The organism is Blastococcus sp. SYSU D01042 (genome assembly GCF_054050515.1).
Window position 1 is genome coordinate 57,385 of the sequence record NZ_JBJGZM010000005.1, and the last position, 54,551, is coordinate 111,935.

Sequence of the window (54,551 nt, forward strand, 5' to 3'; positions counted from 1 at the left end):
GTCCGCGAGCGGCTGATGACCTCGATCGACCGCATCGTCCGCGCCGAGGCCGCGGCGTCGGGCGCCGAGCAGGACCCCGAGGTGAACCTTAAGGAGTCCTTCCCCGTCCTGGTCAACGACCCGGACGCCTGCGCCCGCACCCAGGCCGGCTTCGACCGCGACCTCGGTCCCGGGCTGACCGTCGACCCCGGGCAGGTCACCGGCAGCGAGGACGTCGGGATGCTCGCCACCGCCGCCGGCGTGCCGCTGGTCTACTGGCTGCTCGGCGGCGCGGACCCCGCCGCCTTCGCCGGCGTGACCGACCGCGAGGGCCTGGCGCGGGTGGTCCGCGAGCTGCCCTCCAACCACTCGCCGCAGTTCGCGCCGGTCATCGAGCCGACGCTGAGCACCGGGGTCAAGGCCCTGGTCTCCGCGGCCTGCACCTGGCTGCCGGTCGAGGGGCGCGCGCAGGGCTGACCGCCCCCGGAACGCCCAGGAGGGGTGGAGCCCCGTGGCTCCACCCCTCCTGCGCGTGGTGCGGCGGCCCGGTGGCCGCCGCGTCGGGTGATCAGGCGGTCGGCACCGTGATGGTGGCGACGCCGATCAGGAAGTCACCCGCGAGGGCGTCGGTCATGAACGTGGAGTTCAGCAGCTCGGCGGCCTCGGCGCTGAGCAGCACCTCGGTGCCCTGCAGGACCGCCTCGCCGCCCTCGATGGCCGGCGGGTTCAGGGTGCTGCCGTCCAGGTCGAACAGCGGCGCGCTCGGCGCGGCGAGCTCGCCGTTGACCGAGACGTCACCGAACAGGCGCGAGGGGGTGCCCGGGTCGATGGTGAAGTTGGTCAGCTCGACCGTGGTGCCGCCGGCGGTGAGGCTCAGGCCGCTGCCCTGGTGGAACAGGGTGCCCTGCACGTAGGGCTTGTAGCCGGTCTCCTTGTCGAACACCGTCACGGTGCCGCCGGTGATCGGGAAGGTCACGGAGCCGTCGGCGAGGGTGGCGCCGCCGATGGTCCCGGGGGTCAGGCCGAGGGTGCCCAGGGCGTCGACGAAGCCCTGGTCCAGGGCGACGGCCGTGGTGCCGCCCGCGGGGATGGCGGGCAGGGAGGCGACCGGCTCCGGGCGGGCGAACTGCGCGCTCGAGGACGACGACGAGCTCGACGCGGCCGAGTCGCCGGACGCGGCGTCGTCGTCGCTGCCGCAGGCGCTGAGGCCCAGGGCCGCGGTCATGGCGACGCCGGCGACCAGAAGCTTGGCGGGGCGGCGGGTGGACGAGTTCATGGTGGCTCCTCGGATCGTTCGGTCGGTGTCACGAGGCCTTCGACCGCTCGCCGTCGATCGGATTGCACGCCGTCGAAAATTTCTGCGGGCGTCCCCCGGATGAACCGCCGAGCGCCCCGCGCGCGAACGCACGTCGTGAGCCGATACCGATCCGCCGACGCCGTCCGCCGCCCCTCCCCGGGCACCGGCCGATGAGCCTCGCGCTGGCCGAGCAGCCCGACGCCGACCTGTACGACACCGCGCTGCGGTCGGCCGACGAGCCGGGGGAGCGGTGGCGCTGGTTCGCCCGGTACGAGGGCGGCCGGCGGCACTCGCTGGCCGGGGCGCTCGGCCAGTGGGTCGGCAGCCCCGACGCCGCCGACCGGGCGCTGCTCGCCCGCGCCGAGGGCACCGTCCTCGACGCCGGGTGCGGTCCGGGCCGGCTCGTCGCCGCGCTCGCCGCGCAGGGCCGGGAGGCCCTCGGCGTCGACACCTCACGCGTCGCCGTGGCCCGCACCCGGGCGCTGGGTGCCGCCGCGCTGCGCCGCTCGGTCTTCGCCCCGCTGCCGGCCGAGGGGAGCTGGGACAGCGTCCTGCTCGCCGACGGCAACATCGGCATCGGGGGCGACCCGGAAGCGCTGCTGACCCGCTGCCGGGAGCTGGTCGCGCCGGCCGGGCGCGTGCTGGTCGAGCTCGGCCCGGCCGGCACCGGGCTGCGCGCCGCCCGCGTCCGGCTCGAGTGCGGTACCCGGCGCGGCAGCTGGTTCCCGTGGGCGCACGTCGGTGTGGACGCCGTCGCAGGGCCTGCGGCCGCCGCCGGCCTCGAGGTCGCCGACACCTGGGAGCTCGACGGCCGCTGCTTCGCCCACCTCGCCCCGCGTGCGGGGCGGCCGGTCCGGCTGGGGCTGGCGTCCTGATGCGGGTCCTCGTCACCGGCGGCGCGGGCTTCATCGGCGGGCACGTCGTCGACGCGTTCGTCGCCGACGGGCACGAGGTGCGGGTGCTCGACGCGCTGCTGCCCGCCGTCCACCCGGCCGGGGTCACGCCGGACCTGCCCGCCGCCGTCGAGTTCCTGCACGGCGACGTGCGGGACCCCGCCACGGTGGACCGCGCCCTGACCGGGGTGGATGCGGTCTGCCACCAGGGCGCGATGGTGGGCCTGGGCGTCGACGTGCAGGACATGCCCGAGTACGCCGGCATCAACGGCCTGGGCACCGCGGTGCTGCTGGCCGCCATGGCGCGGGCGGACATCGGCCGGTTGGTGCTGGCCAGCTCGATGGTCGTCTACGGCGAGGGCCGCTACGCGTGCCCGGTCGACGGCGTCGTCCCCGCGGCGGCCCGGCGCCGGGCCGACCTCGACGCCGGCCGGTTCGACCCGCCCTGCCCGCGGTGCGGCCGGCAGCTGGCGTGGGGTCCGGTCACCGAGGACACCCCCACCGACCCGCGCAACACCTACGCCGCCACCAAGCTGCACCAGGAGCACCTGGCCGCCGCGTGGGCGTCCACGACCGGCGGCGGCGCGATCGCCCTGCGCTACCACAACGTCTACGGCCCGCACATGCCGCGCGACACCCCCTACTCCGGCGTCGCGGCGATCTTCCGGAGCGCGCTGGAGGCCGGCCGGGCGCCGCGGGTGTTCGAGGACGGCGGCCAGCAGCGCGATTTCGTGCACGTGACCGACGTCGCTCAGGCCAACCTCCGCGCGCTGACCGCCGCGCCGCCGGAGGCTGCGCTGCGCGCCTACAACGTCGCCTCGGGCACCCCGCACACCGTCGGCGACATGGCCCGCGCGCTGGCCGACGCCTTCGGCGGCCCCGCACCGCAGGTCACCGGCGAGTACCGGGTCGGGGACGTGCGGCACGTCGTCGCCAGCCCCGCCCGGGCCGGGGAGGAGCTGGGCTTCCGCGCGCAGGTGCGGTTCGACGACGGCATGCGGGACTTCGCCACCGACCCGCTGCGCCCGGCGCCCTGATCCGGTGATCACCGCCCCGCCCCGCCCCGACGGGACGACGACGCCCGCCCGAGGCCGCGCCGCCCGCGGGCTCGCCATCGTGCTCGTGGCCGCCGGGGTGCTCGCCGTCTGGCTGACCGGGCGGCAGATCACCCGCGACGGCGGCGACCTGCACCTGCGGGAGGGGTACGTCGTCGTCGGGCCGTTCGACGTCGTGCTCTCCGCCCGGGTGCTGCTGCCGGTGGTGGTCGCGGCGGCCGTCGTGCTGTGGGGGCCGTCGCTGGCCCGGCGGCTGGGCTGGCGGGCGCTGCTCGCTTCGAGCACCGCCGGAGCCGCGGCGTGGGCGGTCGCGCTGGCGCTGAACAGCGGCTGGGACGCGCTCGCCGCGCCGATGGCCACCGAGCACGAGTACGTCGCCGACGTCGGCCGGGTCGGGGACCTCGGCACCTTCCTGTCGACGTTCGTGGACTCCGTGCCGGTCGGGTCGCCCGATCCGTGGGTCACCCACGTGTCCGGGCACCCGCCGGGGGCGCTGCTGGTGTTCGTGCTGCTCGACCGCATCGGGCTGGGCGGAGCGGGGTGGGCGGCGGCGCTGTGCATCGCCGGGGGCGCGCTCGCCGTACCGGCCGTGCTGGTCGCCGTCCGCGTGGTGGCCGACGAGGCCGCGGCCCGCACCGTCGCGCCGTTCGCCGTCCTCCTGCCGGCGGCGGTGTGGATCGCGACCAGCGCCGATGCCCTGTTCGCCGGGGTGACCGCGTGGGGCGTCACGCTGCTGGCGCTGGCCGCGGCCCGGGCGCCCTCCCGCACGGCGTCCCTGCAGGCGCTGGCCGGGGGCCTGGTGCTCGGGCTGAGCCTCTACCTGTCGTTCGGGCTGACCGCGGCCGGCCTGCTCGCGCTGACCGTCGTCCTGCTGCAGCGGGCGCGGCTGGGCTGGGCCGGTGTGGTGCGCGTGCTCGCGGTCGCCGCGCTCGGCGTGCTGGTGGTCGTCGCGCTGTTCACCGTCGGCGGCTACTGGTGGTTCGAGGGCATCGAGGTGGTGGCGCAGCGGGTCCGCGACGGCGCCGCCTACGAGGACCGCGCCGCCGTGGCCCGCTGGTTCCTCGCCGGCAACCTCGCCGCCGGCGCGCTCGCGGCGGGGCCCGCGGTGGTCGCCGGGCTGGCCGGCGTGCGGGGCCGGCCGGCCTGGCTGGTGCTGGCCTCCCTCGGCGGGGTGCTGGCCAGCGACCTCTCCGGCCTGGTGTTGGGGGAGACCGAGCGGATCTGGCTGCCGTTCGTCGTCTGGCTGCTGCCGGCGACGGCGTCCCTGCCGGCCCGCGCCCACCGCTTCTGGCTCACCCTCTCGGCGCTGCTCGCGATCACCGTCGAGGTGACCGTCCGGACGCCGTGGTGAACCGGACTCCGCCCCCGCGACGAATGCCCGGCATGGCTGCTCCCGCTGACCTGACGGTCGACGTCGTCCTGCCCTGCCTGGACGAGGCCGCCTCGCTGCCGTGGCTGCTCTCCCGCCTGCCCGAGGGCTACCGGGCGATCGTCGCGGACAACGGCTCGACCGACGGTTCCGCGGCGATCGCGGCCGCGCACGGCGCCACCGTCGTCGCCGTGCCGCAGCGCGGTTTCGGGGCGGCGGCGCACGCCGGCCTGGAGGCGGCCACCGCCGAGTGGGTGTGCTTCTGCGACGCCGACGGCTCGATGGACCCCGCGCAGCTGCCGCGCGTCGTCGACCCGGTGCGGGCGGGCGAGGCCGACCTGGTGCTCGGCCGGCGGCGCCCCGCCCGCGGCGCCTGGCCGCTGCACGCCCGGCTCGGCAACGTCGCGCTGGCCCGCATGCTGCGCCGGCGCAGCGGGCTGCGGCTGCGCGACCTCGGCCCCATGCGGGCCGCCCGCCGGGACGCGCTCTTGGGCCTGGACCTCACCGACCGCCGGTTCGGCTACCCGCTGGAGATGGTCACCGCGGCGGCCGACGCCGGATGGCGGGTGCGCGAGGTCGACGTCGACTACGGCGTCCGCACCGCGGGCTCCCGGTCCAAGGTCACCGGCACCGTCCTGGGCACCGTGCGCACGGTCCGCGACATGCGCGGGGTGCTGGCCCGGTGAGCGCGCCGCTGCGGACGCAGGTCCTGGTCATCACCAAGGCGCCGGTCCCCGGCCGGAGCAAGACGCGGCTCACCCCGCCGTGCACGCCCGAGCAGGCCGCGGGCATCGCCGCGGCCGCGGTCGCCGACACCCTCGACGCGGTGCGGGCGGCACCGGTCGCCGGTCGCGTCGTCGCCCTCGACGGCGAACCGGGTGCGCTGGACCTCGCCGGCTTCGCCGTCGTCCCGCAGGTGGACGGCGACCTCGGCACCCGGCTGGCCGCCGCCTTCTCCGACGCGATGGCGGGTTCCGGCGCGCCGGCGCTGCTCATCGGCATGGACACCCCGCAGGTGACCCCCGAGCTGCTCGCGCTCTGCGCCGCCCGGCTCGAGGCCGGGGGCCCCGGCACCGCGGTCCTCGGCACCGCCCCGGACGGCGGCTGGTGGGCGCTGGGCGTGCACCGGGCCGGCGACGCGGCCGTGCTGGCCGACGTCCCGATGTCGCGCGAGGACACCGCGGTGCGCACCCGCGAGGCGCTGGAGGCGGTCGGGCTGGTCGTGCTCGACCTGCCCGAGCTCACCGACATCGACCACTTCCCGGACGCCCTCGCGGTGGCCGCCCAGTGCCCGCCCGGCGGCCGGACGGCCCGCGTGGTCGGCTCGGTGGCGGCCGCGGTCGAGGTGCGCACGTGAGCAGCGCCGTCGACCGGCTGCTCGGTGCGCGGGTGCCCGGGCCGCCGGAGGCCCTGCGCCGCGGTCCCTTCCGCGAGGGCGCCTTCCCCAGCCCGCTGCACTCGGAGCGACGGGCCGCCCGCGTCGGGCTGTGGCTGGGCCTGGCCTTCGCGGTCTGCTTCGTCACCGGGCTGATCAGCCACCTGGTCCAGCACCCGCCCGGCTGGTTCGTGTGGCCGGCCTCGCCCAGCTGGCTGTACCGGCTGACGCAGGGGCTGCACGTGGCCACCGGCTTCGCCGCCGTCCCGCTGTTCGCGGTCAAGCTGTGGACGGTCTACCCGGCGCTGTTCGCCTGGCCGCCGGCCGGCTCGGTCGCCCGGGTGGTCAGCCGGCTGTCGATCCTCGTGCTGGTCGGGGCGGCGGCGATGCAGCTGGTCACCGGGATCATCAACACCGCCCAGTGGTATCCCTTCGGCTTCTTCTTCCCGGTCGCCCACTACTGGACCGGCTGGATCGCGATCGGCGCCATCGCGGTGCACGTGGCCGCGAAGGCACCGGAGATCCGACGCGGGCTGGCCCGGCGCGGCAGCCCGGCCGCGGTCGCGGGACTGCCCGCCGAGCAGGCCGCCCGGGACGAGGCGGCCGAGACCGCCGACGTGCCCCGGCGGGCCTTCGTCCTCGCCGCCGGGCTGGGCGTCGGCGCGGTCACGCTCACCACCGTCGGGCAGACGTTCTCGCCGCTGGGCTCGGTGTCGGTGCTCGCCCCCCGGCAGCCCGGCGTCGGCCCGCAGGCGCTGCCGGTCCGGCAGACCGCGCGGGCGGCGGGCGTCACCGACGTCGGGCCGGACTACCGGCTGGTCGTCGAGGGCCCGGACCGGCTGGAGTTGAGCCTGGCGGACCTCGCCTCCTTCCCGCAGCGCACCGAGCGGCTGCCGATCGCCTGCGTCGAGGGCTGGAGCGCGAACGCGACCTGGACCGGCGTCCGGCTGGGTGACCTGCTGGCCGAGGCGGGCCTGGCGCGCGACACCGAGGTCGTCGTCGAGTCGCTGCAGGAGGGCGGGCTCTACCGGCGCTCGACGGTGGCGCCGCCGCACGCCCGGAGCCCGCGCACGCTTCTGGCCACCGGCCTGAACGGCTCGCCGCTGCACCCCGACCACGGCTACCCCGTGCGGCTGATCGCCCCCAACCGCCCGGGCGTGATGCAGACCAAGTGGGTCGCCCGGGTGACGCCGGCATGACCGCCGCGACCCCGGCCGCCCGCGGCCCGTGGTGGCGGTGGCTGTTCCTCCTGCCCGGGCTCGCGGCAGTGGGCTACGGCGCCGTCGGGCTGGTGGCCGCCGACGTCCCGCTCCTCGCCTGGACGACCTGGTTCGTCGGCAGCGCGCTGCTGCACGACCTGCTGGTCGCGCCGGCCTGGATCGGGCTGGGCTGGCTGGCCGCCCGGGTGCTCCCGCGGCCCGCGCGCCCGGCCGCCGTCGTCGGCGCCGCGGTGTCCGGAGTGCTCACCCTGGTGGCGCTGCCGTTCCTGCTGGGCCCGGGTGCCCGGCCGGACAACCCGTCGTTCCTGCCGCACGACATCGGCCGCAACCTGCTGCTGATCGTCGTCGCGGTGCTGGCCGCGGCCGCGGTGTGGGGGGCCGTCGCGACGCTGCGCGCCCGCCGGACCGGCTGATCCCGGTCAGCCACCCACCTGCGTGGCGGCGCGCTCGGGGCTCATCCGCTGTGCGCGGGCGATGATCCGGCGGCAGCGCAGCTCGAGCACGACGACGGCGATGCCGAACAGCCGGAACTGCTTGTTGGTCGTCTGCCTGGCCAGGTACCGCGCGTAGACCTGCTGGGCGATGACGGCGACGCGGAAGAGGCCGAACACCTCGTACCAGGCCCACTCGCCGTAGGTCACCGTCGAGCCGGTGCGGGCGCAGTAGTGGGCGACGACCTGCTCGCGGGTCAGCATCCCGGGCAGGTGGGTCGGCTGCCGGCGGAACGCCTGCATGAGCCGGCCGTCGTCGGCCTGCACCCAGTAGCCGAGCGAGCTCGCGAGGTCCATCAGCGGGTCGCCGACGGTGGCCAGCTCCCAGTCGAGCAGCCCGATCGGGCGGGTGGGGTCGGCCGGGTCGAGGACGACGTTGTCGAACCGGAAGTCGTTGTGCACGAGGGTGTGCGGCCGGTCGGCGGGCTGGTTCCCGGCCAGCCAGGCCATGACCGGACCGAAGGTGCCGACGTTCCAGGTGCGGGCCCGGCGGTAGCGCTCGGACCACCCCTCGACCTGCCGGCGCACGTACCCCGGGCCCTTGCCGAGGTCGGCCAGGCCGGCGCCCGCGACGTCGACCGAGTGCAGGTCGGCGAGCAGGTCGAGCACGTTGCGGCACAGCGCGGCCACCTGGTCGCGGTCGAGGTCCACGCCGCGCGGCAGCTCCTTGCGGGGGATGGGGCCGGCCAGCCGCTGCATGACGTAGAACGGCGTCCCGATGACGCCGGCGTCCGCGCACAGCGCGACGGTGCGCGGGACGTAGGGCAGCACCCGGCCCAGCTCGGTCTGGATGCGGTGCTCGCGCGCCATGTCGTGCGCGCCGCCCGCGTGCGTGCCCTTGGGCGGGCGCCGCAGGATCAGGTCGCCGTCGGGGTAGCGCAGCAGGTAGGTCAGGTTGGACACGCCGCCGGCGAACTGCCGCACCTCCGGGACCGCGGCGAGGTCCACCCCGGCGTCCTCCGCGTGGGCGGCCAGCCAGCCGGCCACCGCGGCGACGTCGAAGGCGTCCTCGGCGCGGACCTCCCGCGCGCCGCCGTCGTCCGGCGTCACGTGAGCTTCCGGACGACCGACAGCGGCAGCACCTTCATGAGGAACCCGATGGGCACCCACGGCCAGGCCGGGACGTAGGCCGTGGCGCGGCGCCTCTCGATCGCCCCGACCATGCTGCGGACGCCGGTGCGCGTGTCGACCATGAACCGCGTCTTCTGCGCCACGTGGGCGTTCATCTCCGACCGGATGTAGCCGGGGTAGATCACCGAGACGTCCAGCCCCGGGATGCGCTCGGACCGCAGCCCCTCGGCCAGCGCGGCGACCCCGGCCTTGGTGGCCGCGTAGGTGGTCATCGCCTTGCGCATGCCGCGCAGCGCCGACATCGACGAGATGAGCACGAGGTGCCCGCGCCCCTGGCGGCGGAAGATCTCCAGCGCCGCCTCGGTCTGCGCCAGCGCGCCGACGAAGTTCGTCATCGCGGTGGCCCGGTTGGCGTCGGCCCGGCCGGTGCCCAGGGCCGCGCCCTTGCCGATGCCGGCGTTGACGACGACCCGGTCGAGGGTGCCGAACGACTCCGCGAACCGGCCGAACACCGCGGGGACGGCGTCGGCGTCGGTGACGTCGAGCGCCGCGGTCTCCACCCGCCGGCCGGTGCGTGCGGTGATCTCCGCGGCCAGCGCGTCGAGCCGGTCGGTGCGCCGGGCGCACAGCGCCAGGTCGTAGCCGAGGTCGGCGAACTGCCGGGCCATCTCCTCGCCCAGGCCGGAGCTGGCCCCGGTGATCAGGACGACGCCGCGGCTCACGCGGACACCCCGTCCTGCTGCTCGGCGGCGTGGATGCGGGCGCCCATGCCGAGCATCTGCCGGTCGTACAGCTTCCGGGCCAGCCGCTTGGTCCAGAAGGCGATCCGCGCGTTGCGGTCGGGGAGGACCAGGAAGCGCTTCGCGTCCACGGCCCGCACCACCCGCTCGGCGATCTCGTCGGCACCGAGCTTCGAGCCCTCGATGAGGCGGGTGGCGACCGTGTCCATCATCGGGTCGTCGCCGCCGAGGGAGGCCGCCAGGTTGGTGCGGAAGAACGTCGGGCAGACGACCGAGACGTCGATGCCCCACGGCGCCAGCTCCCAGCGCAGGCTCTCCGACAGCGCGACCACCGCGGCCTTGCCGGCGTCGTAGGAGGTCATGGCCGGCGGGTGCACCAGCCCGGCCGCCGAGGCGACGTTCACCAGGTGGCCGCTGCGCTGCTCCTTGAACAGCGGCACGAAGGTGCGGCAGCCGGTGACGGCGCCCAGGACGTTGACGTCCAGGACCCGGCGCCAGTGGTCGGCGCCGAGCCGGTCGATCCGGCCGCCGGCGGCGATCCCGGCGTTGTTGACCAGCAGGTCCAGCCCGCCCAGGTCGGCGCGCACCCGGTCGCGCGCCGCGACCCAGTCGCCCTCGTCGGTGATGTCGAGCCGCTGGTACAGCGCGCCGGCGGGCACCTCGGCCCGCGGGGCCAGGTCGGTCACCAGCACCCGGTCGCCGCGGGCGGAGAAGCGGGCCGCCAGCGCGGCACCGAGCCCGGAGGCCCCACCGGTGATGAGCACCCGGCGCGGGCCGGGTCGAGCGTCGTCGGTCATGGGCGTCACGCTAGGCGAGCGTCCCGCCGCCGCAGGAACTCGGCCAGCGGCCGGTGGGTCACCCCGCCCAGGCGCAGCCCGACCACCCGGCCGGCGGCGTCGCGCTCCAGCGGGACGAGCTCGCCCGCGGCGCCGAAGCCGGGCTGCGCCGCGACCCGGAGCGTGGCGGCGTCGACGACCTGCAGCTCCTCCATCGCGTGCAGGGGGTCGGGCAGCGTCGGGCGGACCAGCACGAGCCGGCCGCCCAGCTCGACGACGTCGAGCACGCCCCACAGCCCGGCGAACCGGCCGGTGAGGTGGGCGAGCGGCGGCGCGTCCGCCGGGGGTGCCGGCACCTCCGCGCGCGGGGTCAGCGCGGCGTCGACCAGCTTCACCAGGCCGTGCGCGAGCTCCTGCGCCGGACCGTCGACGGCGTTGGTCAGCACGCTCACGACCAGCCCGGCGGTGGGGTCGGCGAGGGTGAGGGTGATGTGCCCGGGCCAGCCGCCGCTGTGCCCGACCAGCTCGCGGTCCCCGACCCGGGTCAGGTCGACGCCCAGGCCGTAGCGGCCGATCTCGGTGCCGTAGGCGGTGACCACCGACTCCTGGCGCTGCATCAACCGCCGGGACCCGTCGGTCAGCAGGCGGTCACCGCCGAACACGAGCGCCGCCTCGGCGAAGGCGCTGAGCTCCTCCGCGGTGGACCAGAACCCGGTGGCCGGGGCCCAGGCGCCGGTGGGCGCGACGCCGAGGGCCAGCCGGCGGTGCTCGCCGAGCAGCAGCGCGGTGTGCCCGGCGGCGTACTCGCCGGCCCGCCGCGGGTCGTGGTCGGCGCCGGTGCGCGTCAGACCGAGCGGCTCGAGGACGGCGGTGCGCAGGTGCTCGGCGAAGGGCGTGCCGGTCACCGCCTCGACCGCCTGGCCGACCAGCGCGTACCCGACGTTGGAGTACTTGAAGTGCTCGTTGCGGTCGTGCACCGCCCCGCCGTCGAGGACGGCGGCGAGCAGCGCGGCGCGGTCGGGGAAGGGCGCCTCGAGCTGCCAGAAGTCGGCGTGCGCGCCGTCCCGCGTGACGCCGGACTGGTGGCCGAGCAGCTCGCGCACGGTGGCCCGCGCGAGCGGCGAGCCGGTCTCGGCCAGCTCGGGGACGAAGGACCCGACCGGGTCGTCGAGCCGCATCCGGCCGGCCTCGACCAGCTGCAGCACCGCGGTCGCGGTGAACGTCTTCGAGTGGGAGGCGACGGGGAACAGGTGCCCGGTGGTGAGCGGCGTCCCGGTGGTGGCGTCCGCGACGCCGACGGCGGCCGACAGCACCAGCTCGCCGCCGGACCGGACGGCCACCTGCGCGCCCGGGACGCGGCGGTGCGCGACCTGCGTCCCGAGCCACTCCCGGAGGTAATCGGCGGCGGCGCGGACGGTCGCGGGAAGGTCGGCGGGGTGCTGCGTCACGCGACCGAGCGTGTCACGGGCGGCGCGTCCGGCGGACGGGCCGGGCGGGCACCGATGTCACGCGAACGTCACGCGGGAGGACCTTCTCGGCAACAGCCGCCCCGTCTACTCCCGCAGGACAGCGACCACTCCCAGTAGACGAGAGGCTCCCGTGGACGTCGGCAGCACTGCATTCATCCTCGCGGCCACGATGGCCGTCGCGCTCATGATCCCCGGCCTGGCGCTGTTCTACGGCGGCATGGTCTCCTCCCGCAGCATCCTCAACATGATCATGATGGTGTTCGGCGCCGTCGCGGTGGTGGGCGTGCTGTGGACGGTGTTCGGCTTCTCCGCCGTCTTCGGCGACTCCTACGGCGGCGCCGGCCTGCTCGGGGACGTCACCGAGTACGCCGGCCTGGGTTCCCTGATCGCCGGTGACGAGGAGGCCGCGCTCCCGCCGGCTCTCGTGGCGGTGTTCCAGGCCCTGTTCGCCGTGATCACCACCGCGCTCATCGCGGGTGCGGTGTCCGACCGGGTGCGGTTCGGGCCGTGGCTGCTGTTCGCCGGCCTGTGGGCGGCGCTGGTCTACTTCCCGGTCGCGCACTGGGTGTTCGCGTTCGACTCCGCCGACGGCTCGGTCACCGGCGGCTGGATCGCCAACAAGCTGGCGGCCGTCGACTTCGCCGGTGGAACGGCGGTGCACATCAACGCCGGCATCGGCGCGCTGGCCCTGGTCCTCGTCGTCGGCAAGCGCACCGGCTGGCCCCGGCAGGCCCGGCCCAACAACCTGCCGCTGGTCGCGCTCGGCGCCGGCATCCTGTGGTTCGGCTGGTTCGGCTTCAACGGCGGCTCGGCGCTCGCCGCGGGCAACAGCGCCTCGGTGGTCATGCTGAACACGTTCAACGCGACCTGCACGGCGATCCTGGCCTGGCTCGTGGTGGAGAAGCTGCGCGACGGGCACGCCACCACGCTCGGCGGCATGTCCGGCGCGATCGCGGGCCTGGTGGCCATCACGCCGGCCTGCGGTGCGGTGACCCCGCTCGGCGCCCTCGCGGTCGGGGCCGTCGCCGGCGCGATCTGCCCTCTGGCCATCGCGCTGAAGTACCGCTTCGGCTACGACGACGCGCTCGACGTCGTCGGCGTCCACCTGGTCGGCGGCATCGTCGGCACCCTGCTGGTCGGGTTCCTCGGCTCGGCCGAGGCCCCCAGCGGCCGGGACGGGCTCTTCTACGGCGGCGGGCTCGAACTGCTCGGCGTCCAGGCGGTCGCCGCCGCCGCGGTCGTCGGCTACGGCTTCGTCGTCTCGCTGCTCATCGCCTTCGCGATCCACAAGACGATCGGGCTGCGGCTGCCGGCGGAGTCCGAGGCGAGGGGCACCGACCTCGACCAGCACGCCGAGGTCGCCTACGACCTGGAGGGCACCGTGCAGACGCCGGGCACCTCGCCCACGCCGCAGGCGGTCGTCGCCTCGGCGGAGCGGCTGGTCGCACGGTCCGCCGCGGAGGGCCAGCCGACCAGCTGATCCACCGCGGGGACGAGGGGCCGGCACTGGTGGGGTGCCGGCCCCTTCGTGGTCCCGAGGGGCGCGGGTCAGGCCAGGTGGCCGTAGGCGGTGACGGCGAGGAAGCGGATCGGGAGCTCGACGAGCTCGGCCGGGCCGTGCGGGCCCTCGCCGTCGAACACCAGCGAGTCGCCCGGGCGCATCTCGTACCGCGCCTGGCCGTGGCCGTAGACCATGACGCCGTCGAGCATGTACAGGAACTCGGTCCCCGGGTGCTGGAACAGCGGGAACACCTCGCTGGCCTCGGTGAGGGTCACCAGCAGCGGCTCGAGCCGCTTGTGCTCCCCGCGCAGCGCGCCGAGCAGCTGGTAGAGGTGGCCGACGTTGCTGCCGCGGCGGGCGATCTGGGCGCCGTGACCGGCCGGGGTGTGCACGGCCTCGCGCTGGGCGTCCAGCCCGCGGAAGAGCGCGGTGACCGGCACGGCCAGCGCGTCGGCCAGCCGGGCCAGGCTGGAGAGGCTGCACGAGGTCTGGGCGTTCTCGATCTTGGACAGCATCGCCTTGCTCATGCCGGTCAGCCGGGCGAGCTCGGCCAGCGAGATGCCCTTGGCCAGCCGCAGCTCGCGGACGCGCATCGCGATGACGTCCTCGAGGTGCCCGCTCGGCGTCTCGTCCTGGGTGGCGCCCTCGGGCTCCGGCACGACCTCCATGGCGCGAGCTTAGGTGCGGTGAGCACTCCCGAACGGCGATGCCGCGAGAACGTAACGGCCGGGTAACCCGTCCGGGTGTCCACTGTCCCTACCGTCTGTCCACCACCAGTGGACGACCCTCGGAGCGGACATGACCACCAGCGCGACCCGCATCGGACACGTCAGCGGAGCCTTCCGCGACCTCCAGCGGATGACCGACCCCGGCACCCGCGCCTACATCGGTGACGCCTTCGCCAACCCGGGTGGCGCCGAGATCTGCAGCGGGTTCTTCGAGCTGTTCGCCGGGGCGCCGCTGGACTACGAGTACACCTACGACGAGATGAAGGTCGTCGTCGAGGGCGAGTTCCACCTGACCGACCTGGACAGCGGGCAGCAGGTCGTGGCCGGGCCCAAGGACGTGCTGTTCTTCCCGAAGGGCTCGCGGATCCGCTTCGAGACGCCGGACCGGGCGCTGGGTTTCTACACCGGCCACCGCTCCTTCGCGCCCTGACCGCCGTGGGCGCGGAACACACCAGCGTGCCCCGCTGGGGCAGGGAGCGGCCGGCGCCGGACCCGGCCACCCGGGCGCTGCTGCTCATCGGGTTCGGTGCGCGGGGCGCCGCGATCACCACCGGCTGGGCCGCGGACGCGCCCGCGGGCCGGCCGGTCGAGGTGCTGGTCGCCGACTCCGCCGACGAGTCCGTGCTCGCCGTCCTGGTCGCCCGGATCGCCGCGGCGCGGGTGGGGTGGCGGCTGATGCTGGCCGGTCCGGAGGTCGACGTGCTGGCCGCGCGCGCGGTCGCGGTGCGGGAGGGCGTGCTGGACGCGGAGATCCGGTGCGCGGTCACCGGTGCCGAGCGCAAGCGGGTGTTCTGCCCGCACTGCCGGACGACGACGTCGACGACCGCGCCGGTGTCGGGGGAGACCCCGTGCGACGGCTGCGGACGGCGGCTGCACGTCTACGCGCACGTCTCGCGCCGAGCCGGTGCGTACCTGGGCTTCATGGCCGACGCCGAGGAGGTGGCGTGACCGCGACCCTGCCCGCGCCGGTGGCCGAGCGCACCGGCGTCCTCGTGCTCGAGGTGGCCGCGGTGGCCGACGCGGCACCGGGCATCCGCACCGTCTCGTTGCGGCGTCCCGGGGGTGGGCTGCTGCCGGCGTACCCGCCGGGCAGCCACGTCGTCCTCGACTGCGGGGACCGGCGCAACGCCTACTCGCTGACCGGCGACGGGTCGCCCGTCGAGGAGTACCGGGTGTCGGTGCTGCTGTGCCCGGACGGGGACGGCGGCTCGGCGTTCGTGCACCGGCTCGCGGTGGGGGACGTCGTGACCGCCTCCCGGCCGCGCAGTGCGTTCGCGCCGGTGTCGACAGCGCGGCACCACGTCCTCGTGGCCGGTGGCATCGGGATCACGCCGATGCTGTCGCACGCCCACGCTGCGGTGCGGTGGGGGCGCTCGTTCGAGCTCCTGTACGGGCACCGCCCGGGTGCCGGGGCGCACCTGGCCGAGCTGCGCGAGCTGTGCGGCGACCACCTGGCCGCGTACGGCTCGACGCCGGAGATGCTGGCCGCGGTGCGGGCGGCGCTGGCCGACCGGCCGATCGGCACGCACGTGTACGTGTGCGGGCCGGCACCGCTGATCGCGTTCGTCGAGGAGACGGCCGCGGAGCTGGGCTGGCCGGAGCAGCGGGTGCACGTCGAGCGGTTCTCGGCCGCCGACCTGGACCCGGGGGAGCCGTTCACCGCCCGGCTGGCCCGGTCCGGCAGGCGGGTGCCCGTGCCCTCCGGCACCAGCCTGCTGGCCGCGCTGGAGGGGGCCGGCGTCGCCGTGCCGAATCTCTGCCGGCAGGGCGTCTGCGGCGAGTGCCGCGTGCCGGTGCGGGCGGGGCGTCCGCTGCACCGCGACCTGTACCTGTCCGAGGCCGAGCGCGCCGCCGGCGACTCGGTCATGTGCTGCGTCTCCCGCAGCGCCGACGACGAGCTGGAGCTGGACCTGTGACGACCGCCCTGTCCGCGCGGGTCGCCCGCTTCCCCTTCCCCTTCGCCACCGACAGCTACCGGTACTCGACGAACGTCGAGCCGGCGCGCCGGCCGGTGACGACGGCGGCCGGCGGCTGGGGTGCCGGCGTCCTGGACGTGGACGACGACCACGCCGCCGAGCTGGCGGTGCGCCGGGCGGTGCTGGCCGCCGACCCGACGCGCTGCCAGGAGCTGCCGCACATGCGCGTGGCGTCGTGGGATGCGCTGACCACGCTGCTGCCCGAGCTCGCCGCGACGTGCCCCGGGTCCACGAGCCTGGACCGGGACGGCGACCTCTGGACGTGGCGCAACGACCTGCTCGGCACCGCGCGCAGCTTCACGGTCGGCGACGACGCCTCGCTGCCGGAGGGGCCGCTGGCCCTCCTCGGCAGCCAGGTCCAGGAGGACGTCGTCCTGCTCGACCAGCGCGAGGGCGCGCTGTGGGCCGACGCGGGCCTGGTCACGTTCGCGGCCGACTGGTCGATGGGGTTCGACGTCGGCATGCGTTTCCTCGAGGTGCACGGCCCGGTGCCGCGGGTGCACGAGGCCGGGGTGGTGCAGCGGGCCGAGCAGTTCCTCATGCGCCTGCAACCGGGGGAGGAGTACCGGCGGACGAACTGGACGATGACGGTCGACCGCCGGCTGGACACGTCCACGGAGACGTATGCCGAGTGGGGCCGCGACCGGCGGCTGGTGGTCGACGACCCGGCGCTGCCCGACCGGCTGCACCTGCGGGTGGAGGTGCAGCACCTGATCCGGCTCGGCGTCTCGAACGCCATCTGCTTCCTGGTGCGGACCCACCTGCTCTCGCTGCGCGAGCTGGCCACGGTGCCGGAGTGGCGGCGGCGGTTCGGCGCCGTCCTGGCGGAGCTCCCCGACGACATGGCGGACTACAAGGGCCTGACCCGCTTCCGCGGCGCGGCGGTGGACTGGCTCGCTCGTCAGGGGTGATCGCTACGGTCGGCGGGTGCTGCAGACGGTCGCGGTCGAGGGCTACCGGTCGCTGCGCAGCCTGGTCGTCCCGCTCGGCCGGCTGACCGTCGTCACCGGCGCGAACGGCTCGGGCAAGTCCAGCCTGTACCGGGTGCTGCGGCTGCTCGCGGCCACGGCGGACGGCGGCGCGGTGCGGGCGCTCGCGGCCGAGGGCGGGATCGACTCGGTGCTGTGGGCGGGCCCGGAGGCCGGCGGGAGCGGGCCCGGCACCGTGCGCACCCGGCCGGTGGCGGTGCGGATCGGCCTCGGGAGCGACGACCTGTCCTACGCGGTCGACTTCGGGCTGCCGCGGCCGGACGGGGAGTCGATGTTCCAGCGCGATCCGGAGATCAAGGACGAGGTCGTGTGGGCGGGGCCGGTGCTCCGGCCCTCGGCGCTGCTCACCCGGCGAGCGGGGCCGGCGGTCATGATCCGGGAGGGCGACCGCTGGGTCGACTCGGGCCGCCGGCTGGCCAGGCAGGACAGCATGCTGGCCGAGGTGGCCGACGCCGAGAGCGCGCCCGAGGTGCTGCAGGTGCGCGACCGGGTGCGCGGCTGGCGCTTCTACGACTCCTTCCGCACCGACGCCGAGGCCCCGGCCCGGCGCGCGCACCCGGGCACGTTCACCCCGGTGATGGCCGACGACGGCGCCGACCTGGCCTCGGCCCTGCAGACGCTGCGCGAACTGGGGCACGGCGACGAGCTGGACGAGGCGCTGGACCGGGCGTTCCCCGGCAGCCGGGTGGACGTCGTCGACCAGGAGGGGTTGTTCCGGGTGCGGCTGCACCAGGCCGGGCTGCTGCGGCCCCTGGACGCGGCGGAGCTCTCCGACGGCACGCTGCGCTTCTTGCTCTGGACGGCGGCGCTGCTCACCCCGCGGCCGCCGGAGCTGTTCGTGCTCAACGAGCCCGAGACCAGCCTGCACCCCGACCTGCTGGCGCCGCTGGCCGAGATGGTGGTGGCTGCGGCGTCCCGGGCCCAGGTGCTGGTGGTGACCCACTCCGCGGCGCTGCGCGCGCTGCTCGCCGGGGGTGCGGGGGACCTCGACGTGCAGGACGTCCACCTGGTCAAGGAGCACGGCGAGACGCTGATCGACGGCCAGGGGCTGCTGGACGGCCCGCTCTGGCACTGGCCGTCCCGCTGACCCGAGCCGCGCCACGGCTCAGAAGGGCGGCGGTGCGTCGTCCAGCGGCGGCGGTGGTGCTGCCGGCAGCGCGGGTTGGGCGGGCACGTCGGACAGGTCGCGCCGGACGGGTCGTCCCGGTGGGTGCAGGCCCGGTGGTCGGGTGGTGCGGGTGATGCCGGTCGGGGTGGTCACGGTGAGGGTTCCGTCGGGTTGCATCTCGAACCGCCAGCCGCGGGCGAAGGTCTTGAGCCGGTGGTGGGGGCGGCACAGGCAGCAGAGGTTGGAGCAACCGGTGCGTCCGCCGCAGTCGTAGGGGACGACGTGGTCGAGGTCGGTGCGTCCGGCGGGCTGGGCGCAGCCGGGGTGGCGGCAGGTGCGGTCGCGGAGACGGAGGAAGCGTTCCTGGGCCGCGGTGTGCGTGTAGCCGGGCACCTCGGCCGGTGGGCCGGGGACGGGGCACCCGCAGTCGGCGGTCCGGCCGTGGTCGGGGCAGCCGCGGGCGGCCAGCCGGGTGAGCTCCGCGGCGGTGACGGTGGCGAGCAGGACGCCGGCGTCGTCGGAGAGTGCGAGGGAGAGGCCGCCGCCAGCGGGTGCCTGCACGCCCAGTGCACCGAGCTGGGCGAGCAGCTCGCGGAGGTGGGCGGCGGTGATCGGGGTGCCGTTCACGGTGGGGCCGGTGTCACCGGAGGCCGCCCGCGCCACCTTCTCCGCGGTGCCGGCCGGGGCAGAGGTGCGCTCGGGGTAGGGGCGCCCCGGCCGGTGGAGTGCGGACACGGGTGCGTGCAGCGTCAGGTGGGCGGTCACGTCCGGTGCGTCGCCGCCGCCGGAGCCCAGCACGCGGGCGGCGTGCGCCTCGGCGCGCAGCAGGTCGATCGGCCGGTCATCACCGGCAGTCCTCGCGAGCTGCGCCGCCCGGTCGATGACCGACCACATCGCCGCCGCCACCGGTGCGGGCAGCTCCGTGGACAGGTTCGACATGCCGTCGCCGGTCGGGTGGAGGCGCACCGCGGCGCGCCGCTCGGCCTCCAGGCGGCGGCGTTCGGCGAACTCCTCGTCCGCCGCCTCGGCGGCGGCGATCAGCCGCTTGCGCAGCCGCCCCGACGACAGCTCCGCGGCCAGCGGCAGCACCGCCGGCAGGACCACCGCGACCACCTCGTCGGAGGCGGTGGCCAGCACGTCGGCGAATACCCGCGCCCGGAACCAGTCCAACCGGCCCGCGGCGCACTCGGCATGCACCGCCGGCATCCGCTCCACCAGCTGGAACGCATCGAGCAGCACGTCGGCAGCGAAGGACCGCGAGCAGTTCAGCACCATCGCCAGCTCGTCCGGCAGGAATTCCGAGGTGCCGGGCACCGGCGAGCCCGCACCCCGACGGCGCGCACCCGGGTGCCCGGGTGGCGGGTCGTCGGCGTCGGGGCGGTCGGCGGCCAGCCCCATCAGCAGCTCCGCCTCGTAGGCGGCGTCCATCGCCTTCCGGGCCTGCACCCGCTGCAGCTCGGCGACCATCTCCGCCGCCGAGAGGTGCTCGACCGCGATCCGCTCGACCGACGGGGCGCGCCACAGCCACCACTCGACCAGCCCGCCGTCCAGCGGGACGTCGAGAAGAGGGGCCGTCATGGACCGAACATACGTTCGAGGTACGACAGTTCTCCGCGAGCGGCGCCCTGGGACGGGACGCAACACGAACTCCGCCCCGAGGTAACGCCGCCGAAACCGGAGCCGCGTCTACTCACATGCGACAGAGGTTCACGTCAGTGAACAGCCACTCCGGAGGTCCCCGTGTCGCTCACCGCCGCCCGCCCCGACGCACCGCCGGTGCCCGAGCAGCTCCCGCGCACCGCCCCGGCCGCGGCCGATGCCCCTGACCTCGCCACCCGGGCCCGCGCCGACGGCACCGAGTTCATCCTGGCCCTCTTCGTCGACCTCACCGGCAAGCCGTGCGCCAAGCTCGTCCCGATCGAGGCCGTCGAGGAGCTGCAGACCGAGGGCGTGGGCTTCGCCGGCTACGCGGTCGGCGCGATGGGCCAGGAGCCGCGCGACCCCGACCTGATGGCGATCCCCGACCCGACGTCGTACATGCCGGTGCCCTTCCTGCGCCCCGGGCTGGCGATCGTGCACTGCGACCCGCACGTCGAGGGCGCGCCCTGGCCCTACGCCCCGCGGGTGATCCTCCGCGAGCAGCTCGCGAAGGCCGCCGAGTTCGGGCTGGAGCTCAAGGTCGGCGCCGAGGTCGAGTACTTCCTCGTCGAGCGCGGCCCCGACGGCGCGCTGCGGCCGGCCGACGCCAAGGACACCGCCGAGCGCCCCTGCTACGACGCCCGCGGCCTGACCCGCATGTACGAGCACCTGACCGCGGTCTCCAAGGCCATCAACTCGCTCGGCTGGGGCAACTACGCCAACGACCACGAGGACGGCAACGGCCAGTTCGAGCAGAACTTCGCCTACGCCGACGCGCTGACCACCGCTGACCGCGTCGTCACCCTGCGGTACCTGCTCTCGGTCATGGCCGAGGAGCGCGGCATGACCGCCACCTTCATGCCCAAGCCGTTCACCGACCGGACCGGCAGCGGGCTGCACATGCACCTGTCGCTGTGGCGCGACGGCGCACCGGCCTTCCCCGACGCCGACGACGCCCGCGGCCTGGGCCTGAGCCCCCTGGCCTACTCCTTCGTCGCCGGGCTGCTCGACCACGCCTGCGGCCTGCAGGCGGTGCTCGCGCCCACCGTGAACTCCTACAAGCGCACCGGCGCGACCTCCACCCGCTCGGGTGCCACCTGGTCGCCGCGGCAGGCGACCTACGGCGGGAACGACCGCACCCACCTGCTGCGCGTCCCGGACGGCAACCGGGTCGAGCTGCGCGGCGGCGACGGCTCGGCCAACCCCTACCTGGCCGCTGCGGCCGCGCTCGCCGCCGGCCTGGACGGCATCCGCCGCAACCTCGACCCCGGCGACCCGGGCGCCACCCGCAGCGAGCCGCTGCCGCCGACCCTCCTGCACGCCGTCGAGCAGCTCGAGGCCGACCCGGTCGTCGCCGGCGCGCTCGACGCCGCCGGTCCCGGGGTCTGCGAGTACTTCGCCGGCCTCAAGCGCGACGAGTTCTTCGAGTGGCACGGGCAGGTGTCCTCGTGGGAGGTCGACCGCTACGTGACCGCCTTCTGACCCCCCACCGACCACCGAGAGGACCCCACCCATGTGCGGGATCGTCGGGCTCCACCTGCGGGAGCCCTCGCTCCACCCCCGGCTCGGCGAGCTGCTGACCGGGATGCTCTGCCAGGTCACCGAGCGCGGCCCGGACTCCGCCGGCGTCGCCGTCTACGGCGATCCGCGCTGGTCACCGGCCGGGCACGCCTCGGTCTCCCTGCTGCCCGGGACGGCGACGCCGGACGAGGTGGCGACGGCGGTCCGTGCCGCCGTGCCGGACGCCGCGGTCGTCGACGCCGGCCAGACGCTCGTCGTCCACGCACCGGTCCCGGTCGACACCCTGGTCGCCGCGGTCCGCGCCGCGCTGCCGCAGGTGCTCGTGATCGGCCAGGGCGAGGAGGTCGCCGTCCTCAAGGGCGTGGGCCACCCGCAGGCGCTCGCGGCGGAGTTCGGCCTGGCGCAGGCGCAGGGCTGGCAGGGCGTCGCGCACACCAGGATGGCCACCGAGTCGGCGGTCACCCCGGCGCACTGCCACCCGTTCTCGGTCGGCGCCGACCAGTGCCTGGTGCACAACGGGTCGTTCGCCAACCACGCCACCATCCGCCGCGAGCTGAAGGCCGGCGGCGCCGTCTTCGACTCCGACAACGACTCCGAGGTCGGCGCCCGCTTCGTCGCCGCGCAGCTGGCCGCCGGCTACGACCTGGAGAAGTCGCTGAAGCTGCTGTGCGAGCGGTTCGACGGCTTCTACACGCTCCTGGTCTCGACGAAGGACAGCTTCGCGATCGTCCGCGACGCCATCGCCTGCAAGCCCGCCGTCGTCGCCGAGACCCCGGAGTGGGTCGCGATGGCGTCGGAGTACCGAGCGCTCGCCGGCCTGCCCGGCGTCGAGCGCGCCCGCATCTTCGAACCCGAGCCGGAGGAGGTCTACGCATGGCAGCGCTGAGCACGCCGCTGGAGATCGCGCACGAGCCCCGCCCGACCGAGGCGGTCGTCGACCTCTCGGTCTCCGACGTCCGGGCGCTCAACGCCGCCCTGCACCGGCCCGACGTCGCGGAGACCATGCCGTCCTGGCGGGTCGCGCACCCCGACGGCCGGCACAGCATCGCCGTCGGCCTGGACGCCGAGGTGTCGGTCGAGATCGACGGGCACGTCGGCTACTACTGCGCCGGCATGAACAAGAGCGCCACCGTGACCGTCAACGGCAACGCCGGCGTCGGGGTGGCCGAGAACATGATGAGCGGCACCGTCCGGGTGCGGGGCAACGCCTCGCAGTCCGCCGGCGCGACGGCCCACGGCGGCCTGCTGGTGGTCGAAGGCTCGGCGGCCGCGCGGTGCGGCATCTCCATGAAGGGCGTGGACATCGTCGTCGGCGGCGACGTCGGGCACATGAGCGCCTTCATGGGGCAGGCCGGCCGGCTGGTCGTCTGCGGCGACGCCGGGGACGCCCTCGGCGACTCCCTCTACGAGGCCCGCATCTACGTGCAGGGCTCGGTGAAGAGCCTCGGCGCCGACTGCGTCGAGAAGGAGATGCGCGACGAGCACCTGGCCGAGCTCGGCGAGCTGCTCGCCGCCGCCGGCATGGCCGCCGACCCGGCCGGCTTCCGCCGGTACGGCTCGGCCCGGCAGCTCTACAACTTCCACGTCGACAACGCCTCGGCGTACTGAGAGGGCCTCACGTGACGCTCCGCGAATCAGCGACCTTCGACCGCGCCACCATCGCCGACATCCAGCGCGCGGCAGAGACCGGCATCTACGACATCCGCGGCGGCGGGGCCAAGCGCCGCGTCCCGCACTTCGACGACCTGCTCTTCCTCGGCGCGAGCATGTCCCGCTACCCGCTCGAGGGGTACCGCGAGCGGTGCGACACCGACGTCGTCCTCGGCGACCGCAACGCCACCTACCCGCTGCACCTGTCCACCCCGGTGACCATCGCCGGGATGAGCTTCGGCGCGCTGTCCGGCCGGGCGAAGGAGGCCCTGGGCCGCGGCGCCAGCGAGGTCGGCACCAGCACCACCACCGGGGACGGCGGGATGACGCCGGAGGAGCGCGGCCAGTCCAAGCACCTCGTGTACCAGTACCTGCCGTCGCGCTACGGGATGAACCCCGACCACCTGCGCATGGCCGACGCGATCGAGATCGTCCTGGGCCAGGGCGCCAAGCCCGGTGGCGGCGGCATGCTTCTCGGCCAGAAGATCACCGAGCGGGTCGCCGGCATGCGCACCCTGCCGATGGGGGTCGACCAGCGCAGCGCCTGCCGGCACCCCGACTGGACCGGGCCGGACGACCTGGAGATCAAGATCCGCGAGCTGCGGGAGATCACCGACTGGGAGAAGCCGGTCTACGTCAAGATCGGCGCCAGCCGCACCTACTACGACGTCAAGCTCGCGGCCAAGGCCGGCGCCGACGTCATCGTCCTCGACGGCATGCAGGGCGGGACCGCCGCCACCCAGGACGTGTTCATCGAGCACGTCGGCATCCCGACGCTGGCCGCGCTGCCGCAGGCGGTGCAGGCCCTGCGCGAGGAGGGGCTGCACCGTCAGGTCCAGCTCGTCGTCTCCGGTGGCGTCCGCAGCGGCGCCGACCTGGCCAAGTGCATGGCCCTCGGTGCCGATGCCGTGGCGATCGGGACCGCCGCGCTCATCGCGCTCGGCGACAACGCCCCGGAACTGGACGAGGAGTACCGGAAGCTGGGCTCGGCGGCCGGTTTCTACGACGACTGGCAGGCCGGCCGGGACCCCGCGGGCATCACCACGCAGGATACGGAGCTCGCCGACCGGCTCGACCCGGTCGTCGGCGGCCGGCGGCTGGCCAACTTCATCCGCGTCATGACCATGGAGGCGCAGGTGATCGCCCGCGCCTGCGGCAAGGCGCACCTGCACTCCCTGGAGCCCGAGGACCTCGTCGCGCTCACCATCGAGGCCGCCGCGATGGCCCGCGTGCCGCTCGCGGGGACCGGCTGGATCCCGGGGCAGGGGCTGTGAGCAGCGCCGACGTCGTCGTCGTCGGCGGCGGGCTCGAGGGGGCGGCGACCGCGTGGGCGCTGGCGCAGCGGGGGGTCACCGACGTCGTCGTCTGCGAGCGGGACACCGTCGGCTCGGGCGGGACGGGCAAGTCCAGCGGCGTGGTGCGCTGCCACTACGGCGTCTCGTCGCTGGCGGCCATGGCGAACGCCGGGCTCGAGGTGTTCGAGCAGGCCGCCGACGTGCTGGGGGGAGACGTCGGGTTCACCCAGACCGGCTACGTCGTCGGCGTCGGCCCGGAGAACGTCGACGCCCTACGCGCCAGCCTGGCCAACCAGCGTGCGCTGGGCGTGGACACGCAGGAGATCGACCGGGACGAGGTCGCCCGGCTGTGGCCGGCGGCCGACCTGGAGGACTTCGCCGCCTTCGGCTGGGAGCCGCGCGGCGGGTACGGCGACGCCTACCGGACCGCGCAGGCCTTCGCCGCCGCCGCCCGCCGGGCGGGGGTCCGCATCCGGCAGGGCACGCCGGTGGCCGAGGTGCTGGTCGAGGGCGGCCGTGCGACCGGCGTCCGGCTGGCCGACGGCTCGACGCTCGCCGCGGGCACCGTGGTCGTGGCCGCGGGGCCCTGGTCGGTCGCGCTCCTCGCCCCGCTGGGCATCGACCTGCCGGTCCGGGTGCACCGCGAGGCGATCGTGCTGCTCGACCCGGGTACCGACCTGGGCGCCGTCCCGGTCTTCTCCGACCTGGTGTCGCTGCAGTACATCCGGCCCGAGGGCGGCGTTCAGCTGCTGTTCGGCAACAGCGACCTCTCGGTGCCCGAGCCCGCCGACCCCGACGCCTACCTCAACCGGGCCACCGACGACTTCCTCGAGATGGCCGTCGGCAAGATCGCGCACCGGTTCCCGGGGCTCGAGGACGCATCGGTCAGCAGCACCTACGCCGGCTGCTACGACGTGACGCCGGACTTCAACCCGGTGATCTCCGAGACCCCGGTCGACGGGCTGGTCGTCGCGGCCGGGTTCAGCGGTCACGGCTTCAAGATCTCGCCCGCTGTCGGCCGGCTGGTCGCCGACCTCGTCGTCGACGGGAAGTCCTCGCACCCCGACGTCCCGGAGTCGGACTTCCGGCTCTCGCGGTTCGCCGAGGGCCACCTGCTCACCAGCCCCTACCCCTACGTCGGGGCGGGGGAGATGCGGTGAGGGGGTGGACGGTCCTCTCCGGAGGCGGCACGCTGCCGGTCATGGTCGATCCCCGGTACGCGATCCCGCTGGAGGAGTTCGTCGCCGGTGCCGAGGTGGCCCGCGCGGAACAGGTCGAGGTGCAGGCCGAGCCCGTCGTCCCGCTGCCCGCCTACGGCGACCCGCTGCGCTACGGCGACGGCATGACCGGCGACGCCGACGGGGACTGACCCGCGGTCACCAGCCGCGCGGCAGCTGCTTGCGGTCGCGCCTGCCCCAGCCGAGCGCGAGGGTGGCGCCGGCGAGCAGCAGGCCCAGGACCGTCAGCCAGAACAACCCCTTGACGACCGCGCCCAGGATGCTGAGCGCCAGCCAGATCACGACCAGCCAGCCGAGCAGACGCAGCACGAGGGTTCTCCAGGGTCGGGGCAGGTGCACCGACCACCCTATGCCCGGTGTCCCGGCCGCAGGACGCCCGACCCAGCGTCGAGGTCCCCACGCCCAGGGTGAGGAAACGCGGGGCCGGACCGGGAGCCGTGGCCGGGGGGTGCGGGTCCCGCTGCAGTGCATTGACGCGGCGACCCCAGGGGTCCACGGTCGATCCCACGCAGCAGGCGAGGAGGCCGGAGCCGCGGCTGGGCCTCCGCTCGCGGAGGAGGGCCGATGACCGAGACCACCGCCCCCGCCGCCGGCCGCGTACGAGTCGGGCGGTCCCGCGGACCCGCCCCCGGGGGTACCTGCCCGCAGCCCGGGTCCCCCTCCACCGAGCCGCTCCCCGTACCCGCCGGTGCACCGCCCCGCCCGGCCCGACGGCGACCCGGAGGCCGGCGTCCCAGCACGACCCACCCTGCCCGGGCGGGCGCCGTCGGAGCCCCGCGTGCGCGCACGGGGATCCGGCGCGGGGGCGAGAGGGCGGTCCACCATGGCAAGCGTCGGTCTCCTCTACGTCGGAGCGGTCCTCGTCGTCAACGGCCTGATGCTCCTCGGGTACGTGGACGCGCGAGCGGCCGCACCGATGAACCTCTTCGTCGGCGGGCTGCAGGTCGTCACGCCGACGTTCCTCATCGCCACCGCGAACGGTGACCAGGACGCCATCCTCGCCGCCTCCGGGATCTACCTGTTCGGCTTCACCTACCTGTACGTCGGCTTCAACCTGCTGGCGGGCCTCGACGGCACCGGCCTGGGCTGGTTCTCCGCCTTCGTCGCCTGCTGCGCCGTCGTCTACGCGGGCCTGAACTTCGGCCGCTTCGACGACCCCGCGTTCGGCGTCATCTGGCTCATCTGGGCCGTGCTCTGGGGGCTGTTCTTCGTGGTCCTCGGCCTGGGGGTGGAGTCGCTCACCCGCTTCACCGGCGCGGTTGCCGTGGTGGCGGGCGTGCTCACCTGCGCCGGGCCGGCCTTCCTCCTGCTGACCGGCGAGTGGACGGAGTACACGACCACCTGGGCGATCGTGATCGGCGTCGCCACGGTCGTCATCTGCGGTGCCCTCTTCCCGCGGCTCCGCGGCCCGGCCCCGGCCGACTCGTCGGCCGACCCCGAGCTGCCCGCGACCTCTGCGGGTGTGCCCGGTCCCCGGGAGTCCCGGTCCGGGACGTCCGCCGAGACACCCGGACGCACCTGACCTCGACCCGCTCAGCTCCCGGAGGACCCCGTGCCGACGTACCTCTACCGATGCCCGGCGGACGGATCGTTCGAGGCGCGCCTGCCCATGGCGGCCGCCGGGGCGATGTCGGACTGCCCGGTGTGCGGTGCCCCCGCCCCGCGGCGCTTCACCCCGCCGCTGCTCTCCCGCACACCGGCGCCGGTCGCCGCGGCCCGCCTCCGCGAGGAGGCGAGCCGGGACGCGCCGGTCGTCACCACCACCCTGCCGGAGGCCCCGCGCCGGCCGGCACCACCCCGGAACCCGCGGTGGCGAGCGCTACCGCGGCCCTGACGAGCCCGTCGCCGGCGGGCCGGTTCGCACCGTCGAGAAGGAACGGAGATCCGCAATGCCTGATGTGGTGTTCACGGTCGACCAGGCGAAGTCCATGCGCGATCAGGCGGTACCCGGCCACAACAGGTGGCACCCCGACGTCCCCGTGGCGACGATGGTCCGCCCCGGGCAGAGCATCCGGGTGGAGTGCCGCGAGTGGACCGACGGCCAGATCGGCAACAACGACTCGGCCAACGACGTCCGCGACGTCGACCTGACCCATGCGCACATGCTGAGCGGGCCCATCGGGGTGGAGGGCGCGGAGCCCGGCGACCTGCTGGTCGTCGACATCCTCGACCTCGGGCCGGTGCAGCAGCCGCAGGAGTTCGGCGACGCCCCGGGCCAGGGGTGGGGCTACACCGGCGTGTTCGCCAAGGTCAACGGCGGCGGGTTCCTGACCGACTACTACCCGGACGCCTACAAGGCGATCTGGGACTTCCAGGGGCAGGTCGCCACCTCGCGGCACATCCCCGGGGTCCGCTTCACCGGCATCACCCATCCCGGGCTGTTCGGGACGGCGCCGTCGGCCGACCTGCTGGCACGGTGGAACGCCCGCGAGCAGGCCCTCATCGACACCGACCCTGACCGGGTCCCGGCGCTGGCCCTGCCGCCTCTGGTCGACAACGTGCTGGCCGGCACGGCGACAGGGGACGCCGCGGACGCGATCGGACGCGACGGGGCGCGCACGGTGCCGGCCCGGGAGAACGGCGGGAACCACGACATCAAGAACTTCACCCGCGGTTCCCGCGTCTTCTACCCGGTGCACGTGGAGGACGCCAAGCTCTCGGGCGGGGACCTGCACTTCAGCCAGGGCGACGGCGAGATCACGTTCTGCGGCGCCATCGAGATGGGCGGCTTCATCGATTTCCACGTCGACCTGATCAAGGGCGGCATGGAGACCTACGGCGTGACCACGAACCCTGTCTTCATGCCCGGCAACGTGGAACCGCGCTACTCGGAGTTCCTGACCTTCATCGGCGTCTCGGTCGACCACCGCGATGACCGGAACCTCTACCTCGACGCCACCCAGGCGTACCGCAACGCCTGCCTGAACGCCGTCGAGTACCTGAAGAAGTTCGGCTACTCGGGCGAGCAGGCGTACCTGCTGCTGGGGGCCGCGCCGATCGAGGGCCGGATCAGCGGCGTGGTCGACATCCCGAACGCCTGCGCGTCCCTCTACCTGCCCACGGCGATCTTCGACTTCGACGTCCGGCCGTCGGCCGGAGGACCGGTGCGGGCCGACCGGGGGCAGTGCGCGGTGACGTCCTGAGCGGTGCCCCCGGGCCGGGCGCTGCCCGTGCTCGGCCCGGGGGGTCCGTCGGACCGACGGGAGGGGCCCGGGCGGCTACCGGGTGCCCGGGTCACCTCCCGACGGCAGGGTGGGGCGCGCCGTGACGACGACCGGCCCACCGCAGTTCCAGCAGGCGGGGTCGATGTCCGTGCGCTGGGTGTCGCGCCCGCCGACCTCGCACGGCGGGCAGGACCAGCAGATCTCGATCCGGGCTTCCACGGACCGCTCCTCACGTGCTTCCGGTGCTGCGGTCCCGGGTACTCAAGACCGGCAGCCCCCTACCCACGACGCGTCGCCTTCTCACCCCCTGCCGGGATGGCCACCGGTCCTCCCACCGGGAGAGCGGACGTGCGCGAGGAGCAGCCGATGGACGACCCGTTCCCCCCGCTGGAGCGCCACGCCGCCGCCGACCGCGCGGGCAAGAACGCCCTGCGGACGGCGCACGCGATCACCCAGGCCTTGGCCGCGGACGGCGCCGGAGCCGAGGACCCCGTGCTGCTGCGCCGCGGCGGGCGGCACCGGAGCATCGACGGGCTCATGAGCCTGATCGACGAGGCCCTGAGCGACGAGGCGCCGGGCAAGGCGCCGGACGAGGAGCCGCCCGACCGATGAGCCCACACCTCGACGCGCGGCGCCGGTGCGGGCAGGCTCGCAGCACGTCGACGAGGAGGCACGCATGGCCGCACGGTTCGAGTACAAGGTGGAAGAGCTCCGCGAGGGGATGATCGGCGGCAAGATGTCCGGCGGGAAGCTGGAGAAGGTCCTCAACGAGCACGCTCGCGAGGGCTGGCAGCTCAGAGCGATCACCTCCGTCGAGGTCAAGGGCCGGATCGGCCCGGGCGGGGTCGAGGGCGTGCTGGTCACCTTCGAGCGCCCGGTCGCCTGACGCCGTCCGTGGACGGTGAGCAGTGGCTGGTCGAGCACGCGGCCGGTGCCTCGCGCGACGAGGCGCTGGCCGCGTTCGACGCGCTGGACGCCGTCGCGCCCGAGGGCATGCTGGGCCGGTGGCGGGGGAGCGGGCTGCCCACCGGCTCGCCGCTGGACGGCCTGCTCGAGGCCTACGGCTGGTACGGCAAGCAGTTCCTGGACGCCGAGTCCGTGCACCCGCTGCTGTTCGCCACCCGGTCGGGGCCGCGGCCGGTCGACCCGGCGTTCGTGCCGATGGCCCTGCTGCGGGACCGGCCGCGGCTCGCGCACTCGCGGGCCGCGCGGACGGCGTTCCGCCTCGCCCGCCCGCTGGTGACGACGTCGGAGCCGCGGGCCCGGCTGCGGGCCGTCGAGCACCGCGGCGTGGTGACAGCGGCGATGGTCTACGACGCGCTGCCGGTCATCGACGTCTTCCGGGCGGTCTCGGCCGACGTCCGGCTGGGGCTGATGGACCTGCGCGGGCTGGCCGGGCCGTTCTTCTTCGTGCTCAGGCGCGAGCGCTGACCCCGAGCTCGGCGAGCAGCCCGCGGATCCGCTGCTCGATCTCGTCGCGGATCGGCCGCACCGAGTCGACGCCCTTGCCGGCCGGGTCCTCCAGCTGCCAGTCGAGGTAGCGCTTGCCGGGGAAGACCGGGCAGGCGTCCCCGCAGCCCATGGTGATGACGACGTCGGAGGCCTCGACGGCGTCGGTGGTGAGCACCTTCGGCCGCTGGTCGGAGATGTCGATGCCGACCTCGGCCATGGCCTGGACCGCGGCCGGGTTGACCTGGTCGCCGGGCAGCGAGCCGGCCGACCGGACCTCGACGGCGTCGCCCGCCAGGGAGCGCAGCCAGCCGGCGGCCATCTGCGAGCGGCCGGCGTTGTGCACGCAGACGAACAGGACGCTGGGGGTCTCGGACACGGGATGCCTCTCGATCGTGGTCAGGCGGGGGACGGCTGCAGCTCGGCGAGCAGCGCGCGGACCCGGGCGTCGATGTCGTCGCGGATGGCGCGCACCTCGCCGAGGCTGAGGCCCGCGGGGTCGCGCACCCGCCAGTCGAGGTAGCGCTTGCCGGGGTAGACCGGGCAGGCGTCGCCGCAGCCCATCGTCACGACCACGTCGGCGGCGCGGACGACGTCGTCGGTCAGCGGCTTGGGGAACTCCCCGCCGAGGTCGACCCCGACCTCGGCCATCACCGATCCGACCGCGTCGTCGATCGAGGCGGCCGGCTGCGAGCCGGCGGAGCGGACGTGCACCCGTCCGCCGCCGTGGTGCTGCAGGAGAGCGGCGGCCATCTGCGAGCGGCCGGCGTTCTGCACGCAGACGAACAGCACCTCGCAGACGTCGCTGCCGAGCGCGCCCTTCGACTGGGCGAGCGCGGTGAGCCGCTCGGTCGCGAAGCGCCCGGCGAGCACGGGCAGGTGGGCGGTGACCGTGGCCGTCCTGGCGAGCGCCGTGTAGGACTCGAAGACGTAGCGGTCGATCGTCTCCCGGGCGAAGACGCCGGAGAACCGGGCGGCCAGCTCGTCGGCGAGCCGGTGCAGGGACGCCTCGGGGGTGAGCAGGCCGGGCAGTGCCTTCTCGTCGGTCATCGCGCGCTTCGGACGGGGTCGGGGACGGAGGGGTCGCCGGGGAACCAGCGCCGGCCGGCCCACAGCGAGACGTAGACCAGGGCGACGAGCACCGGCACCTCGATGAGCGGGCCGACGACGCCGGCGAGCGCCTGCCCGCTGGTGACCCCGAAGGTCCCGATGGCGACGGCGATGGCCAGCTCGAAGTTGTTGCCGGCGGCCGTGAACGCCAGCGTGGCGGTCTTCGCGTACCCCAGGCCCAGCCGCATGCCGAGCAGGAACGAGCCGCCGAACATCAGGGCGAAGTAGGCCAGCAGCGGCAGCGCGATGCGGGCGACGTCGACCGGGTTCGACGTGATCGCGTCGCCCTGCAGCGCGAAGAGCATGACGATCGTGAAGAGCAGCCCGTACAGCGCCATCGGCCCGATGCGCGGGAGGAAGCGCTCCTCGTACCAGGCCCGGCCGCGGCGGCGCTCGCCGATCGTGCGGGTCAGGAACCCCGCGACCAGCGGGATGCCGAGGAAGACCAGGACGCTGAGCACGATCGCCCACACGCTGAACTCCGCCGACGTCGTCGGCAGTCCCAGCCAGCCCGGAAGCACCTGCAGGTAGAACCAGCCCAGAGCGGCGAAGGCGGCGATCTGGAAGACGGAGTTGATCGCGACCAGCACCGCCGCGGCCTCGCGGTCGCCGCAGGACAGGTCGTTCCAGATCAGCACCATCGCGATGCAGCGGGCCAGCCCCACGATGACCAGGCCGGTGCGGTACTCGGGGAGGTCGGGCAGCAGCAGCCAGGCCAGGGCGAACATCAGCGCCGGGCCGAGCACCCAGTTGAGCACCAGGCTGGCGGCCAGCAGCCTGCGGTCGCCGGTGACGCGGTCGAGCTCGGAGTACCGGACCTTCGCCAGCACCGGGTACATCATCAGCAGCAGCCCGATCGCGATCGGCAGGCTGACGTCGCCCACCTCGACGGCGGTCAGGGCGTCGTCCAGGCCCGGCACCCAGCGGCCCAGGGCCAGGCCGAGCGCCATCGCGGCGAGGATCCAGACGGGCAGGTACCGGTCGAGGGTGGAGAGCTTCTGCAGGACCGGGGCGTCGCCGGGGACGTCGGTGCGGGCGCTCTCGCGGACGGCGTCGCTCATGCCGTCGCGAGCGCGGGGGTCGAGAACAGGTTGGCGACGGCGGACAGCGCCTGGGGCCGCACCGCGTAGTAGACCCAGACGCCGCGCTTGTCGCGGTCGAGCAGGCCCGCTGAGTGCAGCACCTTGAGGTGGTGGCTGATCGTCGCCTGCGTGAGGTCGAAGGCGTCGTTGAGGTCGCAGACGCAGGCCTCCCCGGTGGTGCTCGAGGCGATGAGGCTGACCAGGCGCAGCCGCACCGGATCGGCCAGCGCCTTGAGCAGCGGCGCCACCTGCTCGGCCTGCTCGGCGGACATCGCCGTGCCGGACAGCGGCGTGCAGCACGCCAGGCCGGGGTCGCTCATCGTCATCTCCTGGGTCGTGGACATCGGCTGCCATCGTATCGATGCTTGTCGTATTGACAAGTGTCGATTCCCGGTGTTCATTCGGCGTTCATCGACGTCTGTCGATGTCTCGTCCAGAGGAGGACCCCATGTCCCGTGTGCAGCTCGCGCTCCGCGTCGCCGACCTCGACGCCGCCGTCGACTTCTACTCGCGGCTGTTCGACACCCGGCCGGCAAAGCGCCGCCCCGGATACGCCAACTTCGCCGTCGCCGAGCCGCCGCTGAAGCTGGTGCTGCTCGAGGGCGCAGCCGGCGAGCCCACCCGCATGGACCACCTCGGCGTCGAGGTCGCGTCGACCGACGACGTCACCGCCGCCACGACCCGGCTCGCCGGTGCCGGCCTGGCCACACGCGTGGAGGACGGCACGACCTGCTGCTACGCGGTCCAGGACAAGGTGTGGGTGACCGGTCCCGGCGGCGAGCCGTGGGAGGTCTACACGGTCACCGGCGACGCACGCCCGGACCTGGAGGGGCGGACGACCGCCGAGCCCGCGCCGGCCTGCTGCTGAGGGGGGTCTCTGGCATCGTCCTGGTCCGTGGACCTGGACGAGGTGGCCGACGAGCTCTACGGCGTCCCGCCGGAGGAGTTCGTCGGGCTCCGCAAGGCCCGGCAGGACGACGCCAAGGCCGAGGGCGACAAGGCGCTGGCCAAGGACATCGGCGCGCTGCCCAAGCCCTCGGCCGCCGCGTGGGCGTGCAACCTGCTGGTGCGCGGCCACCGGGAGGAGCTGGAGAACCTCGTCGAGCTCGGCGGCCTGCTCCGCGAGGCGCAGGAGAACCTGGCCGGTGACCAGCTGCGCGCGCTCGACGTCCAGCGGCGGCAGCTGGTCACCGCCCTGACCCGGCAGGCCCGCGGGCTCGCCGCCGGGGAGGGCCACCCGATCAGCACGTCGGTGGCCACCCAGGTGGAGGAGACGCTGCGCGCGGCGATGGCCGACCCGGACGCCGGCGCCGCCCTGCTGACCGGCCGGCTCACCTCACCGATGTCCTACAGCGGCCTGGGGACGACGGTGTCCACGCCCGACCTCCGGCTCGTGCACCCCGCGCCGAGGCCCGAGCGCCCCGCCGCGCGACCGGCGAAGGCGGGCCCGCCGAAGCCCGCGGCGAAGGGGTCGGGGGAGTCGGCGGCCGAGCGCCGGGCGCGCGAGCAGGAGGAGCGCCGGAAGGCGGCGGAGGAGAAGCGGCAGCGCGAGCTGGCCGCCGCCCGCACCGCTGCGGAGGAGGCCACCGCGGCGGCCGACGAGGCGGCGTCCGCCCTCGAGGAGCACCGCCGGGAGTCCGAGGCGCTCGCCGCCCGCCGCACCGAGCTGCAGGCCCGGGTGGACGAGCTCGCCGACCAGCTGGCCGAGGCCGAGCGCGCGGTCGCCGACGTCGCGGCGGCGCTGCGGCGGGAGGAGCGACGTCGGGCCGCCGCCGAGCGCCAGGCCGCCGAGGCGGCCGAGGTGCGCGACCGTGCTGCGGCGCACCTCGCCGCGCTGGACGATGACTGACCGGGCCGGTCAGCCCGTGAGCTCGCCCGGCAGCGCGATCACGTCGACCATCGCGCCGTTGCGGAACACCGTCATCGGCAGCGGCTGCCCGATCGCCTCGGTGAACAGCAGCCGCTGGAGGCTCTGCGCATCGGCGACCGGCCGGTGGCCGGCCTCCAGGACCAGGTCCCCGCGCCGGAGCCCCGACCGGTCCGCCGGCCCGCCGGACACGACGTCGACGACGCGCAGCCCGCGGCGCCGGCCGGTGCGGGCGGCGAGGTCGGCCGGCAACGGCGCGGGCGTGCTGACCAGACCGAGGTAGGCCCGGCGCACGCGGCCGTCGGCGACGAGCGCGGCCAGGATCCGGCGGCTCGTCCCGTTGATCGGCACCGCGAGGCCCAGGCCCCAGCCCGCGACGGCGGTGTTGATGCCCACCACGCGCGAGGAGGCGTCGGCCAGGGCGCCTCCGGAGTTGCCCGGGTTGAGCGCGGCGTCGGTCTGGATGACGTCCTCCACGACGCGCGCCGTGCGCCCGTCGCGGGTGGGCAGCGAGCGGCCGAGCCCGCTGACCACCCCGGCGGTGACCGACCCGGCCAGGCCCAGCGGGTTGCCGACCGCCACGACCAGCTGCCCGACCCGCAGGGTCGCTGCGTCCCCGAGCTCGGCCGGCGGCGGCGTGGCGCCCCGGGCCCGCACCACGGCCAGGTCGGACAGCGGATCGGCCCCGACGACGTCGACGTCGACCTCCGTGCCGTCGGCGAACACGGCGCGGCCGACCCGGGACCGGGCCACGACGTGGGCGTTGGTGAGCAGCAGGCCCTCGTCGCCGACGACGACGGCCGACCCGGCTCCCGAGCGCCCGTCGGGGCCGCTGACCTCGAGAGCCGCCACGTGGGGCGTCAGGTCGGCCGCCACCGTGGTGACGACGCGGGAGTAGGCGTCCAGCGCCGTCTCCGGCGCGAGGGCTTCGGGCTCGGTCATGGCGCACTCCTGATTACGGGATTACGCACACCAGTGAACTCCTCGCCCAGCCGCCGGGGCAGCGATCACGCTCAGGGCGGAACGGGTCAGCCCATCGTCTTCTGGCCGTCGAGCGATTCCCGGATGATGTCCGCGTGGCCGGCGTGCTGGACGGTCTCGGCCGCGATGTGCATGAGCGCCCGGCGCACGGAGCGGTGCGCGCCCGGCGGGAACCACGGCGCCTCGGGCAGCGGGAAGGAGACGTCGAGGTCCAGCGTGCGGGCGAGCTCGTCGGTGCGCGCGGCCACCTCCTCGTACTCGGCCAGCGCCCCCGCGAGCGTCTCGCCGGCCAGCAGCCGGTGGCCCTCGGCCCAGTCCCGGTAGCCGGCGTCGTCGGTGGGTGCGGCCATCGCCGAGGGCCCCTCGACGCAGAAGCGGGCCCAGCCCGCCTCGGTCCGGGCCACGTGCTTGATCAGCCCACCGAGGGTGAGCTCGCTGACCGTGGTGCGCTCGCGGGCCTGCTCGTCGGTCAGGCCCTGGACGGTGAAGCGCAGGAACCAGCGGGAGCTCTGCAGCAGCTCGAGCAGGTCGGCGCGCTCGCCGGTCGCGGGCGGGGGAGTCGTGGTCATGGTCGTGCCTTCCGTCGGAGTGGTCCGTCGCAGACCACGCTAGGGAGGATCGGTGCCAGATCCTGACCGCGATGACGGCAGGATCGGGACATGACGAGCCCCGGGAACCGGACGCTGCGGCTGCTCTCGCTCCTGCAGCAGCGGCGGCACTGGCCCGGCGGTGAGCTGGCCGCCCGACTGGGCGTCTCGCTGCGCACCCTGCGGCGCGACGTCGAGCGGCTGCGCGAGCTGGGGTACCCGGTCGACGCCTCACCCGGCGTCGACGGCGGCTACCGGCTGGCACCGGGCACGGCGCTGCCCCCGCTGGTGCTGGACGACGAGGAGGCGGTGGCGCTGACCGTCGGGCTGCAGGCCGCCGCGCAGAGCGCCGTCACCGGCATGGCGGAGGCGTCGGTGCGCGCGCTGACCACCGTCGTCCAGGTTCTGCCGGCGCGGCTGCGCCGCCGGGCGGAGGTGCTCGGCGCCATGACCGTGCCCGCTCCCGGAGCGGCGACGGGCGCCGCGGTGGACCCGCAGCTGCTCGTCGCCGCCGCCGTCGCCTGCCGGGACACCGAGCGGGTGGAGTTCGGATACACCGCCGCCGACGGCGCCCGCACCGACCGGCTCGCCGAGCCCTTCCGGCTCGTCGCGATGGGCAGGCGCTGGTACCTGGTCGCCTACGACCTGGGCCGGGGCGACTGGCGCAGCTTCCGGCTGGACCGGATCTCCGGCCTGCGCGGGACCGGGCAGCACTTCGCCCCGCGCACGCTCCCGGCCGAGGACGCGGCCGCCTTCGTGCGACGCGGCACGGATGCGCGGGCGGGGGCGCACGTGGTGGAGGCGCTGGTGGAGGCCGCCGCGGCCGACGTGCACCGGCGCATCGGGCCGTGGGCGACGGTGACCGAGGAGCCCGGGGGCCGCTCCCGGCTGCGGATGGAGACCCACGACCTGAGCTGGGCGGCGCTGGCCCTGGGCAGCCTCGGCGCTGAGTTCACGGTGCTCTCACCACCCGAGCTGCGCGACCTGCTGGGGGAGTGGGCGGGACGGTTCGAGCGCGCGGCGGGTCAGGAGGGGCAGCGGCCGGCGCGCTTGGCCACGTAGAGATCCTGGTCGGCGCGCGCGAGCATCCCGCTCAGCGTGTCGCCCGGCTGCACGGTGGCCAGGCCGACCGACCAGCGGAACCGGTGGGTCGCCTGGAGCCGGCCCATCAGCTCCTCGGCGCCCGCGCGGTCGGTGGCCGGCAGGCAGAGGACGAACTCGTCACCGCCGTAGCGGCCGAGCAGGTCGGCGTGCCGCAGCCGGCTGGTCCACCCGGCGGCGAGCTCCTGCAGCAGGGTGTCGCCGGCGCCGTGCCCCTGCTGGTCGTTGACCAGCTTGAAGTCGTCCAGGTCCAGGATGGCGATGCTCAGCGGCTCGCCGCTGCGCAGCGCGCGCGCCAGGTGCCGGGACGCCTGCTCCTCCCAGGCGCGCCGATTGGCCACCCCGGTGAGGGCGTCGGTGTCCGCGGCGTCGCGCAGCCGCCGGGCCAGCCGACCCTGCGCCTCGACGAGGGCGAGCACCGTGACGCACAGCGCCAGCCACGCCTGGAGGAAGTCGGAGGGCTCGGCCGCGGCGGCACCCGCGCTGGCACCGGCGACGGCCAGCCAGGTGTGGGCGCGCGCGGCCGGGAGCGAGAGCACGTGCGCGCTGTACAGCGCGACGCCGGTGAGCGCCGGGCCGAGCCCGACGATGCCGACCGCGGTCGCAGAGCGCCAGGCGAGGACGGCGATGAGCAGCGAGACCACGGCCAGCGCGGCGTGCAGCGCGGGCGCGGGCAGCGCCCGGCCGAGGACGGCCATCGTGCCGCCGACCAGCACGCCCACGACGCCCATGACCCAGAGCAGGTCGACCGGAGCCCCGGGGCTCATCGGCCAGGCCGCGCCGATGAAGCACAGGGCTCCGCCGACGAGGTAGAGCGCAGCCAGCAGCGTCGCTGCCGGGGCTCGCCGGAGGCCGTCCATGCCGTCTAGGTCGGACGCTGCCGACCCGACCTGGACCCGGGCACTCCCGGTCTGACCCCACGGGGGGAGACCGGTGCGTCCCGGGTTGCGGTCGGCGCGGGGGCGGGCATCAGGCCGAGTCGCGCTGGGTGATGTCCTGCTCGTGCGGCACCGGCTCCTTGGGGCCGCCGGTCTTGGACGCCTCCCAGCCCGAGCCCAGCTGCTCGAGCGCCAGCCGGCCGTACACCTGCTGCTGGGTGGCCACCCGCTGCGAGCGGCCGCGGCCCAGGAAGCTGATCAGCCAGTGGAACACCGTGGTGAAGCGGCTCTTGAAGCCGACGATGTACATGAGGTGCACGACCAGCCACAGCACCCAGGCGATGAAGCCCTCGAACTTGAACCGCCCGATGTCGGCGACCGCGGAGAAGCGCGAGATCGTCGCCATCGAGCCCTTGTCCTTGTACCTGAACGGGGCCGCGGGCGCCTTGCCGGCCTGCCGGCGCTTGATCGAGTCGGCGGCGTAGCGGCCGCCCTGGATGGCCACCTGCGCCACGCCGGGCAGCTTGCCCAGGGCCATCATGTCCCCGACGACGTGCACCTCGGGGTGCCCGGGCAGCGTGAGATCGGGCAGCACCGAGATGCGGCCGGCCCGGTCCACCTCGGCGCCGGACTGCTCGCCGAGGATCCGGCCCAGCCCGCTGGCCTGCACGCCGGCCGCCCAGATCTTGGTGGCGGCGTTGATCCGGCGGACCTGGCCGTCGGAGTCCTTGACGTCGAGCCCGTCGGCGTCGACGTTCGTCACCATCGCGCCGAGCTGCACCTCGACGCCGATGCGGTTGAGGTGCCGGCGCGCCCGGTCACCTAGCTTCTCGCCGAAGGAGGGCAGCACGATCGGGGCGGCGTCCAGCAGGATGATGCGCGCCTGCGTGGGGTCGATGTTCCGGAAGTCCCGCTTGAGGGTGCGCCGCGCGAGCTCGGCGATCTGGCCGGCCATCTCCACGCCGGTGGGGCCCGCGCCGACGACGACGAAGGTCATCAGCCGGTCGATCTCGGCCTGGTCGGTGGCCAGCTCGGCCAGCTCGAAGGCGCCGAAGATGCGGCCGCGCAGCTCGAGGGCGTCGTCGATGCTCTTCATGCCGGGGGCGAACTCGGCGAACTGGTCGTTGCCGAAGTACGACTGGCCGGCGCCCGCTGCGACGATGAGCTCGTCGTAGGGGTGCACGCTCGTGCGGCCGAGCACGGTCGAGGTGACCGTCCGGGCGGTCAGGTCGATGTCGACGACCTCGCCCAGGACGACGCGGGTGTCCTTCTGGTGCTTGAGGATCTCGCGCGTGGCCGGGGCGATCTCGCCCTCGGAGAGGATGCCGGTCGCCACCTGGTAGAGCAGCGGCTGGAACAGGTGGTTGGCCGTCTTGCCGATCAGCGTGACGTCGACCGGGGCGCGCTTGAGCGCCTTGGCGGCGAACAGCCCGCCGAAGCCGGAGCCGATGATGACGACGCGGGGTCGCCCGCTGTCGCTCTCGCGTCCGGAGGGGGCCCGCGTCGCTGCTGTCGTCATGCTCCCGATTCTCCCACTCCGGGCGCATCCCGCCCGCCGGACCGTGGGGCGATACGGGCCACAGTCGGGCGCGCGCGGTGGTCCTGACCAGCCCGGACGGGTAGACCGCGTGCATGTCCTCCACGCCCCTCCGCGTCGTCGCCGTGCCGGGTCTGGGGCTCGACGCGCGCTCCTGGACGGGCGTGCAGCGCCGGCTGCCGGCATCGGTCCCGGCCGCGGTGCTCGCGCTGCCCGGCATGGGCCGCCGCGAGCCGGTGCCGGGGGTGGGGGAGCTGGCCGAGCAGGTGCGGGCCCGCCTCGGCCGTGGTCCGGTCGTGCTCGTCGGGCACTCGCAGAGCTGCCAGGTGGTGGCCGCCGTCGCCGAGCGCGACCCCCGCGTCGTCGCCGTCGTCCTGCTCGGGCCGACGACGGCGCCGCAGCTCCGGCGCCCGGGCGGGCTGGTCGCGGCCTGGCTGCGGACGGCGGTGCGCGAGCCGTGGCGCCAGGTGCCGCGGGTCCTGGCGCAGTGGCTGCGCACCGGGCCGCGGGCGATGCGCGCGCTGTGGCGCCGCGCCGCGCCGGACCGCATCGAGCTGCGGCTGCCTCGCATCGCCGTCCCCGTCACGGTCGTGCGCGGCACCCGCGACGCGCTCTGCCCGGCCGGCTGGGCCGCCGCGCTCGCCGCCGCCGCACCGCAAGGCCGGCTCGTCGAGATCCCGGGAGCCGCCCACATGACCGTGCACACCCACCCCGCCGACGTGGTCGCCGTCCTCCGCGACGAGATCGGCGATCTCGCGCGCTCCGGCGCTGTCTAGCGTTCGAGATCGGCGATCTCGCGCGTTCCGGGGTCCCCTCACTGGCCGTCGGTGCGGCCGCGCACCTCCGCGTAGCGCTCCCGCACCCAGGGCACGGGCGCGGCCTCGAACGTCTGCAGGCCCGGCTGCGCCCACTGCGGCGGCTCCGCCTCGCCGGAGAGCACCCACGCCGCCTGCCGGGCGGCGCCGTCGGCCACGTACTCGCCGGGCGGCGGCACGAGCACCGGCCTGCCGAGGACGCCGGGGGCCAGCTGCTGGACGGCGGGGGAGCGGGCGGCGCCGCCGACCAGGAGCACCCGCTCGACCCGCACCCCCTGGGCGACGACGGCCTCGATGCCGTCGGCGAGCCCGCACAGCAGCCCCTCGACTGCCGCGCGGGCGAGGTGGGCCGGCGTCGAGGTGCGCAGCGTCAGGCCGTGCACCGATCCGGTGGCGTGCGGCAGGTTGGGGGTGCGCTCGCCCTCGAGGTAGGGGACGAGCACCAGCCCTCCGGCGCCCGGGGGCGCGGTCAGCGCGAGGTCGGACAGGGTCGCGTGGTCGACGCCGAGGAGCGCGGCCGCGGCGTCCAGCACCCGGGCGGCGTTGAGCGTGGCGACCAGCGGCAGGTGCCGGCCGGTCGCGTCGGCGAAGCCCGCCACCGTGCCGCTGACGTCGGCCACCGCCGTCGAGGTCACGGCCGAGACGACCCCCGAGGTGCCGATCGAGACGACGACGTCACCGGGGCGGGCAGCCAGCCCGAGCGCGGCCGCGGCGTTGTCGCCGGTGCCCGGTCCGAGCACGGCGCCGGTGCCCGCGAGCGTCCCGACCCGCTCGGCCGGGCCGGCCACGCGGGGGACGGCGGGGCGGCGGCCGCGCATCGCCCGCTCCAGCAGGTCGGGGCGGTACTCGCCGGTGCGCGCCGACCAGTAGGCGGTGCCGCTGGCGTCGCCGCGGTCGGTGGTCAGCGTGTCCAGCGCGCGCCCCTCGGACAGCCGCCAGGTCAGCCAGTCGTGCGGCAGGCAGACCGCCGCGGTGCGGTCGGCGTGCGCGGGCTCGGCGTCGGCCAGCCAGCGCAGCTTGGTCGCGGTGAACGACGCGACCGGCACCACGCCGACGGCGTCGGCCCAGACCTGCCGTCCGCGGTCCTCGTCGCCGTCGCCCAGCTCCAGCACCAGGTCGTGCGCGGCGGCCGCCGAGCGGACGTCGTTCCAGAGGAGGGCGTCGCGGACGACCTCCCCGTGCTCGTCCAGGCAGACCATGCCGTGCTGCTGGCCGCCGACCGCGAGCGCCGCCACGTCGTCCAGGCCGCCGGCCTGTTCCGCCGCGGCGGTGAAGGCCTCCTCCCACGCGCGGGGGGCGACCTCGGTGCCGGGCGGGTGCGGCGCCCGGCCCGAGCGGACCAGCTCGCCGCTGGCCGCGTCGCGGACGACCACCTTGCAGGCTTGCGTCGAGGTGTCGACGCCGGCGACGAGGACCCGTGAGCTTGACCACTCCATGACCGCCACCCTAATTTGTTGGATGCCCCGACGAATAGGGGTCCCGGCACGATCGAGGAGGTGGCCGTGTCCGAACCGCACCGGCTCCTCGGTGTCGCCCGTCGCGCCGCACCCGCCGACCAGGCCGCCGTGCGACGCGGCAACCTCGGGTTGGTGCTCCGGCTCCTCCGGGACGCCGGTCCTCGGTCGCGGGCGCGCATCGCCCAGGAGACCGGGCTGAACAAGGCCACCGTGTCCAGCCTGGTCGCCGAGCTCGCCGACCGGGGCCTCGTCTCGACCGGTGAGGTCGACCGCGCCGGGTCCGTCGGGCGGCCCGGGCTGACGGTGCACCTCGACGGCGCGGGGGTGTGCGGCATCGGCGTCGAGCTGAACGTCGACTACGTCGCCGTCCTGGCGCTCGACCTGCGCGGCGAGGTCCGGTTCGAGCGCCGGGTGGCCCTCGACGTGCCCGCGCTCGGTGCGGAGCGGACGCTGGACGAGGTCGCCCGGCTGGTGAGCGAAGTGCTCGCGGCCGTCGGTGACGCCGTGCTCGTCGGTCTCACGGTGGCCGTGCCGGGGCTGGTGCGCAGCGTCGACGGCGTCGTCACCGATGCGCCCAACCTCGGCTGGCACGACGTCCCCGTGCTCGCGGGGCTCGCCACCCGGCTGCGGCCCGGCTACCCGGTCCGCGTGGAGAACGACGCGAACCTCTCGGCCATCGCCGAGTGGGCCCGGGGGCCCGAGGCGCGCACGCCCGACCTGGTCTACCTGACCGGTGAGGTGGGCGTCGGCAGCGGCCTCGTCGTCGACGGCCGGGTGCTGCGCGGGACCGCCGGGTTCTCCGGCGAGGTCGGCCACACGCCGCTCGGCGACCCCGCGGTCGTCTGCGGCTGCGGGCGGCGGGGCTGCTGGGAGACCGTCGTCGGCCTCGGCGCCCTGCTCCGCGCCGCCGCCGACCCCGGCGACCCGGTGCGGGACTCCGGCCGCGACCTGGAGTCCCGGCTGGCCGAGCTCGCCGCGCGTGCCGACGCCGGTGACGCCCGCACGCTCGACGCGCTCGCCGCGGTGGGGGCCGGACTGGGTACGGGCGCGGCCGTGCTGATCAACCTGGTCAACCCGCAGGTGGTCCTGCTCGGCGGCTACTTCGCCGTGCTCGGCCGGTTCCTCGTCGGGCCGATGACCGCAGCCCTCCGCGACCGCGTCCTCGCCGCCGACCTCGGCGGCGCCCGCGTCGTCCTCTCCACCCTCGGCTTCACCGCGGCCGTGCGCGGCGGCGCGCACGTCGCCCTCGAGCAGGTCTTCGACGACCCGACGCTCGTGCCGGCCCCCGAACTGACCCACCACTGATCGAACGACGGACGGAGAACCCCACCATGCCCGACCTCACCCCCACCCGGGACGACAAGTTCAGCTTCGGCCTCTGGACCGTCGGCTGGCAGGGCGTCGACGTGTTCGGCGGCGCGGTGCGCCCGCCGCTGGACCCGGTCGAGGCCGTGCACCGGCTGGCCGAGCTGGGTGCTGCGGCGGTCACCTTCCACGACGACGACCTCGTCCCGGACGACGCCACCCGCGACGCCACCCTCGCGCGCTTCAAGCAGGCCCTCGACGAGACCGGCCTGGGCGTGGAGATGGCCACCACCAACCTCTTCGGCGCCCCGGTGTTCAAGGACGGCGGCTTCACCGCCAACGACCGCGCCGTCCGCCGCTACGCCGTCGCCAAGGTGCTGCGCAACATCGACCTCGCCGCCGAGCTGGGCGCGAAGACCTACGTCCTGTGGGGCGGCCGCGAGGGTGCCGAGTCCGGCGGCAGCAAGGACGTCGCCGCCGCGCTGGACCGCTACAAGGAGGGGCTGGACCTGCTCTGCGCCTACGTGCGCGAGAAGGGCTACGACATGCGGTTCGCCCTGGAGCCCAAGCCCAACGAGCCCCGTGGCGACATCCTGCTGCCGACGATCGGGCACGCGCTGGCCTTCATCGAGCAGCTGGACGAGCCCGACCGGGTGGGCCTCAACCCCGAGGTCGGCCACGAGGAGATGGCCGGGCTGAACTTCGCGCAGGGCATCGCCCAGGCGCTGTGGCACGGCAAGCTGTTCCACATCGACCTCAACGGCCAGCACGGTCCGCGCTTCGACCAGGACCTGCGCTTCGGCGCCGGCAACCTGCGCGGCGCCTTCTGGACCGTCGACACGATGCTCGGCTCCGGCACCGGCCGGGCCTACGACGGCTACGTGCACTTCGACTACAAGCCGCCGCGCACCGAGGACATCGAGGGCGTCTGGGAGACCGCGCGGGCCTGCATGCGCAACTACCTGATCCTGCGCGACAAGGCCCGGGCCTTCCGCGCCGACCCGGAGGTCGCCGCGGCGCTGGAGGCGGCCAAGGTCGCCGAGCTCGCCGTCCCCACCCTGGGCGAGGGGGAGTCGCTGGACGCCCTGCGGGCCGAGGCGCACGACCCGGTGGCGCTGGGCGAGCGGGGCCTGCACTTCGAGCGCCTCGACCAGCTGGCGATGGAGCACCTGCTCGGCGTGCGCTGAGCGCGACGCGCGGTGAGGGGGCCGGGGAGCACGCGCCCGGCCCCCTGACCGGCGTTGCCCCGTCCGTGTGCGAGGGCTCTGCGCGAGGGCCCGCGCGTGCCACTATGGCGCCGTGGCGTCCACCTCAGCGTCTGCCGGCGCACTGCTCCGGCACGTGCGCACCGGTCGCGCGCGGAGCCGCGCCGACCTCGTGGCGCTCACCGGGGCGTCGCGCAACACGGTCAGCGCGCGGGTGGACCAGCTCATCGCCGCCAACCTCCTCGAGGAGGGCGGGCGCGGCTGGAGCACCGGCGGCCGGCCGCCGACCCTGCTGCAGTTCAACAGCCGCGCCGGGTGCGTCCTCGCCGTGGACCTGGGCGCCAGCAGCGTCGACGTCGCCGTCACCGACCTGTCGGCGCAGATCCTGGCCACCGTCGGGCACCCGATCGACATCGCCGACGGTCCGGAGGCGGTGCTCGCCGAGGTCGACCAGCTGGCGCAGAAGGTGCTGGCCGAGGCCGGACTGACCCCGGACGACGTGTGCGCCGTGGGCGTCGGCGTCCCGGGGCCGGTGGAGTTCTCCACCGGCCGGCCGTCCTACCCGCCGATCATGCCGGGCTGGCACGACTACCCGGTGCCCAGCGCGTTCGGCCGCTACGGCTGCCCGGTGTACGTCGACAACGACGTGAACGTGATGGCGCTCGGCGAGATCGGTGTCGCGGGCTCGGTGCAGGACCTGCTGGTGGTCAAGGTGGGCACCGGCATCGGCTGCGGCGTCATCGTCGACGGCCGGGTGTACCGGGGGGCGCAGGGCAGCGCCGGCGACATCGGGCACATCCACGTCGCCCGGCCCGACGGCGCCACCGTCACCTGCCGCTGCGGCCAGGAGAACTGCCTTGAGGCGATCGCGGGCGGCCAGGCGCTGCTCCGGGACGCCCGCGCGGCGGGGCTCCCCGTCGAGACGGTCCGCGACGTCGTAGAGCTCGCCACCCACGGCGACGGCGCCGCGCTCGAGCTGGTCCGCGGCGCCGGGCGCACGATCGGCACGGTGCTCGCGGCGCTGGTCAACTTCTTCAACCCGCACCGCATCGTCATGACCGGCGGTGTGGCCCGGGCCGGTGTGCCGCTGCTGGCCGGCATCCGCGAGGCGGTTTACCGCCGCTCCATGCCGCTCGCTGCGCGGACCCTGGAGATCACCGTCAGCGAGGCCCCGGACCTCTCCGGTCGGGTGGGCGCTGCCCGCATGGCGATCGAGCAGTTCCTCGACGAGGACTCCGTCGACCAGGCCATCGCGCGCTGACGCGATGACCGCGGTCCTCAGGACCGCACCGCGACCAGGAGTCGCTCCCGTCGCACCCGGCCCCACCCGTACCCCCGAACGGGTCTCAGTTCGATAACCGGTGCCGTCGGCCTTGACCCCCGTGTGGTGCCGCTCATATGTTCCTGCCTCAACCGACTAATGGTCAACGGTGAGCAAAAGTCTGGAGTACGACGAGTGACGGATCCGGATCGCCCGGCCGCGAGCGCAGGGGCACCCCTGCTCGAGATGCACGGCATCGTCAAGACGTTCCCGGGGGTGCGCGCCCTCGACGGCGTGGACCTCGACGTCCGCGCCGGTGAGGTCCACTGCCTGCTCGGCCAGAACGGCGCCGGCAAGTCCACGCTGATCAAGGTGCTGGCCGGGGCGCACCAGCCCGACGCCGGCCGGATCACCTGGCGCGGCGAGGAGGTCACCCTCGGCACCCCCCAGGCGGCCATGAGCCGCGGCATCGCCACGATCTACCAGGAGCTCGACCTGGTCTCCGGCCTCACGGTGGCCGACAACATCTTCCTGGGCCGCGAGCAGTCGCGCTTCGGCATCACCCGCCCGGCGGCGGCGAACAAGGCGGCGTCCCAGCTGCTCACCCGCCTCGGGCACCCCGAGATCCGGCCGACCGCCGAGGTCGGCTCCCTCCCCGCCGCCGCGCAGCAGATGGTCAGCATCGCGCGGGCGCTCTCGCAGGACGCGCGGCTCATCGTCATGGACGAGCCGTCCGCCGTCCTGGACAACGAGGAGGTGGAGCGGCTCTTCGCCGTCGTCCGCGACCTCACCGCCCACGACGTCGCCGTCGTCTACATCTCCCACCGGCTCGAGGAGATCCGCCAGATCGGCGACCGGATCACCGTCCTCAAGGACGGCAGCACCGTCGCCACCGGGCTGCCCGCCCGCGAGACGCCCACCCGCGAGGTCATCACGCTGATGACCGGCCGCACCATCGAGTACGTCTTCCCGGAGCGGCGGGGCGAGGTCGCCCGCGACGAGGCGCCGCTGCTCGAGGTCGAGGGCCTGGGCCTGCGCGGCAGCTTCCGGGACGTGTCCTTCAGCGTGCGCCCCGGCGAGATCGTCGGCCTGGCCGGTCTGGTCGGCGCCGGGCGATCGGAGATCCTCGAGACCGTCTTCGGTGCCCGCCGCGCGAGCGCCGGCACCGTCCGCGTCGGCGGGAAGAAGCTGCGCAACGGCGACGTCGGCAGCACGGTCGCCGCCGGCGTCGGCCTGGCGCCCGAGGAGCGCAAGAGCCAGGCGCTGCTGCTCGGCGACTCCGTCTACCGGAACATCAGCATCTCCAGCCTGGCCCGGTTCGCCCGCGGCGGCTTCCTCGCCCGCGGCGCCGAGCGCACCGCCGCCCAGGAGCTGACCCGCTCGCTGGACGTGCGCCCCGCCGACGTCGACCGGGAGGTCCGCACGCTGTCCGGCGGCAACCAGCAGAAGGTCGTCCTGGCCCGCTGGCTGCTGCGCGACTGCCGCGTGCTGCTCCTCGACGAGCCCACCCGCGGCGTCGACGTCGGCGCCCGCTCGGAGATCTACGCACTGGTGCGCGACCTGGCCGACCGCGGCGTCGCGGTGGTCGTGGTCTCCAGCGAGATCCCCGAGGTCCTGGGGCTGGCCGACCGCGTGCTGGTGATCGCCGACGGCGCGGTCGTCGCCGAGGAGCGGGCCGACGCGCTCGACGAGCACCGCGTGCTCGATCTGATCATGGCGGGGACCGCCCACACGGGCACCCCGATCGCAACGATGCAGCACGAAGGGGACGTGGCATGAGCAGCAGCACCACGGCGACGACCGGAGGCGCGACCGACGTGTCCGCGGCGCCGGCCGGCGGGCGCCGGGACGCCGGCAAGGGGCCGGGCTTCATGTCCGGGCCGGTCGGCCGCAACCTGGGCCTCGTCGTCGCGCTGGCCATCCTCTGCGCGGTCGGCCTGATCACCGCCGGGGACCGCTTCGCCGACGTCGACAACATCCTGACGATCCTGCGCGGCGCCTCGATCGTCGGCGTGGTCAGCATCGGCATGACCTTCGTGATCATCGGCGGCGGGATCGACCTGTCCGTCGGCGCGATCGCAGCGCTCTCGTCGGTGTGGGCCACCACCCTGGCGACGCAGCAGATGGCCGAGGACACGCACTGGATCGTCATGGTGTTCACCGCCCTCGCCGTCGGCGCGGTCGCGGGCCTGGTCAACGGCGTGGTCATCGCCTACGGCAAGCTCGCCGCCTTCATCGCCACCCTGGCCATGCTCACCGCGGCGCGGGGCCTCGCCGAGATCATCGCCAACCGGCGGACGCAGATCGTCCGGGACAGCGCGTTCCTGGACTTCTTCTCCGGTGACGTGCTGGGCATCCCGACGCTGGTGATCATCTTCGCGCTGGTCTCGCTGGCCGGCTGGATCCTGCTGAACCGCACCACGTTCGGCCGGCGCACCTTCGCCGTCGGCGGCAACGCCGAGGCCGCCCGGCTCGCCGGCATCCGGGTGCAGCGGCACACGGTCAAGCTCTACGTGCTCTCCGGGATCACCTGCGGCATCGCCGCCGTGATGATCATGGGCCGCACGACGACCGGCAGCTCGACGCACGGCACGCTCTGGGAGCTGGAGGCCATCGCGGCGGTCGTCATCGGCGGCACCCTGCTCATCGGCGGCCGGGGCACGATCGTCGGCACCGTCCTCGGCGTGATCATCTTCTTCACGCTGGGCAACGTCTTCACGCTCAACGACCTGTCCAGCTCGGCGCAGGCCGTGGCGCGCGGCGTGATCATCGTCGCCGCCGTGCTCCTCCAGCAGCGCCTGGCCACGGGCAGCTTCTCCTTCGGCCGACCAGGCGACGGCTCGGCCACCTCCGGCGGCGCCGTCGTCCAGGGCGCTTCCGCCGGGGCGGTCTCCGGCGGCACCAGCGAGCCGGGTGGCCCCGGCGGCGCCCGGCCCGGCGCACCCACGACCTGACCGGGGTGCGGCGACCTCTCACCGCCGCGCCCCGGTCGGCACCACCCCGGCGGGCTCCCGCCCGCCGGACAGCACCACCAGCCCTACCCAGAGCCCGACGACCTGGCGGTCCAGCCAGGGAGACGAACACCCCTGAGGAGATCCCCATGTCTGCAGCGAGGCAGCGTCCCTTCCGCCGGATGACCTACACCGCGGTCGCGCTGATGAGCGCCGGTGCCCTGGTCGCCGGTTGCACCAGCAACGAGCCGGAGAGCTCGGGTGACGGTGGTGGCGCCAACGCCGCCAGCGACAACGACGAAGAGGGCGACAACGTCGTCATCGGGTTCTCGGCCCCCGCGGCCGACCACGGCTGGATGGCCGGCATCACCGAGGCCGCCCGTCAGGTCGACGAGGAGTACGACGACGTCGAGCTGCGCGTCGCCGAGGGCACCAACGACGTCGGCACCCAGATCAGCCAGGTCGAGACGTTCATCAACGACGGCGTCGACGCCATCGTGCTGCTCCCCTTCGACGGCGACGCCCTCACCCCCGTGGCGCTCGAGGCGATGGAGGCCGGCATCCCGGTCATCAACGTCGACCGCGAGTTCAACAGCCCCTTCGCGGCCCGCGCCACGATCCTCGGCGACAACTACGGCATGGGCGTCTCGGCCGGCACCTACATCTGCGAGGAGCTGGGCGACCAGCCCGACGCCGTCATCGCCGAGATCGCCGGCATCGACTCGCTGCCCCTGACCCAGGACCGCAGCCAGGGCTTCGCCGACGCGCTGGCCGACTGCGGGCTCGAGGTGAGCAACCGCGTCGCGGCCGAGTTCACCGTCGAGTCCGGTGAGGCCGAGGCGGCCAACCTGCTCCAGGCCGCTCCGCAGATCGACGCCATCTGGAACCACGACGACGACCAGGGCGTCGGCGTCCTGGCCGCCATCGAGAACGCCGGCCGCGACGAGTTCTTCATGGTCGGCGGCGCCGGCTCGGCGAACGCGATGCGCGCCATCGAGTCGGGCGACTCCGTCCTCCAGGCGACCGTCATCTACCCGCACACCCAGGCGGCCGACGGCGTCCGGCTGGCCCGCCTGATCGCGCAGGGCAAGGGCATCTCCGACCTGAACTCCCAGGGCGTGCCGCGCGAGATCGTCCTCAACGCGCCGGTGGTCACCGCCGACAACGTCGACGAGTTCCTCGACGCCGCGTTCGAGTCCTGATCGACTGATCCGGAGCCGCCGGGCGGGTGCCCACCCGCCCGGCGGCTCCGCTCCACCCAGGAGCCTCCATGACACGCACGCTCGGCGTCGGCCTCATCGGCTACGCCTTCATGGGCGCGGCCCACTCCCAGGCGTGGCGCACCGCCCCCCACTTCTTCGACCTCCCGCTCCGCCCCGAGCTGACCGTGCTCGCCGGGCGCAACCAGGCCGCCGTCACCGAGGCCGCCGCCAAGCTGGGCTGGTCGAGCACCGAGACCGACTGGCGCCGGGTGCTCGAGCGCGACGACGTCGACCTGGTCGACGTCTGCACCCCCGGTGACACGCACGCCGAGATCGCGATCGCCGCGCTCGAGGCGGGCAAGCACGTGCTCTGCGAGAAGCCGCTGGCCAACACGGTGGCCGAGGCCGAGGCCATGGCCGACGCCGCAGCCAAGGCCGCGGCCCGCGGCGTCCGGTCGATGGTCGGCTTCACCTACCGCCGGGTGCCGGCCATCGGCCTGGCCCGTCAGCTGGTCGCCGAGGGACGGCTCGGGGACATCCGCCACGTGCGGGCCCAGTACCTGCAGGACTGGATCGCCGACCCCTCCGCCCCCATGTCCTGGCGGCTGGACAAGCAGAAGGCCGGCTCCGGCGCGCTGGGCGACATCGGCGCGCACATCGTCGACCTCACCCAGCACATCACCGGCCAGCGGCTCACCGGCGTCAGCGCGCTGCTGGAGACCTTCGTCAAGGAGCGGCCGCTGCCGGCGGCCGCCGGCTCGCTCTCCGGGGTCGCGGGGGAGGGGACCGGCACCGTCACCGTCGACGACGCCGCGGTGTTCCTCGGCCGCTTCTCCGGTGGTGCGCTGGCCAGCTTCGAGGCGACCCGCTTCGCCCTCGGCCGGAAGAACGCCATCCGGATCGAGATCAACGGCTCGCGGGGCAGCCTGGCGTTCGACTTCGAGGACATGAACGTCCTGCACTTCTTCGACGGCGACGAGCCGGACGAGACCGCAGGCTTCCGTCGCATCGTCGTCACCGAGCCCGGCCACCCCTACGTCGGCGCCTGGTGGCCGGCCGGGCACGGGCTGGGCTACGAGCACGGTTTCACCCACCAGGTCGTCGACCTGGTGACCGCCCTCGCGGCGGACGAGGACCCCACGCCGTCCTTCGCCGACGGGCTGCAGGTGCAGCGGGTGCTCGACGCCGTCGAGCGCAGCGCCGCCGCCGGCTCCGCCTTCACCGACATCGAGGAGTAGCGATGCCCCGTCCCGTCACGCTGTTCACCGGCCAGTGGGCCGACCTGCCGTTCGAGGAGGTCGCCCGGCTCGCCTCCGAGTGGGGCTACGACGGCCTGGAGATCGCCTGCTGGGGCGACCACCTCGACGTCGAGCGCGCCGCCGACGACGACTCCTACGTGCAGGAGAAGCTCGACCTGCTGAAGCGGTACGACCTGCAGGTCTTCGCGATCTCCAACCACCTCAACGGCCAGGCCGTCTGCGACGACCCGATCGACGAGCGGCACCGCGGCATGGTGCACCCGCGCGTCTGGGGCGACGGCGATCCCGAGGGCGTCCGTCAGCGGGCGGCCGAGGAGATGAAGCTGACCGCCCGCGCGGCGGCGAAGCTGGGCGTGAAGACCGTCGTCGGCTTCACCGGGTCGAAGATCTGGAAGACGGTGGCGATGTTCCCGCCGGTGCCCGACTCGATGATCGAGGACGGCTACCGCGACTTCGCCGACCGCTGGAACCCGATCCTCGACGTCTTCGACGAGGTCGGCGTCCGGTTCGCGCACGAGGTGCACCCGTCCGAGATCGCCTACGACTACTGGACGACGGTGCGCACGATGGAGGCCATCGGCCACCGGGAGGCCTTCGGGCTGAACTGGGACCCGTCGCACTTCGTCTGGCAGGACCTGGACCCGGTCTCGTTCATCTGGGACTTCAAGGACCGGATCTACCACGTCGACTGCAAGGACGCGAAGAAGCAGGTGGGCAACGGCCGCAACGGCCGGATGGGCTCGCACCTGCCGTGGGCCGACCCGCGGCGCGGCTGGGACTTCGTCTCCACCGGGCACGGCGACGTCCCGTGGGAGGCCTGCTTCCGGATGCTCAACACGATCGGCTACGACGGGCCGATCTCGGTGGAGTGGGAGGACGCCGGCATGGACCGCCTGGTCGGTGCCCCCGAGGCGCTGGAGTTCGTGCGCCGGCTGGCGTTCGACCCGCCGGCCGCGGCGTTCGACGCCGCCTTCTCCAGCGGCAACTGAGCACCTGACGAGATCGCCGATCTCGCGCGCTGCCGGGCCCCGGAGCGTGCGAGATCGGCGATCTCGTCGTCGGTGGGGTCAGGCGGCCTTCGCCTGGCGGCGGGCGTCGCGGGCGGCGACCCTGGCCTGCTTCTTCGCCAGCTTCGTCGCCTTCTTCACCGTCACCCGGGGACGGCGCTCGATGAGCCCGCGGGTCATCAGACCGATGCCGATGCCGACCAGCCAGCTGTCCTTGGCGATGGCCAGCCCCTGCTCGGTGGGCGCCAGGCTGCCGGGCTTCCGCATGCCCGGCGTCTTCAGGTAGAGCCCGAGCAGGCCCCCGGAGAAGCCGGTCAGGAGCGCCCCGGCGGTGAACGTGGGCACGAACGGGGTCAGCAGCGCGGCGCCGATGGCGATCTCCGCCGTCGACAGGCCCTGGATGAACTGCTGCGGCGGCACCTGCTTGAGGAACGGGTAGGTCCCGGCCGCGAAGCCGTGCATGCCGGCCGCGGTCTCCTCGTCGGCTCCGCGCTTGGAGAGCCCGCTGTTGAGGATGAAGGCCCCGGCGCTGATGCGGGGCGCGATCTCGGACAGGGTGATGGGCAGCTTCAGCATGGTGGTCCTCGCGGCGTTCCGGCGGGGCGCGGCCTGTGCTCGGCCACGCGGGGTCGGCGGAACCTGTGCCCACCGCCGCGCAGGTCAACCGTGCGCGGGGCTCAGGCGGTGAGCCGGCCGGCCAGCTCCGCGGCGTCCGGGGTGCTGATCAGCACGGTGTCGTAGCGCTGCCCGGTGAGCCGCAGCCGGAGCGCCGGCTGGTGGCGGCGGACCGACACGTAGCTCTTCTCGCCGCGGGCCCGCCAGGTCCCGATCGCCCGCACGCCGGGGAGGCCCAGTCCCGGGGCGCGCAGGCCGCGCAGCGCTCCGAGCCCCGAGGGCACCGCCTCGGCCGCGGTGATCGCCGAGCGCGGCACCTCCAGGTCGCGGAGCAGGCCGAAGAACTTCTCGGTGCGGCTCAGGGAGATGCGGACGGTGCCGGGGGTCGTGTCGATCGTCGCCATCGCCGTCCATCCTGCCCGGCGGGCACACCCGGGCCGGAGCCCGGGTGCGCCGGTGCGCGGGTCAGCGGCCGCCGCGGCGGGAGCGGGCGCTGAACGAGGCGGCCGACGACGTGCCGGCGCGGGCGGCGAGCTCGGCGCGGGTGCGGGCCGGGCCCGAGGTCCGGCCGGAGCCGCCCGCACCCCCGCGACCACCCGAGGCGGCCGGCTTGGCCGCGGCGGTCCCGGTGCCCGACCCGCCGCGACGACGACGCCCACCACCGGAGCCCTGCGGCTGCGGCTCCGGGACCGGAGCGGGCTCGACGTGGGGCGCCGGCGGGCCGGCGAGCTCGGCGATCTGCTCGGCCCCGGGGCGGATCTGGCTGACGATCGGCGAGATGCCCGCCTGGCGGGTCAGCGTGCGGACCTCGCCCACCATGTCGGGGGTGGTGATGGTGACGACCGTGCCGCCGGCGCCGGCGCGGGCGGTGCGGCCCGAGCGGTGCAGGTAGGCCTTGTGCTCGGTCGGCGGGTCGACGTGCACGACCAGCGCGACGTCGTCGACGTGGATGCCGCGGGCGGCGATGTCGGTCGCGCACATGACCCGGCTGGTGCCGTTGCTGAACGCCTCGAGGTTGCGCTCGCGGGCGTTCTGGCTGAGGTTGCCGTGCAGGTCGACCGCCGGGATGCCCGAGGCGGTGAGCTGCTTGGCCAGCTTCTTGGCCTGGTGCTTGGTGCGGGTGAAAAGCACGCTGCGGCCCAGGCCCGAGGCGAGCTGGCGGACGACCTCCGCCTTGTCGGCGGTCTGCACGTGGAAGACGTGGTGGGTCATGGTGCTGACCGGGGCGACGGCCGGGTCGACCGAGTGGGTCACCGGGTTGCTGAGGTAGCGCTTGACCAGCACGTCGACGCCGTTGTCCAGCGTCGCGGAGAACAGCAGCCGCTGGCCGGCCTTCGGCGTGCGGTCCATGAGCCGCTTGACGCCGGGCAGGAAGCCCAGGTCGGCCATGTGGTCGGCCTCGTCGAGGATGGTGATCTCGACGGCGCCCAGGTCGCAGTGGCCCTGGCCGATGAGGTCCTCGAGCCGGCCGGGGCAGGCGATGACGACGTCGACACCCTGGGCCAGCGCCTGGACCTGCGGGTTCTGGCCGACGCCGCCGAAGATCGTGGTGGTGCGCATGCCGAGCGCGCGGGCCAGCGGCTCGACGACGGCGGCGACCTGGTTGGCCAGCTCGCGGGTCGGGACCAGGACCAGCGAGCGCGGGCGCTTGGGGAGCCGCTTGCTGTCCGACGCGGCGAGGCGCGCGACCAGCGGGATGGAGAAGGCCAGGGTCTTGCCCGAGCCGGTACGCCCCCGGCCGAGGACGTCGCGGCCGCCGAGGCTGTCCGGCAGCGTCGCCACCTGGATCGGGAACGGCGCGGTGATGCCGCTGCCGGTGAGCACCTCGACCATCGGCGCGGGGACGCCGAGGGCCTCGAAGGTCGTGTCGGTCGGCAGCACGGTGGCGTCCGCGCCCACGGGGACGACGACCGGGGCCGGCGCGGCGGGAGCCGGGGTGGGGCGGGCCTGCTGCTCGCCGGCCGGGCGGGAGCCCCGGCCGCGACCGCCACGACGACGGCGGGCGCCGCCGTCCGAGGAGGGAGCTGCAGGGGTGTTGCTGGTGGGGGAGGTCAATGGGTTCCTTCGACGCTCGAGTGGCTGCACGAGCACCTCGGCGCGGGCGAGCACCGGCACGGCTGCACAGGGCAGGGCCGGATCGCATCGTCGGCGAGACGTCGGTCAGCCGGGCGCACCGAGGTGGCGCTGCCGCAGCCCGACGTCGATTCCTTGCGCTCCGGATGAGCGGGGGCGGCGCCGGTATCCAGTACTCAACCAGAGACACCGGCCGTCTGGTCCCATCCCGGGGGAGGGACAGGTCACATCGGGTGAGCCGCCGTGGGGTGGCCGCGGAAGGTCCG

The 54,551-nt window shown here is 74.9% G+C and carries 60 protein-coding genes (2 of these 60 only partly in view); 38 read left to right on the forward strand and 22 right to left on the reverse strand.

Annotation, left to right across the window (positions count from 1 at the left end):
* Positions 1-456: the final stretch of an amidohydrolase gene (locus ACI79H_RS11200; RefSeq protein ID WP_456554461.1), read on the forward strand. It extends 804 nt beyond the left edge of the window; only the last 456 of its 1,260 coding nucleotides appear in the window; the start codon falls outside the window, past its left edge; the stop codon is at positions 454-456.
* Positions 457-547: 91 nt separating this feature from the next.
* On the opposite strand, the gene ACI79H_RS11205 is transcribed toward ACI79H_RS11200, so the two are convergent.
* On the reverse strand, positions 548-1,255 hold the full coding sequence (locus ACI79H_RS11205) for a hypothetical protein (protein WP_456554462.1): 708 nt from the start codon (positions 1,253-1,255) through the stop codon (positions 548-550).
* A 191-nt stretch (positions 1,256-1,446) separates the two neighbouring features.
* Between ACI79H_RS11205 and ACI79H_RS11210 the strand changes: the two genes are divergently transcribed.
* From ACI79H_RS11210 to ACI79H_RS11240, 7 genes are read left to right on the forward strand one after another with little or no spacing between them, the layout of a single operon-like run.
* Positions 1,447-2,151: a class I SAM-dependent methyltransferase gene (locus ACI79H_RS11210; RefSeq protein WP_456554463.1), complete on the forward strand. Its 705-nt coding sequence runs from the start codon at positions 1,447-1,449 to the stop codon at positions 2,149-2,151.
* Positions 2,151-3,206: an NAD-dependent epimerase/dehydratase family protein gene (locus ACI79H_RS11215; RefSeq protein WP_456554464.1), complete on the forward strand. Its 1,056-nt coding sequence runs from the start codon at positions 2,151-2,153 to the stop codon at positions 3,204-3,206. Before ACI79H_RS11210 ends, ACI79H_RS11215 begins: the two co-directional genes overlap by 1 nt.
* Before the next feature lie 4 nt (positions 3,207-3,210).
* Positions 3,211-4,575, forward strand: a complete 1,365-nt coding sequence (locus ACI79H_RS11220) for a hypothetical protein (protein ID WP_456554465.1) — start codon at positions 3,211-3,213, stop codon at positions 4,573-4,575.
* Positions 4,576-4,607: 32 nt separating this feature from the next.
* Complete coding sequence (locus ACI79H_RS11225; protein ID WP_456554466.1) at positions 4,608-5,279, forward strand: glycosyltransferase family 2 protein; 672 nt, start codon at positions 4,608-4,610, stop codon at positions 5,277-5,279.
* Complete coding sequence (locus tag ACI79H_RS11230; protein WP_456554467.1) at positions 5,276-5,950, forward strand: TIGR04282 family arsenosugar biosynthesis glycosyltransferase; 675 nt, start codon at positions 5,276-5,278, stop codon at positions 5,948-5,950. The genes ACI79H_RS11225 and ACI79H_RS11230 overlap by 4 nt, the downstream gene beginning before the upstream one ends.
* On the forward strand, positions 5,947-7,167 hold the full coding sequence (locus ACI79H_RS11235; RefSeq protein WP_456554468.1) for a molybdopterin-dependent oxidoreductase: 1,221 nt from the start codon (positions 5,947-5,949) through the stop codon (positions 7,165-7,167). Before ACI79H_RS11230 ends, ACI79H_RS11235 begins: the two co-directional genes overlap by 4 nt.
* The gene (locus ACI79H_RS11240; RefSeq protein WP_456554469.1) at positions 7,164-7,601 is read left to right on the forward strand and encodes a hypothetical protein; all 438 of its coding nucleotides are present in this window, start codon (positions 7,164-7,166) and stop codon (positions 7,599-7,601) included. Before ACI79H_RS11235 ends, ACI79H_RS11240 begins: the two co-directional genes overlap by 4 nt.
* Before the next feature lie 6 nt (positions 7,602-7,607).
* On the opposite strand, the gene ACI79H_RS11245 is transcribed toward ACI79H_RS11240, so the two are convergent.
* The 4 genes from ACI79H_RS11245 to ACI79H_RS11260 are packed head-to-tail and all read right to left on the reverse strand — an operon-like array spanning position 7,608 to position 11,714.
* Positions 7,608-8,729, reverse strand: a complete 1,122-nt coding sequence (locus ACI79H_RS11245) for a phosphotransferase family protein (protein WP_456554470.1) — start codon at positions 8,727-8,729, stop codon at positions 7,608-7,610.
* Positions 8,726-9,472, reverse strand: a complete 747-nt coding sequence (locus tag ACI79H_RS11250) for an SDR family oxidoreductase (RefSeq protein ID WP_456554471.1) — start codon at positions 9,470-9,472, stop codon at positions 8,726-8,728. The genes ACI79H_RS11245 and ACI79H_RS11250 overlap by 4 nt, the downstream gene beginning before the upstream one ends.
* Positions 9,469-10,287, reverse strand: coding sequence for an SDR family NAD(P)-dependent oxidoreductase (locus tag ACI79H_RS11255; protein WP_456554472.1), 819 nt, complete (start codon positions 10,285-10,287; stop codon positions 9,469-9,471). Before ACI79H_RS11255 ends, ACI79H_RS11250 begins: the two co-directional genes overlap by 4 nt.
* 5 nt (positions 10,288-10,292) lie before the next feature.
* Positions 10,293-11,714, reverse strand: coding sequence for a serine hydrolase domain-containing protein (locus ACI79H_RS11260; RefSeq protein ID WP_456554473.1), 1,422 nt, complete (start codon positions 11,712-11,714; stop codon positions 10,293-10,295).
* Between the two features lie 151 nt (positions 11,715-11,865).
* Here ACI79H_RS11260 and ACI79H_RS11265 point away from each other — a divergent pair, with 151 nt between their 5' ends.
* Positions 11,866-13,215, forward strand: coding sequence for an ammonium transporter (locus ACI79H_RS11265; protein WP_456554474.1), 1,350 nt, complete (start codon positions 11,866-11,868; stop codon positions 13,213-13,215).
* A gap of 68 nt (positions 13,216-13,283) precedes the next feature.
* On the opposite strand, the gene ACI79H_RS11270 is transcribed toward ACI79H_RS11265, so the two are convergent.
* A complete protein-coding gene (locus ACI79H_RS11270; protein ID WP_456554475.1) occupies positions 13,284-13,904 on the reverse strand; it encodes a helix-turn-helix domain-containing protein in 621 nt (206 codons plus the stop codon).
* A 130-nt stretch (positions 13,905-14,034) separates the two neighbouring features.
* On the opposite strand from ACI79H_RS11270, the gene ACI79H_RS11275 reads away from it, so the two are divergent.
* From ACI79H_RS11275 to ACI79H_RS11295, 5 genes are read left to right on the forward strand one after another with little or no spacing between them, the layout of a single operon-like run.
* Entirely contained in the window at positions 14,035-14,394 is a 360-nt protein-coding gene (locus tag ACI79H_RS11275; RefSeq protein WP_456554476.1) for a hypothetical protein, read from the forward strand.
* Between the two features lie 5 nt (positions 14,395-14,399).
* Positions 14,400-14,912 carry a dimethylamine monooxygenase subunit DmmA family protein gene (locus ACI79H_RS11280; RefSeq protein ID WP_456554477.1) on the forward strand — a complete coding sequence of 171 codons (513 nt, stop codon included), beginning with the start codon at positions 14,400-14,402 and terminating at the stop codon, positions 14,910-14,912.
* Positions 14,909-15,880: a PDR/VanB family oxidoreductase gene (locus ACI79H_RS11285; protein WP_456554478.1), complete on the forward strand. Its 972-nt coding sequence runs from the start codon at positions 14,909-14,911 to the stop codon at positions 15,878-15,880. The genes ACI79H_RS11280 and ACI79H_RS11285 overlap by 4 nt, the downstream gene beginning before the upstream one ends.
* The gene (locus ACI79H_RS11290) at positions 15,877-16,851 is read left to right on the forward strand and encodes a heme-dependent oxidative N-demethylase family protein (RefSeq protein WP_456554479.1); all 975 of its coding nucleotides are present in this window, start codon (positions 15,877-15,879) and stop codon (positions 16,849-16,851) included. Before ACI79H_RS11285 ends, ACI79H_RS11290 begins: the two co-directional genes overlap by 4 nt.
* A gap of 16 nt (positions 16,852-16,867) precedes the next feature.
* Positions 16,868-18,016: an AAA family ATPase gene (locus tag ACI79H_RS11295; protein ID WP_456554480.1), complete on the forward strand. Its 1,149-nt coding sequence runs from the start codon at positions 16,868-16,870 to the stop codon at positions 18,014-18,016.
* Between the two features lie 18 nt (positions 18,017-18,034).
* Here the strand turns inward: ACI79H_RS11295 and ACI79H_RS11300 are convergent, their stop codons facing one another.
* Positions 18,035-19,615: a DUF222 domain-containing protein gene (locus tag ACI79H_RS11300; protein WP_456554481.1), complete on the reverse strand. Its 1,581-nt coding sequence runs from the start codon at positions 19,613-19,615 to the stop codon at positions 18,035-18,037.
* A 162-nt stretch (positions 19,616-19,777) separates the two neighbouring features.
* Between ACI79H_RS11300 and glnT the strand changes: the two genes are divergently transcribed.
* From glnT to ACI79H_RS11330, 6 genes are read left to right on the forward strand one after another with little or no spacing between them, the layout of a single operon-like run.
* Complete coding sequence (gene glnT, locus ACI79H_RS11305; RefSeq protein WP_456554482.1) at positions 19,778-21,157, forward strand: type III glutamate--ammonia ligase; 1,380 nt, start codon at positions 19,778-19,780, stop codon at positions 21,155-21,157.
* A 31-nt stretch (positions 21,158-21,188) separates the two neighbouring features.
* On the forward strand, positions 21,189-22,082 hold the full coding sequence (locus tag ACI79H_RS11310) for a hypothetical protein (protein WP_456554483.1): 894 nt from the start codon (positions 21,189-21,191) through the stop codon (positions 22,080-22,082).
* On the forward strand, positions 22,070-22,804 hold the full coding sequence (locus ACI79H_RS11315; RefSeq protein WP_456554484.1) for a GltB/FmdC/FwdC-like GXGXG domain-containing protein: 735 nt from the start codon (positions 22,070-22,072) through the stop codon (positions 22,802-22,804). Before ACI79H_RS11310 ends, ACI79H_RS11315 begins: the two co-directional genes overlap by 13 nt.
* Before the next feature lie 11 nt (positions 22,805-22,815).
* Positions 22,816-24,120, forward strand: coding sequence for an FMN-binding glutamate synthase family protein (locus ACI79H_RS11320; RefSeq protein WP_456554485.1), 1,305 nt, complete (start codon positions 22,816-22,818; stop codon positions 24,118-24,120).
* Positions 24,117-25,301: an NAD(P)/FAD-dependent oxidoreductase gene (locus ACI79H_RS11325; protein WP_456554486.1), complete on the forward strand. Its 1,185-nt coding sequence runs from the start codon at positions 24,117-24,119 to the stop codon at positions 25,299-25,301. Before ACI79H_RS11320 ends, ACI79H_RS11325 begins: the two co-directional genes overlap by 4 nt.
* A 41-nt stretch (positions 25,302-25,342) precedes the next feature.
* Positions 25,343-25,510: a hypothetical protein gene (locus ACI79H_RS11330; protein WP_456554487.1), complete on the forward strand. Its 168-nt coding sequence runs from the start codon at positions 25,343-25,345 to the stop codon at positions 25,508-25,510.
* 7 nt (positions 25,511-25,517) lie between these two features.
* Here the strand turns inward: ACI79H_RS11330 and ACI79H_RS11335 are convergent, their stop codons facing one another.
* Positions 25,518-25,688, reverse strand: coding sequence for a hypothetical protein (locus ACI79H_RS11335; RefSeq protein WP_456554488.1), 171 nt, complete (start codon positions 25,686-25,688; stop codon positions 25,518-25,520).
* Between the two features lie 514 nt (positions 25,689-26,202).
* Here ACI79H_RS11335 and ACI79H_RS11340 point away from each other — a divergent pair.
* From ACI79H_RS11340 to fmdA, 3 genes are read left to right on the forward strand one after another with little or no spacing between them, the layout of a single operon-like run.
* Complete coding sequence (locus ACI79H_RS11340; protein WP_456554489.1) at positions 26,203-26,901, forward strand: AmiS/UreI family transporter; 699 nt, start codon at positions 26,203-26,205, stop codon at positions 26,899-26,901.
* A 30-nt stretch (positions 26,902-26,931) separates the two neighbouring features.
* Entirely contained in the window at positions 26,932-27,213 is a 282-nt protein-coding gene (locus ACI79H_RS11345; protein ID WP_456554490.1) for an FmdB family zinc ribbon protein, read from the forward strand.
* A gap of 55 nt (positions 27,214-27,268) precedes the next feature.
* A complete protein-coding gene (fmdA, locus tag ACI79H_RS11350; protein ID WP_456554491.1) occupies positions 27,269-28,522 on the forward strand; it encodes a formamidase in 1,254 nt (417 codons plus the stop codon).
* A 75-nt stretch (positions 28,523-28,597) separates the two neighbouring features.
* Here fmdA and ACI79H_RS11355 read toward each other — a convergent pair whose 3' ends face one another.
* Positions 28,598-28,762, reverse strand: a complete 165-nt coding sequence (locus ACI79H_RS11355; RefSeq protein WP_456554492.1) for a hypothetical protein — start codon at positions 28,760-28,762, stop codon at positions 28,598-28,600.
* A gap of 147 nt (positions 28,763-28,909) precedes the next feature.
* Between ACI79H_RS11355 and ACI79H_RS11360 the strand changes: the two genes are divergently transcribed.
* The 3 genes from ACI79H_RS11360 (at position 28,910) to ACI79H_RS11370 (ending at position 29,974) form a co-directional block, all read left to right on the forward strand.
* On the forward strand, positions 28,910-29,155 hold the full coding sequence (locus ACI79H_RS11360; protein ID WP_456554493.1) for a hypothetical protein: 246 nt from the start codon (positions 28,910-28,912) through the stop codon (positions 29,153-29,155).
* Positions 29,156-29,219: 64 nt separating this feature from the next.
* Complete coding sequence (locus ACI79H_RS11365) at positions 29,220-29,429, forward strand: DUF4177 domain-containing protein (protein ID WP_456554494.1); 210 nt, start codon at positions 29,220-29,222, stop codon at positions 29,427-29,429.
* Between the two features lie 8 nt (positions 29,430-29,437).
* Positions 29,438-29,974 (forward strand): DUF4334 domain-containing protein, encoded by a 537-nt coding sequence (locus ACI79H_RS11370; RefSeq protein ID WP_456554495.1) that lies wholly within the window; start codon positions 29,438-29,440, stop codon positions 29,972-29,974.
* On the opposite strand, the gene ACI79H_RS11375 is transcribed toward ACI79H_RS11370, so the two are convergent.
* The 4 genes from ACI79H_RS11375 to ACI79H_RS11390 are packed head-to-tail and all read right to left on the reverse strand — an operon-like array spanning position 29,958 to position 32,528.
* Complete coding sequence (locus ACI79H_RS11375) at positions 29,958-30,371, reverse strand: arsenate reductase ArsC (protein WP_456554496.1); 414 nt, start codon at positions 30,369-30,371, stop codon at positions 29,958-29,960. The genes ACI79H_RS11370 and ACI79H_RS11375 overlap by 17 nt on opposite strands.
* 20 nt (positions 30,372-30,391) lie before the next feature.
* Positions 30,392-31,042, reverse strand: coding sequence for an arsenate reductase ArsC (locus ACI79H_RS11380; protein ID WP_456554497.1), 651 nt, complete (start codon positions 31,040-31,042; stop codon positions 30,392-30,394).
* Complete coding sequence (arsB, locus tag ACI79H_RS11385; RefSeq protein WP_456554498.1) at positions 31,039-32,163, reverse strand: ACR3 family arsenite efflux transporter; 1,125 nt, start codon at positions 32,161-32,163, stop codon at positions 31,039-31,041. The genes ACI79H_RS11380 and arsB overlap by 4 nt, the downstream gene beginning before the upstream one ends.
* Positions 32,160-32,528, reverse strand: a complete 369-nt coding sequence (locus tag ACI79H_RS11390) for a metalloregulator ArsR/SmtB family transcription factor (protein WP_456554499.1) — start codon at positions 32,526-32,528, stop codon at positions 32,160-32,162. The genes arsB and ACI79H_RS11390 overlap by 4 nt, the downstream gene beginning before the upstream one ends.
* Positions 32,529-32,632: 104 nt before the next feature.
* On the opposite strand from ACI79H_RS11390, the gene ACI79H_RS11395 reads away from it, so the two are divergent.
* Positions 32,633-33,052 carry an ArsI/CadI family heavy metal resistance metalloenzyme gene (locus tag ACI79H_RS11395; protein WP_456554500.1) on the forward strand — a complete coding sequence of 140 codons (420 nt, stop codon included), beginning with the start codon at positions 32,633-32,635 and terminating at the stop codon, positions 33,050-33,052.
* A 27-nt stretch (positions 33,053-33,079) separates the two neighbouring features.
* Complete coding sequence (locus ACI79H_RS11400; RefSeq protein ID WP_456554501.1) at positions 33,080-34,033, forward strand: hypothetical protein; 954 nt, start codon at positions 33,080-33,082, stop codon at positions 34,031-34,033.
* Positions 34,034-34,042: 9 nt separating this feature from the next.
* Here ACI79H_RS11400 and ACI79H_RS11405 read toward each other — a convergent pair whose 3' ends face one another.
* Positions 34,043-34,993, reverse strand: coding sequence for a S1C family serine protease (locus ACI79H_RS11405; protein WP_456554502.1), 951 nt, complete (start codon positions 34,991-34,993; stop codon positions 34,043-34,045).
* A gap of 86 nt (positions 34,994-35,079) precedes the next feature.
* A complete protein-coding gene (locus ACI79H_RS11410) occupies positions 35,080-35,601 on the reverse strand; it encodes a DinB family protein (protein WP_456554503.1) in 522 nt (173 codons plus the stop codon).
* Positions 35,602-35,691: 90 nt separating this feature from the next.
* Here ACI79H_RS11410 and ACI79H_RS11415 point away from each other — a divergent pair, with 90 nt between their 5' ends.
* The gene (locus ACI79H_RS11415) at positions 35,692-36,681 is read left to right on the forward strand and encodes a helix-turn-helix transcriptional regulator (RefSeq protein ID WP_456554504.1); all 990 of its coding nucleotides are present in this window, start codon (positions 35,692-35,694) and stop codon (positions 36,679-36,681) included.
* On the opposite strand, the gene ACI79H_RS11420 is transcribed toward ACI79H_RS11415, so the two are convergent.
* Both ACI79H_RS11420 and ACI79H_RS11425 read right to left on the reverse strand, forming a co-directional pair.
* The gene (locus ACI79H_RS11420; RefSeq protein ID WP_456554505.1) at positions 36,645-37,580 is read right to left on the reverse strand and encodes a GGDEF domain-containing protein; all 936 of its coding nucleotides are present in this window, start codon (positions 37,578-37,580) and stop codon (positions 36,645-36,647) included. The two genes, ACI79H_RS11415 and ACI79H_RS11420, sit on opposite strands and share 37 nt — an antisense overlap.
* Before the next feature lie 109 nt (positions 37,581-37,689).
* Positions 37,690-39,117 (reverse strand): NAD(P)/FAD-dependent oxidoreductase, encoded by a 1,428-nt coding sequence (locus ACI79H_RS11425; RefSeq protein WP_456554506.1) that lies wholly within the window; start codon positions 39,115-39,117, stop codon positions 37,690-37,692.
* Between the two features lie 113 nt (positions 39,118-39,230).
* Between ACI79H_RS11425 and ACI79H_RS11430 the strand changes: the two genes are divergently transcribed.
* Complete coding sequence (locus ACI79H_RS11430; protein WP_456554507.1) at positions 39,231-39,911, forward strand: alpha/beta fold hydrolase; 681 nt, start codon at positions 39,231-39,233, stop codon at positions 39,909-39,911.
* A gap of 38 nt (positions 39,912-39,949) precedes the next feature.
* Here the strand turns inward: ACI79H_RS11430 and ACI79H_RS11435 are convergent, their stop codons facing one another.
* Positions 39,950-41,386, reverse strand: a complete 1,437-nt coding sequence (locus ACI79H_RS11435; protein ID WP_456554508.1) for a xylulokinase — start codon at positions 41,384-41,386, stop codon at positions 39,950-39,952.
* Positions 41,387-41,452: 66 nt separating this feature from the next.
* On the opposite strand from ACI79H_RS11435, the gene ACI79H_RS11440 reads away from it, so the two are divergent.
* The 8 genes from ACI79H_RS11440 (at position 41,453) to ACI79H_RS11475 (ending at position 51,579) form a co-directional block, all read left to right on the forward strand.
* Positions 41,453-42,712 carry an ROK family transcriptional regulator gene (locus ACI79H_RS11440; protein WP_456554509.1) on the forward strand — a complete coding sequence of 420 codons (1,260 nt, stop codon included), beginning with the start codon at positions 41,453-41,455 and terminating at the stop codon, positions 42,710-42,712.
* 26 nt (positions 42,713-42,738) lie between these two features.
* Positions 42,739-43,899: a xylose isomerase gene (gene xylA, locus ACI79H_RS11445; RefSeq protein WP_456554510.1), complete on the forward strand. Its 1,161-nt coding sequence runs from the start codon at positions 42,739-42,741 to the stop codon at positions 43,897-43,899.
* 112 nt (positions 43,900-44,011) lie between these two features.
* Complete coding sequence (locus ACI79H_RS11450; protein ID WP_456554511.1) at positions 44,012-45,178, forward strand: ROK family protein; 1,167 nt, start codon at positions 44,012-44,014, stop codon at positions 45,176-45,178.
* Positions 45,179-45,373: 195 nt separating this feature from the next.
* Complete coding sequence (locus ACI79H_RS11455; protein WP_456554512.1) at positions 45,374-46,957, forward strand: sugar ABC transporter ATP-binding protein; 1,584 nt, start codon at positions 45,374-45,376, stop codon at positions 46,955-46,957.
* Entirely contained in the window at positions 46,954-48,132 is a 1,179-nt protein-coding gene (locus ACI79H_RS11460) for an ABC transporter permease (RefSeq protein ID WP_456554513.1), read from the forward strand. The genes ACI79H_RS11455 and ACI79H_RS11460 overlap by 4 nt, the downstream gene beginning before the upstream one ends.
* A 146-nt stretch (positions 48,133-48,278) precedes the next feature.
* The gene (locus ACI79H_RS11465) at positions 48,279-49,331 is read left to right on the forward strand and encodes a substrate-binding domain-containing protein (RefSeq protein WP_456554514.1); all 1,053 of its coding nucleotides are present in this window, start codon (positions 48,279-48,281) and stop codon (positions 49,329-49,331) included.
* Between the two features lie 68 nt (positions 49,332-49,399).
* Entirely contained in the window at positions 49,400-50,569 is a 1,170-nt protein-coding gene (locus tag ACI79H_RS11470; RefSeq protein ID WP_456554515.1) for a Gfo/Idh/MocA family protein, read from the forward strand.
* Between the two features lie 2 nt (positions 50,570-50,571).
* On the forward strand, positions 50,572-51,579 hold the full coding sequence (locus tag ACI79H_RS11475; RefSeq protein WP_456554516.1) for a sugar phosphate isomerase/epimerase family protein: 1,008 nt from the start codon (positions 50,572-50,574) through the stop codon (positions 51,577-51,579).
* A 78-nt stretch (positions 51,580-51,657) separates the two neighbouring features.
* Here the strand turns inward: ACI79H_RS11475 and ACI79H_RS11480 are convergent, their stop codons facing one another.
* The 4 genes from ACI79H_RS11480 to ACI79H_RS11495 all read right to left on the reverse strand — a co-directional run.
* Positions 51,658-52,173 (reverse strand): hypothetical protein, encoded by a 516-nt coding sequence (locus ACI79H_RS11480; protein WP_456554517.1) that lies wholly within the window; start codon positions 52,171-52,173, stop codon positions 51,658-51,660.
* A 101-nt stretch (positions 52,174-52,274) separates the two neighbouring features.
* Positions 52,275-52,616, reverse strand: a complete 342-nt coding sequence (locus ACI79H_RS11485) for a hypothetical protein (protein WP_456554518.1) — start codon at positions 52,614-52,616, stop codon at positions 52,275-52,277.
* A 61-nt stretch (positions 52,617-52,677) separates the two neighbouring features.
* Positions 52,678-54,267, reverse strand: coding sequence for a DEAD/DEAH box helicase (locus tag ACI79H_RS11490; RefSeq protein WP_456554519.1), 1,590 nt, complete (start codon positions 54,265-54,267; stop codon positions 52,678-52,680).
* 242 nt (positions 54,268-54,509) lie between these two features.
* A protein-coding gene (locus ACI79H_RS11495; protein WP_456554520.1) for a GlxA family transcriptional regulator crosses the window boundary here: on the reverse strand, positions 54,510-54,551 show its 3' end. 948 nt of this gene lie beyond the right edge of the window; only the last 42 of its 990 coding nucleotides appear in the window; its start codon lies off the right edge, out of view — the gene reads right to left on this strand; its stop codon occupies positions 54,510-54,512.

Excerpts from the sequence above, each read along its gene's own strand:
- xylA (WP_456554510.1), top strand. The coding sequence starts at position 42,739 with ATGCCCGACCTCACCCCCACCCGGGACGACAAGTTCAGCTTCGGCCTC.
- ACI79H_RS11330 (WP_456554487.1), top strand. The coding sequence starts at position 25,343 with ATGGTCGATCCCCGGTACGCGATCCCGCTGGAGGAGTTCGTCGCCGGT.
- ACI79H_RS11210 (WP_456554463.1), top strand. The coding sequence starts at position 1,447 with ATGAGCCTCGCGCTGGCCGAGCAGCCCGACGCCGACCTGTACGACACC.
- ACI79H_RS11480 (WP_456554517.1), bottom strand. The coding sequence starts at position 52,173 with ATGCTGAAGCTGCCCATCACCCTGTCCGAGATCGCGCCCCGCATCAGC.
- ACI79H_RS11225 (WP_456554466.1), top strand. The coding sequence starts at position 4,608 with ATGGCTGCTCCCGCTGACCTGACGGTCGACGTCGTCCTGCCCTGCCTG.
- ACI79H_RS11300 (WP_456554481.1), bottom strand. The coding sequence starts at position 19,615 with ATGACGGCCCCTCTTCTCGACGTCCCGCTGGACGGCGGGCTGGTCGAG.
- ACI79H_RS11310 (WP_456554483.1), top strand. The coding sequence starts at position 21,189 with ATGTGCGGGATCGTCGGGCTCCACCTGCGGGAGCCCTCGCTCCACCCC.
- ACI79H_RS11420 (WP_456554505.1), bottom strand. The coding sequence starts at position 37,580 with ATGGACGGCCTCCGGCGAGCCCCGGCAGCGACGCTGCTGGCTGCGCTC.
- ACI79H_RS11410 (WP_456554503.1), bottom strand. The coding sequence starts at position 35,601 with ATGACCACGACTCCCCCGCCCGCGACCGGCGAGCGCGCCGACCTGCTC.
- ACI79H_RS11240 (WP_456554469.1), top strand. The coding sequence starts at position 7,164 with ATGACCGCCGCGACCCCGGCCGCCCGCGGCCCGTGGTGGCGGTGGCTG.
- arsB (WP_456554498.1), bottom strand. The coding sequence starts at position 32,163 with ATGAGCGACGCCGTCCGCGAGAGCGCCCGCACCGACGTCCCCGGCGAC.
- ACI79H_RS11275 (WP_456554476.1), top strand. The coding sequence starts at position 14,035 with ATGACCACCAGCGCGACCCGCATCGGACACGTCAGCGGAGCCTTCCGC.
- ACI79H_RS11485 (WP_456554518.1), bottom strand. The coding sequence starts at position 52,616 with ATGGCGACGATCGACACGACCCCCGGCACCGTCCGCATCTCCCTGAGC.
- ACI79H_RS11205 (WP_456554462.1), bottom strand. The coding sequence starts at position 1,255 with ATGAACTCGTCCACCCGCCGCCCCGCCAAGCTTCTGGTCGCCGGCGTC.
- ACI79H_RS11470 (WP_456554515.1), top strand. The coding sequence starts at position 49,400 with ATGACACGCACGCTCGGCGTCGGCCTCATCGGCTACGCCTTCATGGGC.
- ACI79H_RS11340 (WP_456554489.1), top strand. The coding sequence starts at position 26,203 with ATGGCAAGCGTCGGTCTCCTCTACGTCGGAGCGGTCCTCGTCGTCAAC.
- fmdA (WP_456554491.1), top strand. The coding sequence starts at position 27,269 with ATGCCTGATGTGGTGTTCACGGTCGACCAGGCGAAGTCCATGCGCGAT.
- ACI79H_RS11315 (WP_456554484.1), top strand. The coding sequence starts at position 22,070 with ATGGCAGCGCTGAGCACGCCGCTGGAGATCGCGCACGAGCCCCGCCCG.
- ACI79H_RS11415 (WP_456554504.1), top strand. The coding sequence starts at position 35,692 with ATGACGAGCCCCGGGAACCGGACGCTGCGGCTGCTCTCGCTCCTGCAG.
- ACI79H_RS11380 (WP_456554497.1), bottom strand. The coding sequence starts at position 31,042 with ATGACCGACGAGAAGGCACTGCCCGGCCTGCTCACCCCCGAGGCGTCC.
- ACI79H_RS11390 (WP_456554499.1), bottom strand. The coding sequence starts at position 32,528 with ATGTCCACGACCCAGGAGATGACGATGAGCGACCCCGGCCTGGCGTGC.
- ACI79H_RS11365 (WP_456554494.1), top strand. The coding sequence starts at position 29,220 with ATGGCCGCACGGTTCGAGTACAAGGTGGAAGAGCTCCGCGAGGGGATG.
- ACI79H_RS11475 (WP_456554516.1), top strand. The coding sequence starts at position 50,572 with ATGCCCCGTCCCGTCACGCTGTTCACCGGCCAGTGGGCCGACCTGCCG.
- ACI79H_RS11430 (WP_456554507.1), top strand. The coding sequence starts at position 39,231 with ATGTCCTCCACGCCCCTCCGCGTCGTCGCCGTGCCGGGTCTGGGGCTC.
- ACI79H_RS11395 (WP_456554500.1), top strand. The coding sequence starts at position 32,633 with ATGTCCCGTGTGCAGCTCGCGCTCCGCGTCGCCGACCTCGACGCCGCC.
- ACI79H_RS11405 (WP_456554502.1), bottom strand. The coding sequence starts at position 34,993 with ATGACCGAGCCCGAAGCCCTCGCGCCGGAGACGGCGCTGGACGCCTAC.
- ACI79H_RS11270 (WP_456554475.1), bottom strand. The coding sequence starts at position 13,904 with ATGGAGGTCGTGCCGGAGCCCGAGGGCGCCACCCAGGACGAGACGCCG.
- ACI79H_RS11215 (WP_456554464.1), top strand. The coding sequence starts at position 2,151 with ATGCGGGTCCTCGTCACCGGCGGCGCGGGCTTCATCGGCGGGCACGTC.
- ACI79H_RS11425 (WP_456554506.1), bottom strand. The coding sequence starts at position 39,117 with ATGACGACAGCAGCGACGCGGGCCCCCTCCGGACGCGAGAGCGACAGC.
- ACI79H_RS11255 (WP_456554472.1), bottom strand. The coding sequence starts at position 10,287 with ATGACCGACGACGCTCGACCCGGCCCGCGCCGGGTGCTCATCACCGGT.
- ACI79H_RS11435 (WP_456554508.1), bottom strand. The coding sequence starts at position 41,386 with ATGGAGTGGTCAAGCTCACGGGTCCTCGTCGCCGGCGTCGACACCTCG.
- ACI79H_RS11360 (WP_456554493.1), top strand. The coding sequence starts at position 28,910 with ATGGACGACCCGTTCCCCCCGCTGGAGCGCCACGCCGCCGCCGACCGC.
- ACI79H_RS11465 (WP_456554514.1), top strand. The coding sequence starts at position 48,279 with ATGTCTGCAGCGAGGCAGCGTCCCTTCCGCCGGATGACCTACACCGCG.
- ACI79H_RS11460 (WP_456554513.1), top strand. The coding sequence starts at position 46,954 with ATGAGCAGCAGCACCACGGCGACGACCGGAGGCGCGACCGACGTGTCC.